The organism is Microbulbifer taiwanensis (assembly GCF_014904815.1).
In the GTDB taxonomy this organism is placed as follows: domain Bacteria; phylum Pseudomonadota; class Gammaproteobacteria; order Pseudomonadales; family Cellvibrionaceae; genus Microbulbifer; species Microbulbifer taiwanensis.
Window position 1 is genome coordinate 115,344 of record NZ_JACZFR010000006.1, and the last position, 57,007, is coordinate 172,350.

Here is a 57,007-nt window from a genome sequence, read left to right on the forward strand (position 1 = left end):
CGCGGGCGCGGGTGATGGTCTCGCGGGAGTCATCCCTGGGAGGATCTTCCAGGGACAGTATGCCGAGGAAGGTCCAGCTCTGGCCGTCATCGGAGCGGGCCACACCGAGTGAGCGCAGTCCGCGCGACGCCAGGTCACTGACGCAGCCATCCGCTTTTTTTGCCGCGTCACCGGAGAGTTTGCACAGGGCGGCGATCGCCTGGGGCGCGCCCTTGGAAAAGTACAGTGTTTTGCCACCAGTATCGGTGACCTGGGCCTGGGTGCGTTTGCTCACCGGGTCAAAGGGAGTGAATTTGCCGACCTTGTAACTATCGAGGATTTTCTTGTCCGCCAATCCGGCGAAAATGGCTTTGTCGATGGGATCGTCAGAGCCCGCCTCTGAGGCCAGGGCGGCCGCCAGTATCAGGGTGTCGGTGTCTTTAGCCTGGAACAGCTGCGGGTCGTGCAGGGTGAGCTGGTTCTTGGTCAGGGTGCCCGTCTTGTCGGAACAGAGCGTGTCGACACCGGCCAGTTCCTCGATGGATTCCAGGCGCGAGACGATGGCCTTTTTGCGCGACAGCGTCAGCGCCCCCAGGGCATTGGTGACGGTCATGACCGAGGGCATGGCAACGGGAATGGAGGCGATCAGCAGCACCAGTACCAGGCGCAATATGTCCAGCACATCGGACCAGTGCCAATCCCTGGCGACAACTATGTCCCGGTAGAGTTCGCTGCCGACCAGCAGCAGCGCCAGCAGCAGGCACAGGGCGATAAGGAAATCGCCGATCTGTGTTACCGCCTTCTGCGAGTGCGAGGGCCCCTGCCCGGCGCCGGCCACCAGTTTGGCCGTGCGGCCGAAGAAGGTATTCCTGCCGGTGCCGATCACCACGGCGGTCATCTCGCCGCGCTTGGCGATGCTGCCGGAATAGCCGAGGTCGCCGGCTTTCTTGCTCACCGGCAGCGACTCGCCGGTGAGCGCCGCCTGGTCGATGCTGATGGAATCGCCACCGACAAAGCGCACGTCGGCGGGCACCACCTGGCCCAGTTTGATACGCACTATATCGCCGGGTACCACGTCGGCGGCATCGATGGTGGTGAAGTCGCCGTCGCGCAGCACCTCGGCCTTGGGCGCCATGCCGGCCTTGAGCGCCGCCAGCGCATTGGACGCCTTGCGCTCCTGCCAGAAACCGGCGACCGCGTTGTACAGTAGCAGCAGTGAGATGATGACGAAGTCCGACCAGTGGCCGATCAGCGCGGACAGCAGCGCCGCGGCCTCGATCATCCAGGGAATGGGACCCCAGAAAAAGCGCAGGAATTTGCGCAGGGCGCTCTCTTCTTTTTCGAGAATGGCGTTGCGGCCGTACTGTTGCAATCGCGCCGCTGCTTCGGTTTTGCTCAGCCCCTTTGCGGAGCTTTTCAGGTCGGTGTAGACGGTATCCAGGTCCGCCTTTTCCAGGTCGGCCCCGGTTGGTTTCTTCCCGGCGGAATCGGCCGGTTGCCGTTTCGAGTTTTGCACGCGATACCCTTCACCGTTTCCTTGTGCTCGCCGCTGGTGCGGCGCCCTGATTGCCCTTTTTACAATCTAGCAGCCCGCAGGCCTGGCACGCGGCATTCGGCGCCTTGCCGACCTGCGGAGGGCGGGTTTTCGGCACACAGGATATTCGGACTCTTCTCAGGCTGTATGCCGGATTTCGCCAAATAATAGGTTGACCTCGGGGGACAGATCGGGGAAATATTTTCCGAGTATGCCTGATAACCCAGAAGTGGAACCTTCCCGGCGGCAGGGCATTGCATTGGAATTAATAAGGCATCTCGATAACGGTGAGCCAGTGATAATGGAAAACAAGGAGAAAGTTGTGGCCGATATCCCGTTGAAGTGCGACTGCGGCGAAGTGCAGGGCGTCGCAAGAGAGGTGACCCCGGGTTCCGGCAACCGGGTCATTTGCTACTGCGACGACTGCCAGGCCTTCGCCATTTACCTGGGGCGCGCAGACGATGTGCTGGATGAGCACGGCGGCACGGATATTTTCCAGCTGACGCCCTCCCAGATCGGCATCACCGAGGGGCAAGAGAGGATCCGCTGTATGCGCCTGAGCGACAAGGGCATGTACCGCTGGTACACGGAATGCTGCAAGACGCCGATTGGCAATACCCTGTCCGCAGCCGGGCCCTTCGTCGGCATGATTCACAGCTTTATGGATGACAGGGAGAGCCGAGACAGGGATCTGGGAGCGGTGCGTGGCTATGTAGGCACCAAGTTTTCCACTGGGGCGCTTTCGGAGAAGATAAGAAAGCGCGGCTTCCCGTTAACAGAAGTGATCAGGACTGTTTACAAGCTGGTACTATGGAAAATCGGGGGAAAGAATCGACCCTCGCCCTTTTTTCGAGCGGATGGCACTCCGGTATCCGAACCTTATGTGTTGCATTCCCGCGTCGGAGTGGATAATCGACGCTGACCTGGCCGCTCTCCCGGATAGGGCGGGCATAAACGGAAATTTTGGAGTAGAGCGATGAATTTTGAGCGGGTCACCCTGGAAGGCCGGCATGTACGCCTGGAGCCCTTGACTCGGGAACACGGGGAGGGATTGGCAGAAGCCATAGAGGACGGCGAGCTGTGGAAGTTGTTCTTTACCATAGTGCCGCCGGTGGAGAGGCTGGATGAGTTCCTCGGGGACGCGGAAGCGGACTGGGAGCGGGGCGACGGTCTGGCATTTGCAACGATAGACAAGGCAAGCGGCCGCGTCGCCGGGTCCACCCGCTTTATGCGTGCCAGCCTGCCGGACCGGCGGGTGGAAATCGGTTTCACCTTCCTGGGCAAATCCTTTCAGCGCAGCCGCGTCAATACCGAGGCCAAATTGCTGATGCTGACCCACGCCTTTGAAAACCACGGCCTCAATCGGGTGGAGTTCCTGACCGACTACCTCAACCAGACCTCTCGCAATGCGATACTAAGGCTGGGGGCTAAACAGGAGGGCATATTGCGCAGCCACAAGGTGATGCCGGACGGGCGAGTCAGGGATTCGGTGATTTTCAGCATCACCAATTACGACTGGCCCGGTGTCAAGCTGCACTTGCAGTACAAGTTGGGGGCAAATTAGCTGGCTGTTGAAAAACAGCCTGCCAGACCAGACCAGGGCAGGGACGGACCGGCCGAAAATCAAGCGCGTAAGTGCTCGATTTGCCGTGGACGGATTGCGGGCATGCGCCGCAAACCCGGGTAAAAAAAGCCGGGGTGGCTTTTTTCAAGAACCTTTTAGAGACTGTTCCCCGGCAGCTGCCGGGGAACAGGTGATCAGGGCACATTTACAGCGTCAGGAGTTTGCGCGGAGAGAAGTCGGTAAGAATCAGCTTGCGGTCTTCGATGCCGTTGACAAATCTCCCGTGCTTACTGCCGGTGATTTTCTTGATGTCTTTCCATTCCTGGTCTGCCATAAACTTCTCCCACTGCGCCTTCATGGTCTGTTCATTGGGCCACGTCAGTAGATAGACAAACTCCACTCTGTCCTCCTGTTCGCTCTCCCAGGTGGAGACGATATTGAAGTCGTAACGCTCCATGATGCGCATGGCGTGCTTGTGAAAGCGATCGTGAAAGACACCGGTATTGTCTTTGTATAATTCATAAATGCGCAGTTGGTGTACCACCGACGGTTCTGCCCGTATGTCGGCGGCGACGGCGAGGGGGGACAACAGCCCGGTTGCCAATATGACCGATGCCAAGCGCACATGGAGTGGGAGACGTTGCACGAGGGTTGATATGAACATATGGATTTCCTCTTGATGCAGTCAGCAAGACCGTCCCGCTAAAAATGGCGATACGGCAACCGGGATATCAGACCAACAGTGTGGTTTCGGCTCTATTGCCGTTGCCGGCTGCAAACATATTCAAGGGCGAGAAACTCGCCGCCGTTTCTTGTGAATGTCCGCTTCGAGCCTTTTTTCTGTCATCGTTTGTGTGTGGTGCGCGGCTGTCTATCGAGAAGTATTCATACTGTTGATTGACCGTGTTGCAATTGAAAAAGGCAGTCCTGTTGAAGGGCTGACCTTCGGTGCCGGGTTCCGAAAGCATCCGGTGCGCTTGGCACCGGAACGGATAGTCAGCTTATCTGATATCTATGCAATCTGTTTCCGCAGAGTATCTCAGTGGAGATTCTGTTTACCGCATTGCGGCCGATATTCCGGAACAGGTTATCTCTAATTCGGCGCGGACACCGGCGAGAAAAACCGCGAGTCCATCTCCTCCGCCAGCAAGGCCTTCGAACTGCCGAGGAAATCCCGCAGATAGGGTGTCTCGAAGTGCAGGTCCAGGTCGCGCCGGGAGCGCCAGTTTTCGTACAGCATCCACAGCGCCGGGTCGTCGTTGGATCGGTGCAGCTGGTAATCGATGCAGCCGGGTTCCTCCCGGGTCGGGGCCACCAGCGCCCGCAGGCGCCGCCCGAGCTCTTCCTCCATGCCCGTCTTGGCGCGGATAAAGGCCACCAGGGTCAATACTTTTTCCATGGTTTTCCCCCGGTTAAGCGATGGTGTAGCCGCCGTCGGCGACCAGGCCGTGGCCGGAGATAAACGAGGCGTCGTCCGAGGCGAGGAAGGCGACGATCTTCGCCATTTCCTCCGGGCGCCCGGCGCGACCGGCCACACTGGCGCGGGCGAATTCTTGCATGGCTTCCGCAGAGGGCCAGATGCGCCCGGGCATCGCCGTATCGATCACACCGGGGCAGAGCGCATTGACGCGCACGCCGCTGCGGTACCACTCGAGTGCGGCCGTCTTGGTCATGCCCAGTACCGCGTGCTTGCTGGCGATATAGAGGGCGCCGTTCTCGAAGCCGATCAGGCCGCCCATGGAGGCGTTATTGACAATGGTGCCACTGCCCTGTTCCAGCATTGCCCGGCCGGCGTGTTTCATCATCAGGAAGACGCCGCGCACATTGGGTTCGAACACCTGGTCGTAGGTCTCGGCAGTCTGTTCCAGCAGCGGGGCGAAGACGCCCTCGGTGCCGGCGTTGTTGAACAGGATATCGATGCTGCCGTACTCGGCCAGAGTGGCCGCGACCAGTTGTTCGATATCGCGCTCGCGGCTGGTATCGGTGCGCACTGCCAGCGCCTCGCCGCCGCCTTCGCGGATTTCCGCCACCAGTTGTTCCAGCTCCGGTTGGCGGCGCGCGGCCGCAACCACCCTGGCGCCGCGCGTGGCCAGCTCCAGGGCGCTGGCGCGACCTATGCCGGAACTGGCGCCGGTGACTATGGCCACGCGGTCCTGCAGGTTGCGGGTGGGATTGGAAGTTGCACTTGTCATTGGATTGCTCCTTGCGGGTGATTGGATTCGGGGCCGGGGGCCGCCGGTGCAGTCGCAGGTTAGGGATTGCGATTAAATGGAAAAACAGCAACTATCTTCATTCACTATTAAGTAAAACTTACTAATCTGCCTATGCTTACGGACAGCCTGCAGGCCTTCGCCTGCGTCGCCCGCCACGCCAGCTTCACCCGCGCCGCGGCGGAGTTGGAGGTGTCCCCCTCGGCGCTGAGCCAGTCGATGCGCCAGCTGGAGGCGCGCCTCGGCAGCCGCCTGCTGCAGCGCACCACCCGGCGGGTGGGACTCACAGAAGCCGGGCGCGAATTCCTGCGGCGCATAGCGCCGGCCCTGGGGGAAATAGAGGCGGCGGTGGAGCAACTGCACGAGCGGAATGGCCAGCCGTCCGGCACACTGCGTATCACCGCGCCGCGCCTCGCGGTGCCGCACCTGCTGGAGCCGGCGCTGGGGGACTTCGCCCGCGCCTACCCGCAGGTCCGCGTGGAAATCCTGGTGGAGGACACACTGACCGACCTGGTGGCCCGCGACTTCGACGCCGGCATCCGCCTGGGGGAGGCACTGGAGCAGGATATGGTGGCGCTGCCGGTGAGCCGGCCGCTGCGCTGGCTGCTGGTGGCCAGCCCGGAATACCTGGCCCGCAGCGGGACTCCAGGACACCCGCAGGACCTGCTGCAACACGATTGCGTGCGCTACCGCTATACCGGCAGCGGCGCCGTGGAGCGCTGGGATTTCGAGCGGCGCGGGCACCGCAGCCAGGTCGCCGTCGAGGGGCCCCTGACCAGCAACGACAACGAGCTGTTACTACGGACGGTGCTGGACGGCCTGGGGATGGGGTTCCTGCTGGAGGACGCCGTGCGCGAACACCTGGCGGCGGGTCGGTTGCAGTCGGTGTTGGAAGACTGGTGCCCCGCCTCGCCGGGTTTTTATCTCTACTATCCGTCGCGTCGCCATCTACCGGCCAAGCTGCGGGCCTTCGCCGATTTTCTGAAGAACAGGATGTAGAAACAGCCTCCTTCCGTTCGACCAGGTTTTGTCACTCACAGTTGCGGAGAACAGCATGGCAAAACTGATCGTCTTTGAGTTTCTGTCCCTCGACGGCTTTATGGCGGGTCCGCCAGGTAGCGAGATGGATTTTGTGGTGTCGGATTTTGGCGATGATATGGAGCGTGATCTTGCCGAACAGTACGGGGAGCTGGATGCTTTCGTGATGGGGGGAACCACCTTCCGCAGTCTCGCCGGCTACTGGCCCACGCCGGCGGCCGCTGGCGAGCCGTTGCAACCGGTGATGAACAGTCTGCAAAAGCTGGTCTTTTCCAGGATCCCGGATGAAACCCAGTGGAACAATTCGCGAGTGCTGGGCCCGAACGCGCTTTCCGAGTTGCGGGAAATAAAGCATGGTCCCGGGAGAAGCCTAATGGTGATCGGCAGTGCGACTGTGGTCCAGGCGCTCGCCCGCGAGCGGATGATTGACGAATTCCGCTTCTTTGTGTTCCCCACCTTTATCGGTGCGGGCAAGCCGCTGTTTACGCCCGGCTCGACGCCGGGTTCGCTGAAGCTCCTGCGGACCAAGAGTTTCACAACGGGCGTTGCCCGGGCCGACTACCAGGTGGTGCGGCCGTAAAGAGAGTGTAGAGATTTGCGCAGGTGTAAAAGAAATTTCCAGATGCTGTCGATTTCGAGCTGGCTGTCGCGACTAACAGATACAAACGCAATCAATCATTGGCACTGCCTGAGGAAACACCATGTCCAGAAAAATGTTCGTCAACCTGCCCGTCGCCGAACTGGGTAAATCCATCGAGTTCTTCTCCCGTCTCGGCTTCGAGTTCAATCCCCAGTTCACCGACGATACCGCCACCTGTATGGTCGTTAGTGAAAGCAACTTCGTCATGCTGCTCACCCGCGACAAGTTCAGCAGCTTTACCCCGGATCTGGAGATCTGCGACACCGGCAAGAGCACCGAGGTGCTGGTGTGCCTGTCCGCGGACAGTCGCGCGGAGGTGGATTCACTGATCGAGAAAGCCATCGCCGCCGGCGGCAGCAGCTTCAGGGAGACACAGGACTACGGCTTTATGTACGGCCGTGCCTTCCGCGATCTGGACGGGCACATCTGGGAGTTGATGTGGATGGATATGGCCGCGATGCCGCAGTAACTTCTGGCTGGACCCGCCGGCGAATATCGCCGCCCTGCCTGTGTTCCCGCCCGGCGGGATCAGGCGGGCTCGGCGAAGCGGCGCCGATAGGCGGCGGGGGAGGTGTGCAGCTGCTCGCGAAAATGGTGGCGCAGGTTCTCGGCGGATCCGAAGCCGGACTCGGCCGCTATCCGGTCGATGGGCTGGCTGCCGCTCTCCAGCAGGTTGCGCGCGCGGTTGATGCGCTCGCGCAGGATCCACTGCTTGGGCGCGCAGCCGACGGTTTCGTGGAAGCGGCGGATTAACGTGCGCTGGCTCATATTGGCGCGCTCCGCGAGGCTATCGATGCTCAGCTCCCGGTGCAGGTTGCGGCGAACCCAGTCGAAGAGCGCAGAGATCTCCGCGCGCCTCTCCGGCAACGGCGCCTCCACAAACTGCGCCTGGCCGCCGTCCCGGTGCGGCGGTATCACCAGCCGCCGCGCCACCTGGTTGGCGACGCGCGCGCCGAAATCCCGGCGCACTATATGCAGGCACAGGTCCAGGCCGGCGGCGCTGCCGGCAGAAGTGAGCAGATCTCCCTCGTCCACGTAGAGCACTTCCGCCTGCACCTGAATCTCGGGATAGGCCGCCGCCAGCTTCTGCGCGTAGCGCCAGTGGGTGGTGGCGCGGCGCCCTGACAGGAGGCCGGTCGCCGCCAATACAAAGACCCCCGAGCAGATGGAAACCAGCCGCGCGCCGGCGCCGTGCGCGCTGCGCAGCGCTTCCCTCAATTCCTCCGGTACCGGCACATCGACGCCCTTCCAGCCGGGTACCACGATAGTGCCTGCGCTCTGCAGATCTTCCAGTCCGCCATCGGCCAGCACCTGGATACCGCCGGTGGCCCTGAGCGGGCCCGGCTCCACGGCGCAGACGCGGAAGTCGTACCACTCGGGCATCTCCGGGCGCGGCAGGCCGAACACCTCCACCGCCACGCCGAATTCGAAGGTGCACAGGCCGTCGTAGGCCAGCAGGGCGACGGAGCGATTGGTGGGCATCGAAAGCCTCCTCGGAAAGATTGGCAAAAAATATACGAACCTTGTCAAAAATGCCACTCGCCGGCGATGGGAAGGATGCCGACAATGCGCACACAGCAACTGAGACAGGGACTCAACCATGACCAATCCAGCCGTCAATGCGCCCAGCGCCACCTTGCCCAATACCACCGTCAGCAAGACGCCGGCCGCCAATGCCGCCGAGGCCGCGGCGCACTATGCGGCCAAACTGTCCTTTGAGACAGACTGCGCCGATGTCTGGTATGCGATCAATCACCAGCAGCGGGACTTCGTGTTGGTGGATGTGCGTATGGAGACACTCTTCGCCGCCGGTCACCTGCCCGAAGCCATCAATATCCCCACGCGCAAACTCACCCCGGCGCGCCTGGCGGAATTTCCTCAGGAAACACTGTTTGTCGTCTACTGTGCGGGGCCCCACTGCAATGGCTCCACCAAGGCAGCGTTGAAGCTCGCGCAACTGGGGCGACCGGTGAAGGAGATGATCGGCGGCGTCACCGGCTGGATCGACGAGGGCCTGGGCCTCGCCCGCGGCTGAGTGCCAGTGGAAACCGCCATCAGGCCGGCGACGCCGGCCGATATTCCGCAATTGATCCCGCTTATCGTTGAGCACGCCGTCTTTGAAGCCGCGCCCTTCTTTGCCGACGTGCAATTTGCGCGGCGGCTCGCGGCCGCCGCCTTCGGCACGCGGCCGCGGCTGCATCTGTGGCTGGCGGCGGAGGCGGAAAAATGCATTGGCTACGCCGCCGCCAGCCGCGAATTCAGCACCTGGAGCGCATCGGAGTACCTGCACCTGGATTGCCTCTTTGTGCGCGCGGCCAGCCGTAGCGGTGGAATTGGAAGGCAGCTGGTCGCAGCGGTCGAGGCGCACGCACGGCAGATGAAACTGGCGCAAATGCAATGGCAAACGCCGGAGTGGAACCGTCGCGCCATCGAATTTTACCGGCGCCTGGGCGCAGCAGAGTTGGCCAAGCGACGTTTTTACCTGGACATTCTCCCGTGACGGCGATGTTTTTTCGGGTGGATTCAGTTTCGGCGGACCCAGCCGAGGCTGAGCACATAGCGGGTGCCCGACTGTACTTCGCTGACGGCGTGCTCGGCGATATCCGGGCGGAAGAGTTTTATGCGCGCGCTTTCGTAGATTGGCGAATCACATAAAAACTCGCCGCCCGATTTTGCCCGCTTGATCACGATATTGAGTCGGTAGTGCCGGCCGGAATTCACCCGGTCGGTGTGCGGGGGGATGTGCACGCCTTCCCCGAAACGCAATAGGTAGAGATCGAAAGGGAGCGGCCATCTGGTTCCCAGAAGCAGTAATTTTTCGTAGCCGGTTTGCTGCCGGCCTTTTTCCCAGCGCCAGGGTTTCACTGTGTGCTCCTCCCTTCAGCGTCGGATCTTATCCGTTCGCGCAGAAACTCCACAAAGCGCCGCACCCGCAACGGCCGCGGTCCGGTGCCGGGGTACACGGCACTGAGCGGCGCCGAGTTGCCCCGCCAGTCGCTGAAGACCGGTACCAGCCGACCGGCATCAATGTCCTTGCGCACATCCAGTTCGCTCTTGTAGGCGAGTCCGAGCCCGTCCAGGGCCCACTCGCGCACCAGGGAGCCGTCGTTGCAGACACGGTCGCCGCTCACCTCCATCACCAGGGTTTCGCGCTTGCGCTGGAAGGGCCAGCGGCGCATGGCACTGCCGTTGCTGAAATAGACCAGGCAGTTGTGCGCCTCCAGGTCCCGCGGGTGTTTCGGACGGCCGTGCTTTTCGAGATAGGTGGGGCTCGCCACCAGCAGGCGGCGGTTATCCAAGAGCCGGCGCGCCACCAGTGCCGAGTCCGGCAGCTCGCCGCAGCGCAGCGCCAGGTCCAGGGGTTCCGACACCAGGTCGCGCATCGCATCGCCGGCCAGCAGGGTGAAGTGCACCTGGGGGTATTGGACCTGAAACTCATCCATCAGCGGGCGCAGCCACTGGCGCGCAAAATCCACCGGCGCGGTCAGGCGTATCTCGCCGCTGATATCGGCGCAGTCGCGGTGTACCGCCTGTTGCGCATCCTCCAGCAGCGCCAGCCCCGGCTCGACACGCTCGCGGAACAGCAGGCCCTCGGGCGTCAGGCGCAGGCTGCGGGTGTTGCGTTCCACCAGGCGCACCTTCAGCTCCTCCTCCAGGCGCTTGAGGCTGGCGCTGGCGGCCGCCGGCGTGCGTTCCAGGCTGCGCGCGGCGGCGCTCAGTGAGCCCAGGCGGGCCGCTTCGACGAACAGGCGCAGGTCATTGAGGTTTGGCATCTTCAAAAACTATTTGAAAGTCTTTTACAGGTTTAGGCAATTATCAGTCGCGGCCGCCGACACCACAATAGGCGCAATCAAGTACTTCGGATTGAGGAGAGGATTGTGGTTGAAATGATCGACGGGACTGAGCCGCGGCGCCTGCCGCCGGCGCTGCTGGCCCTGACGGCCGGTGCCTTCGGTATCGGCGTGACCGAGTTTGTGATCATGGGACTGCTGCTGGAGGTGAGCGCCGATCTGTCGGTGTCCATCTCCAGCGCCGGTATGCTGATTTCCGGCTATGCCCTCGGGGTGGTGGTGGGCGCGCCACTGGTAACTGCGCTCACCGCCGCCTGGCCGCGCAAACACACGCTGCTGGCACTGATGGGCATCTTTGCCCTGGGCAACGCCGCCTGTGCCCTGGCGCCCAGCTATGAATTCCTGATGCTGGCGCGGGTGGTGACGGCCCTTGCCCACGGCACCTTCTTCGGCGTTGGCTCGGTGGTCGCCACTGGGCTGGTGGCGCCGGAGCGCAAGGCTTCGGCTATCGCTATCATGTTCACCGGCCTCACGGTGGCGAATATTCTCGGTGTGCCCTTCGGCACCTGGCTGGGCCAGGCGTTCAGCTGGCGCGCCACCTTCTGGGCCGTGACCCTGGTGGGCCTGGTGGCGCTGGCGGTGATCGCGCTGTTCGTGCCGCGCGAGACCGCACCCCGGGCGCCGGACTGGCGCGCCGACCTGCGCGCCCTTGCGCGCCCGCCGGTACTGTTGGGGATGTTGACCACTGTGCTGGGCTTCGGCGGCATGTTTGTGGTCTTCACTTATATCGCCCCCGTCCTTACCCAGATCAGCGGCTTCGGCGATGCGGCCGTGTCGCCGATCCTGCTGCTGTTCGGCGCCGGCCTGATCGCCGGCAACCTGCTCGGCGGGCGCTGCGCCGATCGCTGGCTGGTGCCGTCGGTGCTCGGCAGCCTGTTGTTACTGGCCGCGGTGCTGGGACTGATGACCTTCGCCGTGCACAGCAAAATTCTCGCGCTGGTCTTCGTCGGCCTGCTGGGCGCCGCCGCCTTCGCCACCGCGCCGCCGCTGCAAATGTGGGTGCTCTCCCGGGCCGAGGGCGCCGGCCAGACCCTCGCCTCCAGTTTCAATATCGCCGCTTTCAACCTGGGCAACGCCATGGGGGCCTGGCTCGGCGGCGTGGTGATCGACGGCGGCTGGGGGCTGAATGCGCTCCCCTGGGTGGCCGCACTGGTGCCCCTGGCGGCGCTGGCGGTGGCGATTCTGAGCCTGCGCCTGGAGAGAGCGGCGGAGGTGCCCGCGCTCGAAGTGCAGCCGAACACCTGTACCTGATTGTTACCTGTAACTGATTGTTGATTGGAGACTGTTATGAATATTGACCTCAGCGGAAAAACCGCCCTGGTATCCGGCTCGACCCTGGGTATCGGTTTTGCCATTGCCAAAGGCCTCGCCGACTGCGGCGCCGCGGTGGTGCTCAACGGGCGCAAACAGCAGGCGGTGGACGAAGCTGTCGCCGCGCTGAAGAAGGGTTTTCCCGGGGCCGAGGTGCGCGGCGTGGCCGCCGACCTGGGCACCGCGCAAGGCTGCGCGGCACTGGTCCGCGCCGAGCCCTCGGTGGACATCCTGGTCAACAACCTGGGTATCTACGGCCCCCAAGATTTTTTCGAGATTCCCGACGATGAGTGGACGCGCTTTTTCGACGTGAATGTGCTCTCCGGCGTGCGCCTGTCGCGGGCCTATCTGCCGAGCATGCTGGAGAAAAACTGGGGCAGGGTGATTTTTATCTCCTCCGAGTCGGGCCTGAATATACCTGCGGATATGATCCACTACGGTTTTACCAAGACCGCCAATCTCTCCATTGCCCGCGGCCTGGCCAAGCGGATGGCCGGTAGCGGTGTGACGGTCAACTCGGTGTTGCCGGGGCCGACCATGTCCGAGGGCGTGGAGGCAATGCTGCGGGAGGCCGCGGAGAGGAGCGGCCGTTCGATAGAGGAAACCGGTGTGGCATTCGTAAAGGAAAACCGCTCCAGCTCCCTGCTCCAGCGACCGGCGACGGTCGAGGAGGTGGCGAATATGGTGGTCTATACAGCTTCGCCCCAGGCCTCCGCGACCACCGGCGCGGCACTGCGGGTGGACGGCGGTGTAGTGGATAGCATCGCCTGACGGCGATTGTAGAGGAGAACAGCGAATGGAGTTCAATCAACAGGGCGCGTTGCGCAATCGTATTTTTTATCTGCTGCTGGCGTGGACAATTTTTGCCGCGCCGCTGGTGCAGGCCTCCGGGGAGAACGGCGGCAACTGGATTGCCACCTGGTCTGCCAGCCCGCAGCCGCAGTGGAGCGGTGATTTTGCCCTGCCCACAAAACTGCCTTTCCACCTGTGGAACCAGACACTGCGCCAGGTGGCGCGGGTCAGTGTCGGCGGCGAGCGGGTGAGGGTGGTGCTGTCCAACAAGTACGGCTCTCAACCCTTGAAAATCGGCGCCGCGAGCCTGGCGCTGTCCGCCGGCAAAGCGAAAATCGTATCCGGCTCGAACCGCGCCTTGACCTTCTCCGGCGAGAGGTCGCCGGTGATCCCGGCGGGTGCCGAGGTGGTCAGCGATCCGGTGGATCTTTCTCTGCAGCCGCTGCAGCAACTGGCGGTCAGCCTTTATCTGCCCGTGCCGACGCCACCGCAGACCTTCCACTGGGACGGGCTGCAGACCGCCTATATCGGTGCCGGTAACCAGATGGATGCGCGGGCCCTGGAGATTCAGGAGACCACCGACACGCGGATTTTCCTCAGCGGCATACTGGTGGATGCCGTCGATGACGCGCGCGCGATTGCGACCTTTGGCGACTCTATCACCGACGGCAATGCGTCCAGCCCGAATAGCAACCACCGCTGGCCGGATTTTCTCGCCGCGCGCCTGGCCGGGAAAAATATCGCAGTGGTCAACGCGGGCATCTCCGGTGCGCGCCTGCTCGACAACATCATGGGGGAGAATGCCCAGGCCCGTTTCGAGCGCGATGTGTTGGGCCAGCCGGGCGTGGAAACGGCGATTGTACTGATGGGTATAAACGATATCGGCTGGCCGGGTTCGGCACTGGCGCCGGACAAGGAGATACCGCAGGCGGCGCAGCTGGTCGCCGCCTACCGCCAGTTGATAGCGCGGGCGCATATCCGCGGGGTGCGCATTGTCGGCGCCACCCTGACGCCCTTCGAGGGGGCGCTGGATCAGTCACCGATGGCCGGCTACTACTCCGCGGAAAAGGAACAGGTGCGGCAGGCCGTCAATCACTGGATTCGCACTTCCGGGGAATTCGATGCAGTGATCGATTTCGATGCAGTTACCCGGGATCCGCAGCGCCCATCCCGTTTCCTGCCCGCCTACGATTCCGGCGATCACCTGCACCCGGGAGATAAAGGTTATGAGGCGATGGCGGAGGCGGTCGATCTGGAACTATTGAATTAAAAAAGCCGGCACATGGCCGGCAAAGGGGTATTGGTTCGAAAAGAGCGCGCGGTGCGCCACTGGCCCGCCGTCAGGCGGCGGCCAGTTTTGGTGGCTCAACGCCGTCGGCCGGCGCCTCCTCCGGGTCCGGCTGCGCGCGCCCCTCGGTCGCGGTCAGCGAGTAGAAGACCGGCACCACGAACAGGGGTAACAGGGTGCCCAGCACCATACCGGTGACCAGCACAGTGCCGATGCTGTTGCGCGCCTCGGCGCCGGGGCCGGACACAAGCACCAGCGGCAGGTGGCCGAACACCGTGGCGGCGGAGGTCATCAGTACCGGGCGCAGGCGCGTCAGGGAGGCCTCGCGCAGCGCCGCCATCTTGGCCAGGCCGCGGGCCTGCAGTGTGTTGGCGAACTCGACGATCAGTATGCCGTTCTTGGCGATCAGCCCCACCAGGGTGATCAGCCCCACCTGTGAATAGATATTCAGCGTGGTGAAGTCCAGGAAGGTGAACAGCAGCGCGCCGGAGATGGCCAGCGGCACAGAGCCCAGTAGCACTATCAGCGGGTCGCGGAAGCTCTGGAACTGGGCCGACAGCACCAGGTAGATCAGCAGCACCGCGAAGCCCAGTGTGGCGGACAGGGTGCCGCCCTCCTGGCGTATCTGGCGCGATTCGCCGGCGTGGTCGATCACCGCCAGGGCGCCGCCGGCAGCGAGGGCGGCCTCCTCCAGCACGCGCAGTCCCTCCTCCTTGGTGACGCCGGGATTGACGCCGCCGAAGATGCGCACCGCATTGCGCTGCTGGAAGCGGTGCAGGGCGCGCGGCGCCGTCTCCGTCTCGATGCGGGTGAAGGCGGACACGGGCACCAGTTCACCGCCGGGACCGCGGATCTTCAGGTCCAGCAGCGGTGCCAGTGTGGCCCTGTCCTTGTCCCCCACCTGGGGAATCACCTTGTAGCTGCGGTCGTAGTAGTTGAAGCGATTCACATAGCCGCCGCCCAGCAGTGTGCCCAGCTCCTGTGCCACGTCGGCCAGGTCCAGGCCCAGGTCGGCCACCCGCTCCCGGTCGAGCACCACCCGTGCCTCGGGCAGGTCGATTTTCAGGTCGCTGTCCACGTACAGGAACTTGCCGCTGCCCCAGCCGGCATTCATCACCTGCTGGGCCAGCGCCTGCATCTCCTCCAGGGGCGCGTCGCTGAGCAGCAGCATCTCCACGTCGTACATGCCCGGCGTCGGCAGGGGCGCGTCCATGCTGGGAAATACCCGCAGTCCCGGTATCTGGGATACGGCGCCGTAGACTTCGCCAAACATCTCCGCGGTGGAGCGATCGCGCTCTTTCCAGTCTTTCGTCACCAGGCCGCCGAAGCCGCCCCAGGCCGAGGTCAGCGACCACATAAAGTCGGTTTCCGGCAGCGCGGCGATGGCCTCGGCCACTTCCATCGAGTGTCGGTTGCTGGCGGCCAGGGTCGAATCGGGCGCCGCCTCGAAGAAGAGGCTGATATGGCTCTGGTCCTCCACCGGCGCCAGCTCCTTCTTCGAGAAGTGGTGCAGCGGCCAGGCGGCGGCAGTGACCATCAGCGCTGCAACCACTACCGCCCAGCGCATGGACAGGGCGCCGTCGAGCAGGCGCGCGTAGCCCCGGCTGACGGCATCGAAGATGCGGTTGACGCGCACCGTCAGCCAGGCCTCCTTGCCGTGGGGGTGCACGAAGCGCGAGCTCATTACCGGCGACAGGGTCAGGGCGACGAAGCCGGATACCACTACCGCGGCGGCCAGGGTGATGGCGAACTCCAGGAAGAGGGCACCGGTCAGCCCGCCCTGGAAGGCGATGGGCGTGTACACGGTGGCCAGGGTGATGGTCATGGCGATCACCGGTCCGCGCAGTTCGCGCGCGCCGGCCAGTGCCGCTGCCACCCGCGACTTGCCCTCGCGCACATGCCGCTCGACGTTTTCCACCACGACGATGGCGTCGTCCACCACCAGGCCCACCGACAGCACTATGGCCAGCAGGCTCAACAGGTTGAGGCTGAATCCGGCCATATACATCACCAGCCCGGCGCCGACCAGCGACACCGGCATGGCGATCAGTGGCACCAGTGCGGTGCGGATGGAGCCCATAAACAGGTAGACCACCAGGCCGACGATCAGGATGGTCTCCAGCAGCGTCTTGTTGATCTCCTCCAGGGCGTCGCGCATAAACATGGTGCCGTCCCAAACGAGTCGCATCTCCACGTCCTGGGGCAGTGTCGGGCGGATGCGCTCCATCTCGTCCTTCAGACGCTGGGCCACTTCCAGTTCGTTGGAACCGACCAATGGCCAGACACCCAGGTAGACGTTTTCCTGGGTGTTGTACTTGGCCACCATCTCCGCCTCTTCCGCGCCCAGCTCAACGCGGGCTACGTCGTGCAGGCGCACCGTGGCGCCCTGGCGCTCAGAGACTATCAGGTTGGAGAACTCCTCCACCGAGCGCAGGTCGGTGTTGGCCAGCAGGTTGACCTGCACCCACTCGCCCTTGGTGCGGCCCACGGCGGCCAGGTAGTTGTTGCGCTGCAGGGCCGCGTGCACGTCGCCGGGAGAGAGATTCAGCGCCGCCAGGCGCTCCGGGTCTATCCACACCCGCATGGCCAGTTGCTGCGCGCCCTCGAAGGTCACCCGCTGTACGCCCTCCAGCGTCGCCAGCTGCGGCTGCAGTGTGCGCGACAGCCAGTCGGTCAGCGCCGGTACATCGCGCTCGGCGGAGGTGAAGCCCAGGTAGAAGGTGGCGTAGGGGCGGTCGGCGCGCTGCACCTCCACCACCGGCGGCTCTGCCTCCGCCGGCAGTTCGGAGCGCACCTGCTGCAGGCGCGCGGTGACCTCGGCCAGGGCGGTGGTGCTGCTGTGGTTCAGTTTCAGGTGCACGGTGACGGTGCTGACACCGGCGCGGCTGGTGGAATCGATATAGTCGACGCCGCTGATGGCGGCGACGGCGCGCTCAATCGGTGTGGTCAGGGAGGCGCGCACTGTTTCTGCGCCGGCACCGGGATAGACGGTGGTCACCACCACCGAGGAGCTTTCGAGAGTCGGGTACTGCTGCACCGGCAGCGACGACAGGGCCCGCCAGCCGACCACCAGCAACAGCAGATTGGCCACCAGTGCCAGCACCGGGTGGCGGATAAAAACATCGGTAAATGCGCGCATGGTTAATCTTCCTTAATTCTGTGGGGCTGCCGTCTAGAGGCTGCCGGCACTGGTGGTGGCCGCGGTGCTGGCCAGCTGCTCAGTCGCAACGGACACCAGTACGCCGTCGTAGAGCTTGAAGGAACCGGTCGCCGCCACCTGTTCCCCGGTCTCCAGGCCCTGCTCGATCACTACGCTGTCGCCCAGCACTGCGCCGGCCTGTACCCGCCGCTGGCGGGCGCGGCTGTTGCCGCCGGCGTCCTGTTCGATCACGAAGACGCGATCGCCCTCGGGTCCGCGACGCAGCGCGCTCACCGGCACGGTGACCGCCGGGCGGCTGGGGCCCACCGGTACCCGCACCTGCACCGAGGCACCCGGTGTGGGCGTGCTGTCCGCGCCACCGATCAGCGCGCGCACCGCGGCATTGCGGGTTTCCGGATCTACGCGGGCATCCAGGGCGACGATGGTGGCGCCGGCCGGCTGTGCGGTGGCGCCTGCGAGGATTTCCACCGGCTCCCCCTCGCGCAGCTGCGCCGCCACCTGTTGGGCCACAGTGAAATCCACATGCACGCCGTTACCCACGCCCTGCAGGGTGGTCAGCAGTGTGCCCTGGTCCAGGTACTGGCCCGGGTGCAGGTCGGCGATGCCGACCCGGGCGCGGAAGGGGGCGCGGATGGTCTTGCGCGCTATCACGGCCCGGGCGCGGCGGATGCCGGCCTGGGCGACATCCAGCTCGGCTTTGGCGCGATCCAGCTCATCCTGGGAAACGGCGCCGCTCTCGCGCAGCCGCGACAGGCGCCGGTAGACGGTGTCGGCCAGCTGGGCCTGGGCCTTGTTCGCCGCCAGCTCAGCCTCTTCCACCGACACATCGAGGGCCACCAGCACGGTGCCGGCCTCGACGATTTCACCGGGCGTCAGGTTCACGCGCTGCACCGTGCCCGGCAGTTCGTTGCGCAGGCTGACAGAGCGCAGGGCCAGCACTGTGCCGACGGCGGTGGTGGTCGGCCGCTGCTCGCGCGCTACTGCCGCCACCGCGGTGACTGTCTCCATCGGCTCCGGCTGGGAGGCGGAAGCCGCCGCAGCCTCTTTCACGGCGCTGTATTTCCAGGCACCGAGCAGGGCGCCAAAGCCGACGACGACGCTCAGCAGAGCCAGCGGCGCAATGCGCTTGTGACGGTTCATGACGAAACTCCTTCTTCACTTGAGGGGTGGGTGGCCCTTGACTCGGGTAGGGCTCTGCCGCAAAAATGTGACGATACCGTTCGGTAACATTTGAAATGTTACTGACCGGTAACTCTCTCGTCAACAGGGTCAAGCTATGTGCGCAGCAAAAAATAATGAAACCGCCGTCCCCGAAAGCCGCCGCTCGGCGCGGGACCGCATCTTCGAGGCGGCCAAGGATCTTTTCTACCGCCACGGTATCCGCGCGGTGGGTGTGGAGAGCATCGCCTGCGAGGCCGATGCCACCAAGATGACGCTCTATCGCAATTTCAATTCCAAGGACGAGCTGGTCGCGGCCTGCATGCGCGATCACGACCGCGATTTCTGGGCCTGGTGGGACAGTGTGCTGGCACCCCACACGGGGGATCCGCAGGCGCAGCTGATGGCGCTGATGGCGGCCTTCAGTCACCAGTGCGAAGAGCAGCCTCGTGGCTGCCCCATGCTCAATGCGGTGGTGGAGCTACAGGAGGAGGATCACCCCGGGCGCGCGGTGATAGTGCAGAACAAACTCCGGATTCGCGAGCGGCTGAGCGCCCTGTGCCGGGAAATAGAGGCGCACGACCCCGATACCCTGGCGGATGCGCTCTACCTGCTGATCGAGGGCGCCTATATCTCCCTGCTGGTCCTCAAAGGTAGCGACACGCCCGCCGAAGCCCTGCCGCGCATCGCCGAGACGTTGATTGCGGCGCATATTGAACAATAAAAAAGCCGGCACGGGGCCGGCGAGGGAAGCAGACGTCGAAAGGAGAGACGCGCATAAAACTGTTTAGGGCGAAGCGCCCCGGTGGACGAATGGCGGTGCTGGCACCGGGGCGCTTCTTAAACTTCTTAGCTGCTTTGTGGCAATCGTAGGGTGCGCCGTGCGCACCGGAAGATGTCGGTGCTTGCAGCGGGTTCGATCCGGTGCGCGCGGCGCACCCTACGGCTCTATCTATTTAACTCTTCTTCAGGTGCAGCACCCGCGCGCCGGCCAGTGGCAGCGTCAGCTTGTCGCCGTCGCGCTCGCCGGCGAAGAGCGGCGGGGTAATGTCTTCCGCATTGGCGAATTCCGCCGGAATGGCAAAATGCTCTTCGCTCCTGCCCAGGTTCAGGGCCACTAGATAACTTTCTTTTTCTGCGCGGCGGTAGAACACCAGCAGGTCGTTTTGCGTATCCACCACCTGCTGCTCCGCGGTGGCCAGGGCCGGCGACTGGTTCCTGTGCCAGTCGATCAAACTGCGGAACCGGTTCAGCATCGAGTGGGCATTTTCTTCCTGCACGCTGACGGCCTTGTGGTGGTGTTCCTCGGGTACCGGCAGCCACGGCTTCACCTTGGAGAAGCCGGCGTTGATCTCGCCGTGATTGAACCAGGGCATGGGGGTGCGGCAGCCGTCGCGGCCCTTGAATTCCGGCCATAAATTGATGCCGTAGGGGTCCACCAGGTCCTCGAAGGCGATGTCCGCCTCTTCCAGGCCCAGTTCCTCGCCCTGGTACAGGCAGACACTGCCGCGCAGGGTCAGTTGCATCAGCAGAAACAGCGGTGCGCGGGCCAGGGCCTGTTCACTGTCGAAGCCCTTGTTCCAGCGGGTGATGGAGCGGGGCACGTCGTGGTTACTGATAGACCAACAGGGCCAGCCCTGTTCGATCACCGCGCGGTTCTTTTCCAGGGTATTGCGCAGGAAGTCGGCGCTGCTCTCTTCGGTCAGCAGGTCGAAGGAGTAGGCCATGTTCAACCGCTCGCCGGTGGTGTACTCGGCCATGATCTTGTGGGTGTTGTCGTCGCCCACTTCACCCACGGTGATGGTGCCCGGGTACTGGTTCATCAGTTGGCGCACGCGCTGCAGGAAAACCAGGTTTTCCGGCTGGGATTTGTCGTGGATATGCCACTGGTACTGGTAGGTATTGACCGGCGCTTGCCCCTTATCGTCCAGCTCCAGCGGGCGCGGCGGGTTGTCGGCCAGTGACTGGTTGTGGAAGGCGTGATTGATGGCGTCCAGGCGGAAGCCGTCGACACCGCGGTCGAGCCAGAATTTCAGGTCTGCTAGCAGCTGTTCCTGTACCTCTGGATTGTGCAGATTCAGGTCCGGCTGTTCCTTGAGGAAGTTGGTCAGGTAGTGCTGGCGGCGACGGGTGCACCAGCGCCAGGCGCTGCCGCCGAAGTTGGACATCCAGTTGTTGGGCGCGCTGCCGTCCGCCTTGGGGTCGGCCCACACGTACCAGTCGGCCTTGGGATTGTCGCGGCTGGAGCGGCTCTCTTCGAACCAGGGGTGCTGGTCGGAGGAGTGGCTGAGAATCTGGTCGATGATGACCCGCAAGCCGCGTTGGTGCGCGGCTTCGATCAGGCGGTCGAAGTCCTCGAGGTTGCCGAAGATGGGATCCACATCGCGGTAGTCGGATACGTCGTAACCGAAGTCCGCCATCGGCGATTTGAAGAAGGGCGATATCCAGATGGCGTCCACGCCGAGGGACTGCACATAGTCGAGCTTGCGGGTGATGCCCGGCAAGTCGCCGATGCCGTCGCCGTTGGCATCGCAGAAGCTGCGCGGGTAGATCTGGTAGATAACGCCGTTGCGCCACCACTCCGTGGTGTTGTCGCTGTTGCCGCTCATAGGTTACTGCCTATTTCATTATTCGAGATTGCGGGCGGGCCCACTCCTGTAAGGATAGGGTGAGTATGGCGTCGCTGGTGGGGGGCTGCCTCCTCCCTGTGGAGGGGGGAGGGGGGAGGAATGGCAGGTTTGACGAATCCCCTTGCGGAGCCGAAGGCGTTACGAATGCCTGGAGCGGCCGTTGGCCGCAATCAAAACATGAAAGTGTCTGGAAGCATCCGGTCCTCCTCAGGGGCCTACAGGCGACTTGATCGCGGTGACCAGCTGGTCAGGTCTTTGATTCGCTCCAGACTCTCGGAGTTCCGGTTTCGCGGGCTTATTGATGAAATCGACTGCCAAGCGCCGAATACCGAAGCGGAACCGTGTGTTCATTGGCGATCGCGTTTCAGTTTCTGCTCTTCTAGTGAATGCACCGGTTCCTTGCAAGCCTCCCTTGCAGCATTGTATAACCGCCGTTTGAAAAATAGTCAGCGGGCGGCGTTTCTTTGTCCGTGCGTTGATAACGCGACAGGGAATTAAAAGCGCTTAATCGCAAGGAGGCGATATGTTGAAAGTGCATGTCTGGCTGCCTGAAGGCAATATGGTGGGGCACGCATCCCTTTCATATGGTGGCAACTACGTCAGTTTTTGGCCGGAAGACGGCGCAGGCAAGAAAGACCTGAAAATCAAGCGTAGTCATCCCGGACACTTCATGAAGGCGCTGGATGAAGATATTGCGTCCGAAGGCAATAGGCATCCGGTTACCATAACGATCCAACGTATAGATTCCGACAAGTTGGAGAGTTTTATTCTTGATCTGCAAAGGAAGAACCCGCGATATCAACTGGCGAGGTACAACTGTTCGCATGTCGTTGCGGAATGCCTGACAGTGGCGAGCGGGAAAGAACCAAGTTTTCGGCCGTCTGCTCATGAATATGGAAGACTTGGGGGAGTTTTGGGGCGCGGTATCTGGACGCCGAGTGAAGTGTTACGTTATGCCAAAGAGCTTTCTGTGGCTGGCCGGGAGATCGCGTGAACGTCTTATATAGTGATGAATATAATATCGATCTCGGATTGTTGAACTACCTGCACCCCTTTGATGGAGTTAAGTTCAAGAAAATCCATAGAGCGTTGGAAGGTAATGAGAAATTAGACTTCCTGAGCCCTGGCGCTCCCGTGGATATGGAAATTGTCGACGATTTCCTTTCCAGCATGATGAGAAGGAAGGTCAGGGACTCTGTTTTTGTATTCAGGGCTCTTGAAGTCCCGAAGATTCCTTTTGTCAGCTTCAAATTTTTGGATAAAAAAATACTCACCCCAATGCGCTGGGGCGTCGCCGGAACCATGCTGGGAGCGGAAAGGGCACTGAAATGCGGCGACATATACTGGAACCTCTCCGGCGGTTACCACCACGCCATGCCGCAAAATATGGAGGGTTTCTGTATCTACAACGATATCGGCATCTGCCGCCAGCAGCTTGTAAAGAGTGGCCTCCTGTCTCCAGAAGACAAAATCCTTGTCATCGATACCGATGCCCACCATGGAAACGGCAACGCCTACACCTTTATGGATAACGACCGGGTAACCCTGCTGGATGTGTACAACGCCGGTATCTACCCCACGTCCGGCTACACCCGCGACCGCGTCGATATCCCCGTTCCACTACCACCCGGCACCGAGGGGGTGGCCTACCTACAGCAATACGGCGAGGCCCTAGAGAAGCTGGCGGGCGACTACCGGTTGGCATTCGTCGTCGCCGGAACCGATGTCCTGACCAGCGACAAGCTGGGCGGTCTCTGCCTGACCACCGAAGATGTGGTTCAGCGTGAAAAGCTGACCGTTCAGGCGCTTAATAAGCGTTCAATTCCTTCTGTCATCCTTGGCGGAGGTGGCTATTCCCAAGATAGCGCCAACAGTGTGATAGCTGCAATCTCCGCCTGCGCCGAACTGCTCCCGTCCCCTCCCTCTGCCAGAGAAGCTCTGAGCCACTAGCTGTGCAAATCCACCAGGTCCGGCCGGTGCGCGCGGCGCACCCTACCGGAGTACCGATCTACGGCTGATCTTGCACCGAGCGCAGCATCTGCTCCGCCAGTGCAATCGCCTCCTGACGGTCCTTGACGTCCAGCTTCTGGTAGAGGCTGCGGATATGGGTCTTGATGGTGCTGGGGGCCACCTTGAAGTGGCGTGCGATGCGCTCGTTGGAGAGGCCCGAGTGGATGGCATTCAGCACCTGCCATTCCCGCGGGGTCAGCGGCGAGTGGCGCAGGAAATCCGGTACCGCATCGCTCTCCAGGATTTCCTTGATGATGGTCTCGTCCAGCTCAATGCGGATACCGCCGTCCAGTTCCGGCTGCTGCTGGGCCAGCTTGATCAACTCGCGCGCCCGGTCGGCCTCTGCCTCGCCCAGGGCGCTCTTCCCTTCTCCCGGCTCGAGGACGGCTTTCAATATTACGATCAGGGGTTTGCCGAGCTGCAGGAAGGAGGCACTGAAATCCCGCTCCACGGCGATGCCGAGCGCTTCGGTCATGGCGTTGACAGCGCCGTCGCGCCGCTCGCGCAGCCACAGCAGGTGCGCCTCCAGTACCAGGTTGCGCAGGCAGTCGGTCACCAGGCCGCAGTCGCGCGCCACCTGCTGCAGGCGGCTCAGCAGGCGATTGGCGTCGGACCAGCGGTGCAGCTCGATCAGCGCGCGCACATGGTTGCGGCCGTGGCACTGCTCGAAGTGATTGCTCGGCCTGTCCGCCACCGGCGCCGCCTGTTCCAGCCAGGCGTATATGGCCTGCTGATTGTCCAGGGCGCGCCAGGCGCGCATGCGCGCGGCGTCGGCATTGGCCACCCAGTCGCGGTGGTAGCGCTCACCGCTCAGCAGCCGGTCTATACGCGCCAGCCATTCCTGGGATTCCTCTTTCTCACCCCTGGCCTGGGCCACTTTCAGCAGCAGCGTGTACTCGGGCAGCAGCCAGCGCTCGCCCACCTTGCGATTGATCTGCATGCCGCGGCGGGCGGAAGCGGCGGCGGCGTCCAGGTCGCCCTTTTCCCACTCCAGCTGGCCGCGCAGGCGGCAGATGAATTCGGAGATGGGCAGGCCGGACAGGTGGTGCTCCTCGATCAGGCGCTGGGCGCGCGCCTGCAGCGCCGAGGCCTTCTTCAGCAGGCCCTGGGCGATGGCAATTTCGGTCTGCTGGCAGATGGCCCAGGCGGCGCTGGGGTAGTCCTGTTCGGCCATCGCCAGGGCCTCGACCTCCTGCATATGGGCGCTGGCCGGCGCCAGCTCGCCGAGGCAGAAGCCGGTCTCACCGACCACCAGCAGTGCGGCGATGCGCTCGCCGGGCTGGTCGTCGCGCAGCAGGCCCAGGGCCTCCTCGGCGTATTCCTTGGCCAGCAGTGTCTGGCCGCGGGCCACAGCGGCCTGGGCGCGGGCGGCGGCGAAGGCGCCCTCGTATTCGCGCCAGCGCTGCGGATCCTCGCGCTGCAGCCAGCTCTCGGCGGCGGCCAGTAGCCTGTCGCAGCGGTCGTGTTCGAAATTGTCGCGGGCCATCTTGGCCGCGATCAGGGTAAAGCGGGCGTTGCGCTGCAGTTCGTCGGGGCCCAGCCAGTCGAGGCAGTCGTTCAGTATGCGCGCCTGGCCCTCGCGCAGCAGCTGTTCGCCCTGTTCCGCCAGCAGCTGCCGCATGCGCTCGCGGTCCTCCGCCGCCAGCGCGTGGCGCAGTGCCTCCAGCGGCTGGCCCAGCTGCTGCCAGGTGTCGCAGGCGGCGCGGTGCAGTTGCAGCAGGCGCGAGTGGTCGGTGAGCTGGCGCTGCAGGAAGCGGGCAAACACCGGGTGATAGCGGAACCACTGGCGGCTGGAGTCCTGTGCCTGCAGGAAGAGGCCGCGCCGCGCCGCCAGTTCCAGCAGCTGCTGGCCGCCGTCGAGTCCGCTGAGCGTCTCCGCCAGCAGGGCGTTGACGCGGGTCAGTATCGAGGTGCAGGCGAGCAGTTCGCGCAGTTGCGGTTCCAGCCGCTCCAGCACCTCCTCGGCCAGATAGTCGAGGATATGGCTGTGGCCGCGCTCCAGTTCCGCCAGGTAGCGGTCCACCTCGTCGCGGTCGCGCACGGAGAGTGCGAACAGCTGCACCGCCGGGGGCCAGCCCTCGCTGAGCAGGTGCAGCTGCCCGGCGCGGTCGCTGTCCAGGTTGAAGGGCAGTCTCTGCTGCAGCAGCTGGGCGATTTCTTCCGTGTTGAGTGCCAGTTCCTCGCTGCCCAGCTCCAGCAGGCGTCCGGCCACGCGCAGGGAGGCCAGGCCCAGGGGCGGCTGGCTGCGGCTGGTCAGCACCACACCGATGCCGGCGGGGGCGTGGCGCAGCAGGAAGCGGGTGGCGTCGTGCACCGCTTCGTTGTCGATCTGGTGATAGTCGTCCAGCACTATGCGCAGTTCGCTGGGCAGGCCGCGCAGTTCCGCCAGCAGCTGGCTGATCACCAGGGTCGGGTCCGGGCGCTGCTGGGCGCCGAGCAGCTTGTGCATCTCTTTATGGGTTTCGGGCACGCCGTTGCCGGTGGCACGGTGCACACTCTCCACCAGGTAGCGGCAGAACTGGCCCGGTTCGTTGTCGCTGGCGTCCAGGGAGTACCAGGCCACCGGGGTGTCCTGGGCGACGGCCCAGGAGGAGACCAGGGTGGTCTTGCCATAGCCGGCTGGCGCCGTGACCAGCAACAGCTGGTCGCTGTGGCTGTCGTTCAGCAGTGACAACAGGCGCGGGCGCGCCAGTGTGTGCTCGGGGCAGTCCGGCAGGCTGTATTTGGAAGTCAGTAGCATCGCTGAATGCGGGTGTCTTGAATGATTGATTTTTGTACAGACGGCATTATGCACCATAAGAGTGGCGCGACGACAGGGCTGTGACATCCTCCCCTGAAGGGGCGTAGGGCGGCGCCTTCTTTGCAATTTTTCGACTAAATGTTAGTTTCGACGGATTCAGCGGTGCCATTTCACGATAATTACAGGCGTCGGGGCTATCCTTAACGCCGCACAGAAGAATAAAGAGGGGCGGAAAATGGCCGATATCGTAATCCTGGCGGCGCCGGGCATGGGGGCGGTGGACGAGCGCTTCGCCGATCCACTGTTCGCGGCCCTGCGCGAGGGGCTGGGCGACGACTGGTCGCGGCTGCACTGCGACACCATCCTGTGCCAGGCGCACCTGCAGACCAATATCGAGCGGGTGTTCGAGGGCATGCAGAAGCGCGATATGGATTTCCTGCGCGCGCGCAAGTTTATGCTCTACGGTATGGCCGAGACGGCCGCGCAGATGGGGGATATCCAGCAGCGCGGCGGCAACTACGAGAAGACCCAGCAGGCGATTTACTCGACGCTGGAGAAGGCCGCCAAGGCCGCCTCCGACAATGCGCCGGTGGTGCTGCTCAGTCACTCGGTGGGCTGCGTCAATCTCTCCAACTACCTGTGGGACGCCCAGCGCGCCAGTATCGGCTACGGCGTCTGGCGCGACGGCGGTCCCCGCGGCGTGCACAGGGGCTCCGGCCGCGATCTGTTCCTGCGCCTCAAGACCCTGAGCCACTGGTATACCCTCGGCGCCAGCAACCCCCTGTGGAGCGCCGGGTTGCCGCGGGACCAGATACAGGCGGTGACCTCCGATACCCGCGGCTACAACTTCCGCTGGAAGAACTTCTACCACCCGGACGATCTCTTCGGCTGGCCGCTGAAGCCCCTCTCCCCCTCGTACAACCAGGCGGTATACCGCGACTATGAGACGCGCCCGCTGTCGGACTGGAGCGCATCCAACTGGGGCCCGCAACTGGTGGCCCACGACGGTTACTGGAGCAATGCACTGGTGCATCAGCAGCTGCTGGAGGACCTGCGCGAGCTGCTGAGGAAGAACCGCGGACGCCGCCCGTTGGCCGGTGCGCGAACTCCGGCGGCGGCCACGGTATAATCGCGGCACATTTTCCGAAGGTTTGGTTTCGTCTATGTCGCTGCAATTTCACACAGTCCCGGTCACGCCTTTCCAGCAGAACTGCACCCTGCTCTGGTGTGAAGACAGCAAAAGGGCCGCGGTGGTGGACCCGGGTGGCGACCTGGACAGGATTCTCGCCGCGGTGGAAGAGCGCGGACTGAAGCTGGAGAAAATCCTGCTGACCCACGGCCACCTGGACCATGTGGGCGGCACGGCAGAGCTGTCCAAACAGCGGCAGCTGCCGGTGGAGGGGCCCCACGAGGACGACAATTTCTGGATAGAGCAGCTGCCGATGCAGACGCAGATGTTTGGCTTCCCACCGGTGGAATCCTTTACCCCGGACCGCTGGCTCAACCAGGGCGATACCGCCACCGTCGGTGACGAGTTGCTGGAAGTGCACCACTGTCCGGGCCACACCCCGGGCCATGTGATCTTCTTCCACCGCCCGAGCGGGCTGGCGCTGGTGGGCGATGTGCTCTTCGCCGGCTCCATCGGTCGCACGGATTTTCCCAAGGGCGACCACGACACCCTGATCCGCTCGATTACCGAAAAGCTCTGGCCGCTGGGCGACGAGGTGCGCTTTATTCCCGGTCACGGTCCCATGTCCACCTTCGGCCAGGAGCGGCAGACCAATCCGTTTGTCGCCGACAAGCGCTTTGGCTGATTTCGCCATGGCTACCGTTAAGCGCCTGCTGATACTGTTGCCGCTATTGCTGGCCGGCTGCGCGGTGGTTTCCGAGGAGGAGTGCCAGGCCGGTCTCTGGTACGAGCGCGGCCTGCAGGATGGCGCCCGCGGGCGCGGCCAGTCGCTCGTTTATGAAATCGCACAGAGGTGCCAGGAGTACGGTGCGCGGGTGGACAGCGAGGCCTGGCTGCGCGGCCACGAGGAGGGCGTGGAGCAATTCTGCACGCCGGAGAATGGCTACTACCAGGGGCGCCGCGGCAACAGTTACGAGGGTGTCTGCACCGGCCCCACCGCCGACCTGTTTATGGTCGAGTACCGGCGCGGCCTCGCGGATTTTCAGATGCAACAGGAATTCCGCCGCCTGGCCCAGCGCCACGATGATATCGAGCGCGAACTCTACGCGGTGAATGCCGCGCTGGCCGCTGCCGACGACGAGGAGAGTCGTCGCATCCTGCAATTCCGTCGCAGCGCGCTGCGGCGGGAGCTGAGCCTGCTGGACATGCAGCTGCACCGCTTCGGTTTCCTCGGTTTCGATTTCTTCTATTAAGCCGGGATTCATCCTCTGTCGTCATTCCGGCGCAGGCCGGAATCCAGGTGCCACAGAACTGGATGCGGGTACCGGATCAAGTCCGGTACAGGCTCTGCGCCGGCATGACGAGCACGGAATTTTTCAATCTGGAAGTAACCCCATGGCAATCTGGCATACAACCCCCACCCTGGAGCAACTGAACGAGAGCGCCGCCGGCTGTATGCCCGGCCATATCGGCCTGGAGATCACCGAGCTCGGTGACGACTACCTGGTGGGCACCCTGCCGGTGGATCGACGCACCCGCCAGCCGTTCGGCATACTGCACGGCGGCGCCAGCGTAGTGCTGGCGGAAACGCTCGGCTCCATCGGCGCCAACCTGGCGGTGGATACGGCAAAATTCTACTGCGTCGGCCAGGAGATCAACGCCAATCACCTGCGCCCGGTGGCCGAGGGCGAAGTCACCGGCACCGCCAGGCCAGTGCATATCGGCCGTAGCAGCCAGGTGTGGGAAATCCGCATTACCGATCCCAATGGCAAGCTGAACTGCATTTCCCGCATCACCATGGCGGTGGTGGCCCACGGCGGCCAATGAACCAGCCACAGCAGTTCGTCTACGAAAATATTCCCTATCGCCTGGTGCGCTCGCGCCGGCGCAAGCGGTTGGGGCTGGTGCTGGCGGCGTCCGGTGTCGAGGTGCGCATTCCCGAGCGCTGTGCGGCGCGCCACGGTCACCAGTTCCTGCAGGAAAATATCGAGTGGGTGCGCGCGCAGTTGCTGCGCGCCGATGAGCGGGCCGCACAGGTGCCCGTGTACCGCTACAGGTTTGGCGAATCCTTTCCCTGGCTGGGGCGACGGCTGCCGCTGCAGCGCGCGCAGCGCTCCGGTGACAGCGGTATCGATGAAGCAATCAATCTCTACTCCCGCTCCCGCGATCCGGATGAAAGCCAGCTGCAGACAGCCCTGCAGCGGATCTACCAGCGCGAGGCGCTGGCACTGCTGACGGAAAAATCGCAGCGGCTGGCAGAAAAACTCGAACTGGATGTATCGTCGGTGCGCGTGCGCCGCACCAGGAGCAAGTGGGGTCACTGCAGCATTCGCGGCGAACTGCAGTACAACTGGCTGGTGTGCCTGGCGCCGGAACCGGTGGTGGATTACCTGGTGGCCCACGAAGTCTGCCACCTGAGACATCACAACCACAGCCGCGCTTTCTGGCTGCTGGTGGAAAGCGTCTGCCCTCGCTACAGAGAGCTGCGGCGCTGGTTACGGGATAACGGTCACAGATTGGTGGTCTGACGCTATTAATTTCGTAGGGTGCGCCGTGCGGTGGCATTCCGTTTTACTCTCGAATTTTTTCTAAGAATTTATGGCCAGTAAGCCCCGTTTCTTTTCTCCGAAAAAACAACCGAAAAAGCCGCTGCCCGCGCGGGCCGAGGCCGTCGTGGAAAGATTCAGCCACGATATGCGCGGCCTGGCCCGCGTCGCCGGCAAGACGGTTTTTATCGACAATGCGCTGCCCGGCGAGACGGTAAAATTCCAGTACAGCGCGCGGCGCTCGCGCTTCGACGAGGGTGCGGTGGTGGAAATACTGCAGCCATCCCCACAGCGCTGCCAGCCCCGCTGCCCCCATGTGGATCTGTGCGGCGGCTGTTCGGTGCAGCACCTGCAGCCCGCAGCGCAGATAGTGGAAAAGCAGAAAATCCTGCTGGACCAGCTGGCCCGCTTCGGCGGTATCGAAGTGCCGGAAATACTGCCGCCGCTGGTGGCCGAGCCCTTCGGCTACCGGCGCAAGGGACGTATCGGCATCCGCCTGGTAAAAACACCAGCGGGAAAGAAGGAGCTGGTCTTCGGTTTCCGCGAAAAACGCTCCAATGACCTGACCGATATCGACGAGTGCCATGTGCTGCACCCGGCTGTCGCCGCGCAGATACCGCGCCTGAAACAGCTGGTCCGCGACAGCGACGGCCGCGCGCACTTTTCCCAGCTGGAGGTGGCGGTCGGCGAGGACGCCGCGGCGGTGGTGCTGCGCCACCTGAAACCGCTATCGGACGCGGACCTGTCCCGCTGGCTGGCGTTCGCACAAGAGACGGGAATCCACCTGTACCTGCAGCCGGGCGACGCGGCCAGCGCGCACAGGATCTGGCCCGAGGGCGGTGACGAATTTCTCAGCTATCAGCTGCCGGAATTCGACCTGACTCTGCGCTTCCACCCGCTGGACTTCGTGCAGGTGAATTTCGACATCAACCGGCAGATGGTCTCGCAGGCGATAGCACTGCTGGATCCGCAGCCCGGCGGGCGGGTGCTGGATCTCTTCTGCGGCCTCGGCAATTTCACCCTGCCGCTGGCGCGCCGCACCGGCGAGGTGGTGGGGGTGGAGGGTGAGGGGGCGCTCACTCAGCGGGGGATGGACAACGCGCTCCTGAACAGTCTGGAAAACGTGAGCTTTTGTGCTGCCGACCTGACCCGGGATATCGACACCCATCCCTGGGCCGCCGGTGGCTTCGACAGGATACTGCTGGACCCGCCGCGCAGTGGTGCCCTGGAAGTGGTGCGCCAGCTTGCGCGCTTCAGGGCGGAGAAGATCGTCTACGTATCCTGCAACCCGGCCACCCTGGCGCGGGATGCAGGCGAACTGCAAGGGCTCGGCTACCGCCTGAGCAAAGCCGGGGTCATGGACATGTTCCCGCACACGGACCATGTCGAATCCATGGCGCTGTTTGAGCGCGTCAAAAAGTGATTGCTCCGTTCGCCGAATGAATTTTGTGAACCATTGAAGTGCACAAGGTTGGCGCCCGGTCGTTGGTGCCCCCGGGAATCTGGCGTAAACTGCGTTGCAATTCCCTTCAAAAGTCCGGAAAAGTGAGTCCATGCAAGTCGAGCCCCTGAGTGACAATTTCGAAGACAACTGCGCGCGTTTCCTGCCGGAGAGCGCCGAGCAGGGCTGTGTCTGGGCGCTGGAGGGGGACGAGGGCTTCGCCCTGTGCGAATCGGAAAAATACCCGCAGACGGAAGTGATGCCCTTCTGGTCCCAGCGGGAGTTTGCCGAAGTCCACGCCGACGGCGACTGGGGTGATTACAAGGTCGTAGCCATCGACCTGGAAGAGTTTATGGACGACTGGCTGACCGGTATGCACGACGATGTGCTGCTGGTGGGTATCAACTGGAACGGCGAGCTGGAAGGCATTGAGCTGGAGCCGCTGGACCTGCTCGAGCAACTGGAGCAGGAGCTGCAGTGAGCCCGAGCTAAAACGATAACAACGGGAGCCTGAATGGGACAGTTTCTCGGTCCGCAAACAGTAATCTACGGCGTTACCGATATCGCCGAGGCAAGGGCCTGGTACACGCAGCTGCTGGAGCAGGAACCCTATTTCGATGCCGAGTGCTACGTGGGTTTCAATGTCGGCGGCTACGAGCTGGGCCTGAACCCGGATGCGCGCAGTGTCACCAGTCGCGCCGACGGCGTCATTGCCTACTGGGGCGTGCGCGATATCGCCGCCCAGGTGGAGCGCCTCAACGCCCTGGGTGCACGCCAGCACAGTGAGATCGTCGACGTGGGAGAGGGTGTACTCATGGCCAGTTTCCTCGATCCCTACGGCAATATTTTCGGCATCATCGAGAACCCGCATTTCAAACAGCAGCAAGCGGAGCAGTCCCCGTGAGCAAACCACCGGCATCCAGGTTCCGCCCCTCAGACCAGACTTTCGCCGCCGAGAGCCTGGCGCAGATTGGCCGCGGCTATGTGGTGCCGGACCGGGTGGCACTGGTTACCGGCTGCTCCAGCGGCATAGGTCGCGAGCTGGCCCTGGCCCTGCACCGTCGCGGCACCATCGTCATTGCCACCGCGCGCCGCCCGGAGAGCCTGCAGGAACTGGCGGACCTGGGTATCGCCACCGAGGCCCTGGACGTCAATTCCCAGGCCGATATCAACCGGGTGGTGCACGCCCTCAAGGCCGCCTACGGGCGCCTGGATATCCTGATCAACAACGCCGGCTTCGGGCAGATGGGCCCGCTGCTGGAGCTGGACACCCGCGCCCTGGAAAACCAGTTCCGCACCAACGTGTTTGCCCCCATGGCGCTGATCCGCGCCTGCGCGCCGCTGATGAAATCCGAGCGCCGCGGCATAGTGTGCAATATCGGCTCTGTCTCCGGCGTTATGCCGACTCCCTTCTCCGGCGCCTACTGCGCCTCCAAGGCGGCGCTGCACACCTTGTCGGAAGTGCTGCGCCTGGAGCTGAGACCCTTCGGCATCCGTGTCATGACAGTACAGCCGGGCGCCATAGCGTCCGAGTTCGGCCGCCACGCCGAGGTCTCCCTGCGCGGCCTGCTGGCGCCGGATTCCTGGTACAAGCGCCAGGAAGAGGCGGTGCGCGCCCGCGCCCAGGAGTCGCAGCAGAATGCGACACTGGCCAGTGTGATGGCGCGCAGGTTGGTGAAAGAACTGCTGAAGCGGCGGCCGCCGACGATAGTGCGTATCGGCAACAAGAGCCGCCTGCTGCCGTGGATGGCGCGCTGGCTGCCGCGAAGATTCCGGGACTGGATAATGGCGCGGCGTTTCAAGTTGCGGCGGATGAGAATGGTGAATGCGGAATGAGGAATAAACTGACCCGCCTAGGCCTCATTGATTCGCATCACCCCTGACGCTCACCCTTCGGGCGCCTTCGGCTGTGCAAATCTGCTCCAGGCAGATTTGTCCGCATTCATCATTTCGCATTCCGCATTTCCGTAAGCCAGTCCGCGACTTCGGCAAAACTGCCGCTGAACAGTAGCTCCCCCTCGCGCTTCTGCATCAGGTAGTCGTAGGTCCCGTCGTAATACTCCGTCAGCAGCGTCATCACCACCGGGATATAGGCATCGGCACTGCCGCGCTGTGCCAATTCGCGGTTGGCGGCCTGCAGTTGTTCATCCAGCTGCCTGTGACGCAGGCCGCCGAGGCGTTTCCGGATTTTGCCCAGGTTGCCGCGCAGCTCCTCGCCCAGTGCCTCGGCCGGATCCCGGTCCGAGTCGGCGAAGCGCGGCAGTGCCTCGGCCACATAGTCGCGCACAATCCGTCGCGCCCGCGCCTCTACCGGCTCCTGCACCAGCACGCGCGGCGCCGACTTTATGGTTTCCAGCAGTACCGGCGGCAGGGCGCAGCGGCCGATAAGGCGGCTCTCGTCTTCGATAAAGGCCGCCCCCGGCTGCTGCGACAGCTTCAGCAGGTCGATACTGACGCTGTTCTCGAAGTCGATCTGGGCCGGCTGCGGTTGGCCGATGCGGCCGAAGCTGGAGCCACGGTGGCGGGCTATGCCCTCCAGGTCGACGGCGCGTGGCGCCTGGTGGATCAGTTCCGTCTTGCCGCAGCCGGTGTGGCCGGCAATGACTATCAGCGGCAGCCCTGCGCACTGGCGATCCAGCGAATCCAACAAAAAATTGCGCATGGCCTTGTAGCCACCCTCCACCAGTGGGTAGTCGATACCCTCGTCGCGCAGTAGTTGCTGGGTGGTGCGGGACCTCAGGCCGCCGCGGAAACAGTAGAGGTAGCCATCGGGATGGCGGCGCACGAAGTCGCTCCATGCCGCCAGGCGCGCGGCGCGCACTTCGGGGGTCGCCAGGCGCCAGCCCAGAGCTATGGCCGCCTGCTGGCCGGCGCGTTTGTACTCTGTACCCACCTGTTCGCGCTGGCGGTCGTCGAGCAGCGGCAGGTTCTCCGCCTGTGGAAAGGCACCGCGGGCAAATTCCACCGGTGCGCGCGCGTCCAGCAACGGATAATCGTTGAGGAAGAGTTTCTCGTAGTCGGCGGTGTTCTGGCGCAAATCTTGTCTCCGGAATTTATGCGCAGTGTAACCTGAATAGTCAGCAGTGGATTATTCCGCTGGCGCCGATCCCTGGGGCACCGCTATCTATGACTGTCGATCAGTTGACCATTCTTCTCATCCTCGCCGTCACGGTGGTGCTGTTTATCTGGGGCCCCTGGCGGCACGATATGGTGGCGCTGGCGTCGCTGCTGGCCTGTGTCTTTACCGGTCTGATCAAACCGGAGGACGCCTTCAACGGATTCGGGCACCCCGCGGTGGTGACCGTTGCCTGCGTGCTGATCCTGAGTCGCGGTCTGCAGAATACCGGCGCCATGGATGCGCTGGCACAGCGGGTGGTACCCAAATCCGGCAATATCGGCCTGTCCATATTTGCACTGACCGGCCTCGGGGCACTGATGTCCGGTTTTATGAACAATGTCGGCGCCCTGGCCCTGTTGATGCCGGTGGCTTCCGATGTGGCGGAAAAGCACCAGTTGCCGCCGGGCAAGATCCTGATGCCGCTGTCGTTCGGCACCATCCTCGGCGGTATGACCACACTGATCGGCACGCCCCCGAACCTGATCGTATCCGGCTTCCGCGCAAGTGCCGGTGCCGGCAGCTACGGCATGTTTGACTTCACCCCGGTGGGGCTGATCGTGGCTCTGGTGGGGGTGCTGTTTGTCACACTGATCGGCTGGCGCCTGGTGCCGGCGCGCACCCAGGCCGGCGCTGCCACTTTCGATACAGGCACCTACCTGACCGAGGCATTGGTGGAAGAGAAGAGCGCCGCCGCCGGCAAGAGCCTGCGCGAGATAGCGCAGATGCTGGAGAACGAGGATGCGCAGGTGGTGGGCGTGGTACACAACGACGCGCGCGTATCCCCGGCCACGCCCTGGCACCGGGTAAACAGCGGCGACATACTGGTGCTCGAGGCCGAGCCTGAGGCCCTGTCTGCAGCTATCTCCAACTTGGGACTGAAACTGGCGGGGGAGCCGGACAAAGAAAAGGAGAAGGAAAAAGAGGAGAGCAAGAGCGAGAGCAGTGGCAAGCCCAATGGGGAGAAGAAGGAGAAGGATTCCCCAGAGGTAAAGGAAAAGGACCGGGAAAAGCCCACTGGTGAACGCGCCGATGTACAGCTGCGCGAGCTGGTGGTGATGCCGGATTCGGCCCTGGTCGGGCGCACGGCGCAGTTCCTGCGCCTGCCGGCGCGCTACCAGATCAACCTGCTGGCGCTGTCGCGGCAGGGCCGGCGCTCGGTGCGCCGCCTGCGCTCCACGCCCCTGCTGGCCGGCGATGCCCTGCTGATGATGGGCACGGACGACAACCTGAATACCTTCGCCTACGAGCAGGGTTGCGTGCCCCTGGCGCAGCGTGCCATCACCATCCCCAACAAGGAAAAAGCGGTGATAGCGCTGGTGGCCATGGCGATTGCGGTGGGCGGTGCCGCCTTCGGTCTGTTGCCGGCGGCCATATCCTTTGCCGCCTGCGCGCTGGCGTTTATGGCCCTCAAGGTGGTGCCGCTGCGGGGTATGTACGAGGCGATAGATGGAGCGGTGATAGTGCTGCTGGGCACGCTGATTTCGGTGGCGGAGGTGATGGAATCCACCGGTGCCGCGGACCTGATCGCCCAGGGGCTGCTCGATAACCTGGCCCAGGGCAGTCCGGTGATTGCGCTGGCGCTGATACTGATTATCACCATGACCCTGTCGGACTTTATGAATAACGCCGCCACCGCCGCGGTCATGTGCTCCATCGCACTCTCCGCTGCGGCCCAGTTGGGAGTCAATCCGGACAGCTTCCTGATGGCGGTGGCCATAGGCGCCTCCTGCGCCTTCCTGACCCCGGTGGGCCACCAGAACAACACCCTGATTCTAGGCCCCGGCGGCTTCGAGTTCGGCGACTACTGGCAGATGGGCCTGCCGCTGGAGATTCTGGTGGTAGTGGTGGGTATTCCCACGCTGCTGTGGATCTGGCCGCTCTGATAAGTGGCTGGCAGTTGCTATTGCTTTGGGGCCGAAGGCGCCGTGAATACCCGGAGTGGCAGGGGCGGCCGTTGGCTGTGGTCGATCTGGCAGTTAATCCACAGAGCTGATTCAGAGGCTCTTTAAATCGGCGCCGTGGCGGCAGGGCCTTAGCCCTCGGTTCCGGTGTTCTTCCCCGAGTCCCGATTCAGGCAATAGAATCGTCCACCGGCTGCGCCAGCTCCGCCAGGTACTTGCCGCAGAAGCGCAGCGCATCGGTGACCGTGACTATGCCGGCCAGTTCCCCCTCGCGCATTACCAGCACAGAGCCGATACCGGTATCCGCCATCGCCAGCAGTATCTTGTCCAGTGGGTCGTGGATATCGGCGATATAGGGGCGGCGGGCGCAGAGATCGTGGACATACAACTGCTGCTCCTCCAGCCGGTGCCCAGGCGCGCTGGCCCTTTCGATATCGCCGCGGGATATGACCGTTTCCAGATCGCCGTCGCGGGTGACCGGCAGGTGGTGCACCCGGTGCTCTTCCATCAGTGCCAGCGCCTCCTCGACGGTGGCATTGATTTCGATATGGTAGGGAAAGGGGGTCATCAGCGCTGCCAGGGTCGGGATATGATGAATATCGCGGTTCTTGGACATGGAACTTAATTCACCTGTGATGGGTCATAAAATAGTCACTCGGCGCCCCCGATAACCGTTGCATATGCGGTTGGCGGCAGGCTCCGGTAAATATAGACAATTAGATGCTTTTAGCAGTTGATATTTGTCGGCGAAGGCTTATTATTCGCCGCCTTGGTCGAGTATATATACGAAGTCCCGGAACAGATCCGGGCTGCCCGGCAGTTCTCGGCTATTCTAGCTTTCAGAGCCCGCCGTATAGATCCCGCGCCCGCTACCGTGCGCCATACGGCTATTCGCGTTGATATATCGGTTTAATTACCAGTGTATCGAAACTAACACCGCCATCTCTGTATCCGTGGTTTATGGTGTTATTTAACAGTGTTAACTGGTCCGATTTCCGGGACGCTGTGGCCAATATCGCCACGATAATATTTCCGTATTACTAATAACCGCCGTCGAGGTTTATTGAATGTTTCAAGAGTATGACCAGATTGAACAGCAGATTGCCGAGCACCAGGCAAAGATCGAAGAACTGCAGGAGCAGATGGCCCGCGCCGAGCGCAAAAAAGAGGGCGTAATTGCCTTCGATAAGGCGCTGGTCAACCTGGCAGCCGAATACCAGATGGAAGAGGAAGAGCTGTTCGTCGCCCGCGGCCAGCAGATTGTCGACTGGCTGGTGGGCCAGCTGAATGACGAAAGTGCGCCGGAATTTGTCCAGTCCCTGAAGGCGCGCGTGGCGCGCTCGCTGAAGAAAGAGGGCGAGACCCCGCGTCGCACCCGCCGCGCCGCGGCCAGCAAGTCCAGCGAACCAAAACTGGACACCGGCCACTACCGCAACCCCTATACCGGTGCCACCGTGGAAAAGAAAAAGCGCAATCCGAAGCCGTTGAGCCAGTGGATTGAAGAGCACGGTCTGGAAACCGTAAAAGAGTGGAAAATCTGATTCTGCTCTGATCCTTTACTCGGCACCGGATTTTCCGGTGTCGGGATTGCTTCCTTCCTTCCATTTTCCGTTCCCCGATCCCTTTATCCCTTTGCATATCGAACTGGTGCGCCCGCTATCAGGCTGCTAAATTGGTCGATCTGTTTCTATTGGGAGAGTCACCGGTGATGCTGCGTATTGTTACTATTGTATTTGCATTTCTCGTCGGTGCGCCCTGGGTAATCGCACAGGCGGGGATAGAAGAGAAACCGCAGCAGGTTATCTACCTGGTGCGCCACGCGGAAAAGGTCAGCGGCACGGATGATCGCAATCCTCCGCTGACGGAGTCCGGGCGGGCGCGTGCGCAGCATCTGGCTTATGTATTGGGCGAAGCGGGAATCGAAAAAATCTACTCTTCCGATTATGCGCGCACTCGGCAGACGGCTGAACCCCTGGCAGACAAACTGAATTTGCAGGTGGAGTCGTATGATCCGCGTGCGCTGGGGGAGTTAGCGCAGCAGTTGCGGCAGATCAGTGGCCGCACCCTGGTGGTCGGCCACAGCAACACCACACCGCAGCTGGTCGAGCTGCTCGGCGGCGAGAGCGGTGCGCCCATCGAGGAAAAAAGTGAATACGATCGACTGTATATAGTCATTCGCGATCGCGGGCGCGTTACCACGCTGCTGCAGCGATTTGGCCCTAATGCGCCAACAACTCGCGCACAAACTCCGTAACAGTTTCCGAGGCCGGGCCGTAGCGGTGTTCGGCAAAGGCATCGCCGACACTGCTGCGCTCCAGGTTCAGCTCCACACTGTGCGCGCCGGCACTATTGGCGCACTCGACAAAGCCCGCCGCCGGGTAGACGTTGCCGGAGGTGCCGATGCTGACAAACAGGTCGCAGTCGCTGAGTGCAGTGTAGATGCGCTCCATCTCCAGCGGCATTTCCCCGAACCAGACTACATGTGGGCGCAGTGTGCCGCTGCGCTGGCAGCATTCGCATACGGCTTCCGCGCTCAGGTCATCGCGGATGGGAGAGAGGTCGCCACTGATACTGCAGCGGGCCTTTAACAATTCGCCGTGCATATGGATCAGCCTGCGATTGCCGGCGCGCTCGTGCAGGTCATCGATATTCTGGGTCACCAGCAGGAATTCACCGGGGAATTCTTTTTCCAGTTGGGCCAGCGCCAGGTGGGCGGCATTGGGGGCGATTTCCCCTGACAAAAGCTGGTGGCGGCGCGCATTGTAGAAGCGCTGCACCAGGTGCGGATCTCGCTCGAAAGCCTCGGGTGTGGCGACATCCTCGAGGCGGTGGTTTTCCCACAGGCCGTCGGCACCGCGGAAAGTGCGGATACCGGACTCGGCGGAAATGCCGGCGCCGGTGAGTATGACGATGCGGTGGTATTTCATTGGATAAAGTTTGGGTGGCGATTTAATTGTAGGGACGAATGACCGCGATGGATGGCGAAGTGCCGCCCGCGTGTGGAACTGGAGCTCCGCGGTTCCAGGCGGAGCTCCCAGTGAACAGGTTAATGCATTTTCAGGCGCGGTTTAACAAATCGATTGGCCTGACCCACCAGGTAGATCAGCATCGCCTTGGCCCAGCCGTGCACTGCCGCCAGGTGCATACGGTAGAGGGAGCGATAGGCGAGTCCGGCGATGCGGCCCTCGATGGTCAGGCTGCCCTTCACCAGTGTGCCCATCAGGTTGCCCACGGCGGTATGCTTGCTCAGTGATACCAGCGAACCGCGATCGCGGTAGCGAAAATCCTTCAGCGGCTTGCCTTCGATTTTTGCGATCAGGTTGTGCTCGGCCACACCGGCCATCTGCTGCGCCGCCTGGGCGCGCGGTGGCACTCTCTGCTCGGCGGCATCGACACAGCCGGCGCAGTCGCCGAGGGCGAAAACATGCGGGTCGCTGGAGGATTGCAGGTCTGCGTTCACTTCTATCTGGTTGAGCCTGTTGACGGCGAGGCCGTCCAGCTGCGTCAGGAATTCCGGTGCCTTTACCCCAGCGGCCCAGACGCGAATGGTAGCGGGAATTTTTTCGCCATCTCTGGTGATGAGGCCATTGTCTGTTGCCTCGGCCACGGCGCAGCCGGTGCGCACATGAACGCCGAGTTTGCTCAGTTCGCGCTCGGCATTGTTGCCCAGGCGCGGCGGCAGTGCCGGCAGCAGGTGCGGGCCCGCTTCTATCAGACTCACCTCGAGAGAACTGCGCTGGATATGGCCGTAGTTGCCCATCTGCCGGCTGGCATCCACCAGCTCCGCGGACAGTTCTACGCCGGTGGCGCCGCCGCCGACGATGGCGATCTGCAACTTGTCTGCAATTTGGGTTTCCAGTTGCAGGAAGTGGTCCAGCAGCAGGCGGTGGAATCGCTGTGCCTGCATGCTGCTGTCGAGGAAGACGCAGTGTTCGCGCACGCCGGGGGTGTGGAAGTCGTTGCTCTGGCTGCCGATGCACAGGACCAGGTAGTCGTATTCCAGCTCCCGCGCCGGCACCAGTTGCCGACCCTCGTTGTCCTCGACCGGTGCCAGCTCTATGACGCGGCGGCCGCGGTCGAGCTTCTGCAGGCTGCCGAGCTGGAAATCGAAGCCGTTGGCGCGTGCGTGCACCTGGTAATTGAGTGCGTCCAGGCTGGAGTCCAGCGCGCCTGTGGCAACCTGGTGCAGCAGGGGTTTCCAGATATGGGTGCGGTTTCTGTCGACCAGGGTGATCTGTGCGGCGGGGGACTTGCGGCGGCGCTTGAGAAACGGCGTAAAGCTGAAATAGTGCCCGAGCCGGGTGGCCAGTTGCAGGCCGCCGGCACCGCCGCCAACGATAACGATCTTCTTCATACTGTGGTCTTCCTTAGCTTGCTAAAAAGCCGATTCCCCAATCTGTGAAGACCCATCACTTTTCTTGTGCCGCCGGGTGCTTTGCACGGCGGTATTGGCGCCAGTATCTACCGGCTGTCCCGAATTGGCAAATCAAATCTGGCTCTGTACGGTTTCCGGCTCGCGCGCGGCCAATTGACGCCACTCAATCTGGCGCGCCAGGTGAACAGGCGTCTGAAGTTTTTCCACAACCTGCACAGTGCCGATAATTGCGGCCTGGCTGTAGCCGGCCTGTTGCAGTGCCTGCAGGCAGCGCTCGACGTTTTCCGCCGGCACCGCGGCCAGCAGGCCACCGCAGGTCTGCGGATCGACGAGCAGTTCCCAGTGCGGCAGTTTCTGCCACTCCTGCGGATTTTCGATACTGGCGTAGGCGGCGGCGTTCTGCGGTTGCAGGCTGGACAGCCAGCCGCGCTCGATACAGTGGGCGGCGCCGGGGATCAGTGGCAATTGCTCGGCGATCAGGGTCGCGCCCAGCGGTGAGTCGCCGCCGAGCATTTCCAGCAGGTGGCCGAGCAGGCCGAAGCCGGTGACGTCAGTCAGCGCGCGGGCGCCGTGTTGGGCGAGTACTTCCGCCGCTGCGGCATTGCTCTGCAGCATGGTTTCCAGTGCCTTCTGCACCCAGCGGCCCTGGGCCTCGCCCGCGCCCTCGGCGGCGAAGATGGTGCCGACGCCCAGGGGCTTGCTCAGGATCAGGCAGTCGCCGGCGCGGGCGCCGGTCTTCTCCAGCAGCTGGTCCGGATCGGCCAGGCCATTGACGGTCAGGCCCAGCTGCATCTCGGCACCCTCGGAGGTGTGGCCGCCGGACAGGGCGCACTGGTGGCGGTTGAGCTCGTACACGGCGCCGGCGAGCAGCTGCTGCAGATCGCGCTGGGTGATTTCCGCCGCCGCCAGCGGCATGGTCACCAGCGCCTGGGCGGTGGCGGGCCGCGCGTGCATGGCGAACAGGTCCGACAGCGCGTGCAGTGCCGCCAGGCGCCCGAACAGCCAGGGATCGGCCACCGGCGCGCGCAGTTGGTCGGAGCTCTGCACCAGCAGTTTGCCTTGGGGCAGTTCCATCACCGCCGCGTCGTCGCCGGCACCGCGCAACAGGAAGCCGGACTGCTGCTGCGGTAGTTGCTTCAACGCGCGGTGCAGTACTTCCGAACCCACCTTGGCGCCACAGCCGCTGCAGCGCATGGTGGCGAGGGTTTCGCCACCGCGCTCGTCGAGAGTTTCCCGCGGCGGCTTGATGCCGCTTTCATCCATTGCCACCGGAAGATCGCTGAAGCGCTGCATAAAGTGGCGATCGATAAGATCTTTCCAGCGCCACAGGACATCGCCGACCAGGGCGGCGCCGTTGCGCACGGCAACGGCGCGCCTGTCGCCACAGGAGAGCAGGCTGAGGAAGTGCTTCTGCGGGCGGAAATCCCTGAGCGCCTTGCCGGTCAGCACCGCACGCAGGTTGTGGAACAGCAGCGGCCCCTGGCGCACCGCGTAGACGCCGGCTTTCGGCAGCGGTTTTTCGCCAAAGCTGGCCACGTCGCCGGCCGCAAACACATTGCTGTGCCCCTGGGCGCGCAGCTTTTCATCCACCAGTACGAAACCCTGTTGGTCCAGCGCCAGGCCGGAGCCCGCCAGCCAGGGCGGCGCGCAGGCGTTGGTGCACAGCAGCACCCGATCCAGTGCCAGGGTCTCGCCGCTTTCGCTGCACACGCCGTCTTCGGTGATCTCGGCCACCGGCCAGTTGCGGTGCAGGCTGACGCCGAGTTTTTTCAGCTCCCCTGCGACCAGGTTGCGCGCCAGCAGCGGGTAGCCCTCCGGCACCCTGTTGCCGGCGTGCACCAGGTGAATCTGCACGCGGCCGGAGTAGACCTGCTCTTCCAGTGCGTGAGCCATGGCCATGGCCAGTTCACAGCCGCCGGCGCCACCGCCGACCACGCCCAGCTTCAGGCTGGCGCGGGACTTCTGCACGCGCTTCTGCAGCTGCTGCCAGTAGCGGTGGAAGTGACCTATGGGCTTGATCGGGATGGCCAGCTCCGAGCCGGGCAGGTCCCGCGCCGGGGTCGCGCCCACATCCAGTGACAGCAGGTCGTACTCCAGGTCCGGGCGCCCGAGCAGGGAAACCCTGCGCTTCACGGGATCTATATGGTGGGCACAGGCCTGCACGAAACGCGCGCCGGCGGCGCGGCACAGGCGCACCAGGTCGATATGGGTGTCGTCCAGCTGGTAGTGACCGGCCACCAGCCCCGGCAGCATGCCCGAGTAGGCGGTCTGTACCTGGGGGGAGACCAGTGTCAGGCGCGCGCCCGGCAGGGGGTTCATGGCCCACATCTGCAGCACTATTGCGTGGGCGTGGCCGCCACCGACCAGGACTATGTCCTGGTAATTGGGGTACTCCTGCATGCTCTCTCGCTGGTAGAAGTTCTGGATTGGGCGGCGACAGCCGCGGACTAGTTGCGCGACAGACGCTGCCGCACATTGTAACCACTGGATAAATAGTAGACAGACTGTCGGCCCCCGCGACTAATTGCGCGGCGCGCCGGCGCATTATCGCGAATAGGGACGCCAGCGTAAAAAAATGCACAGTGGCTGGTCTTTACTTATTGGGCCCAATTGCAATTCCAGGTTTCGCTAAATTCATTTTCCGGCGCCGTATTTTTAATAATGCCCACGCAGTACGCCTCCTCTTTCGACCCGCTTCGGCGCCTGCTCTGGTGGCTGATTGCGGTGCTGTTGCTGCTGGGAGTCGCCAACCTGGCCGCCTCCGCACTGCTGAGCTCGCAGATCAAAAGCTGGCTCGAGGCGCGCGGCCTGGATACGGAAATTGGCCACCTGCGGGTGTCAGTTCCGAACCTGCGCCTTATCGCCCGCGACCTGCGTGCGGAAAATGCGCAGGGGCGCGGATTTCACGCGGAAGAACTGATGCTCGACTACAGCTGGTGGCAGCTGCTGCGCGGCAAAGTCCGGCTGCAGCGGGCCAGCCTGGACGGCGCCTATATGGACCTGGAATCCAGTGCCGGCGAGCGCGGGCGCCTGTGGGAGGTCGGCGGCTGGGCGCTGGGACAGGGACCGCGCCGGGATCGCGACTTCCGGCTGTTGCTGGACTGGGTGCGCGTCCGCAACAGCGTCCTCTGCTATCGCCACAGGCCGGAGTGGCCGACGCCCAGCTGCGTGGGCTTCGACCAGCTGCAGTCGCGGGACTTTTTACTCGGCATGCAACGCAGCGGCGACGAGCCGCTGAACCTCACCATAGGGACGCAGAAACTCAAGCTGCGCAACCTGCTGATACAGGAGAGGGAATCCGGCGCAATCGATACCGCGCTGGTCAAGCTGGACCTGTCCGGCGGGCGCTTCGTGCGCCCCGGCAACCGCATTACCGCCGATCGGGTAGCGGCCAGCATGTTCGGCAGCTGCCCGCCGCAACGCTGGGCGGAGGCACTGCCGGCCTTCGGACGTCTGATAGGCCACTGCGGCACTGCGCGCCGCCTGCAGCTGGAGGGCGAATTGCTGTTCAGTTTCGGCGGGGGGGCCGAGGTGCGCTGGCACCGAGCCAACGGCCAGGGAATAGCGTTGCGTCATCGCGAAAATCGCTGGCAGAACTGGCGTGCGCAGACGCTGGCGCTGGAGGATTTCGACTATATCCGCGCGCAGAAAAAACTCAGCTGGCAGCGCGCCGGCGCCAGCGCCTTTGATTACTGCCCCGGCGGCCTGCGCAGCGGGGATCAGCACTTCTGCGTGCGCGCCGGCACCCTGCAGTTGCCGGATCCGGTCACCGTGGACTGGAGCGATAAGTTCGCGCTCAGCGCAGGTCCCGGCCGACTGCAACAGCTGCAGCTGCTGGACCTGGCCGGCGAAAACCGCGACCCGTTTACGGCCCACCAGGTACAACTCGGTGCAATTGAGTACAGCGGCAAGACACGCGCGCTGGAGATAGGCGGTATAGCGTTGGAGAGCGCGAGCGGCTGCGTACCCGGACAGCTGTGGCAGCAACCGGACTACTGCGCGCGCCTGGCCGGGCTGCACAGCGCCGACCCCCTACTGCTGCGCTTTGCCGCGCGCGCGCAGCAACAGCCCTGGAGATTTGCCAGCGGACCGCTGCAACTCGCCCAGTTCCGCCTGCAGCGCGATGGCGAGGCGCAGGTCCAGCTGCAGAAACTGCACTGGCAACAGTTCAACCTGGTGGGCGCCGCGGGTGCTTCGGCCACGCCGCTACTGCTGAAGGACTTCGGCCTCCAGTCCCTGTCCGGCTGCCTGCCGGAGGGATTGTTGCCGGCGGAGTGGCGGCCACTGTGCGCGGAACTGAACAGCCTCGACGGGCGCGGCAACTTCGCCTGGGCCGGCGGCGATGACGGCTACCTGATCGCGGGTGAACTGCGGCTGCAGCGATTGCTGCTGGCCGATCGCCTGGATGACGATCGGGGGTTGTTGCTGCAACAGCTGCACACGGGTGAGGGTTATCTGCGCCGCAACGCCGACGGCGACAACCCCTGGATCGAAAGGGACAGAGACAGCGCGGTCGTCGCTCCGGTCGCCGCGGCGCCGCCGGTGGTGGATGAATCCGGCGCGGAGAAGGGGCTGCTGCCAGAGGAGCTGGCGCGACGCAATAACGACGTCGGCGATGAGCCTGCTGTCGCGCCTGCGACTGGCGCGGCGAATATCGACAGCCCCAACCTGAAACTCAACAGCGCCTCCCTCAGCCGTCTGCAGGGTTGCCTGCCGCGGGCCTGGGCGCGATTGCTGTACCGGGCGAATAAAGAGCCGCAGCAGATGCCGACCTGTTTCGACTTGCGCAACCTGCGCCAGCACAGCCCACTCGTCGTTGCCTGGCAGGGCGGTGTGGATCTGAGCGCCGCGCAGCTGACACTGGAGCGGGCTAAAGCCGACACCGAAGCGGGAAAGACACTGCTGGATCTCGCCGGGTTGCGCCTGCCGCGCGCGCGCCTGCGCTTCCTGCCGCTGCCCTATCGCAGTACTTTCGTCGCCCTGCCGCAACTTTCCCTGGAGGCCTTCTCCGCCTGCCTGCCGCCCGCGGTCGAATCCCTGGCGCTGCAAATTCGCTGTGCGGAACTGCAGGGCCTGCGACTCGGGAAAAACTTCCAGCTGGCGGTGGACAGCCGGCAGGTTTCCGCAGACCTGAGCGGTACCCTGGCGCAGCGCATTCTGCTGACGGAACAGGGAGAGCAGTACATCGTCGACCTGCAAAAGTTGCTGACACCACAGTTGGCATTTCACTGGCCGCGCCGGGCGGGGCGGCCGACCAGGTTGCGGCTGCACAATCTGTCGGCCGCCAGCCTGCACGCCTGCCTGCCACAGGAAACAGAAATGCGCGCGGGCTTGCCGCGCTGCATCTCCACCGAAGAGTTGCGCAGCGTCGGCGATAGCGGGCTGGCCCTGGGGGAAACCCTGTTCAAGGCGGCGCCGGTGGCAAAACCCCTGTGGCGCATAGACGGCGCCCAAGTAGAGCAGTTGTCGATGACAGCGGATGCGCTGGAACTGCACGGCCTCGATATTCGCCAGCTGCTCGTCTGCGGCTTGAAAAAACTCCTGCCGCCGAATGCGAGCGCCATGGGGGTGGCCGACTGCGCCACTGCCGAACTGCTGGAGTTCAGCGGCGTCAGCCGCATTGGCCTCTCGCCCTCGGCGCCGCGTATCGAACTGGGCGCGCTGGAAGCCGAGCCGGTCGAGCTGTGGCAGGAAGAGGGAGGGCACCTGCCCGCCGGCCTGCAACACTTGAGCTGGCAGAAGCTGCGCTGGGATGGCGGGCCACTGCTCTGGACGACGGACATAGCGATACAGAACTTCCGCGGCTGCACCGCCGGACCTGTGGCGCGGATCGCGGTTGGAACTGTCGAAGTGGCGACGACGGGATCGGCCGGAGCCTGCTTCCGACTGCGCAAGCTGTCCCTACCCGGCGCGCAGAGAGTCTCCCTGGCCAAACCGTTTTCCACCGACGGTTCCATCCAGCTAGACGGCCTCAGTATCGACAGGGCGGGAAGGCCACCCCTGGAGATTGCGCGGCTGCAACTGGATCGGCTGGCCTTTGGCGGGGTGCCTCTGGCCAGCCTGTCGGGGGCGAGCGGCTGCCTGCCAGCGGACGTTTTCGGGGACACGCGCCTGGCGCCCTGCTACCGGCTCGGCGAGGTGCGGCTACAGGGCGTGGAGCGTCTGGCGACGCCCGCTGGGCGCGCGACAGTATTGCGCGGCCTGACCATCGACGGTGTGGAACTGAAGCAGGAGGATTACCCGCCGGCACTGCCCGCGCAGCTGTTGCAGCTGGTCTCCCTCAGTGCGGACCGGCTCCACCTGGGCGCTGGCAAAATCGCCGCGCAGCAGTTGCAATTGCAGGGCGTCGCCGGCTGTGTGCCGCGCGGCTATATAAAGCGCGTCGACCACTGTGTTGCAGTGGAGAATATCGCGGTCGATGGCAGCTACAGCGCCGGAGAGGCACGCCTGACGCTGGCGCAACTGCAGCTCCAGAAAATTAAACTGCTATCGGGCGGTGGCAGGCAATTGGTGCAGGGTGACAGCATCACCGTTACGGAATTTGCCAGCGACAGGACGCAACTGCGTTTCCTGCGCGCGGAAACCGGCGAGTTTGAACTCTTCGATCGGCGCGAGGGCGCGCCGGAATATCACCGCCACTCGGTAATCGGCCGGCTGGCGGGGCTGCAGGTGGAGCAATTCGGGTACGACAGGGGCGCCCGTCAAGTGGAAATCGCCGGTATCGACGCACTGCGACCGCGCCTGATTCTGACGCGTGATCGCGAGGGGGAATTCCCTGTCCTGCAAGAGGTGGCCGCGCTGACCGGCGCCGAGCGGGCGGAAAAGCCGCTGACGCGCGCAGCGGACGCAGTCACGTCAGAATTGAGTTTTCGCTATCACATCCGGGACTTCAATATACGCCACGGCACCTTCACCTGGGTGGACCGCCAGGGACAGTATCGCGCGCGCCTGCCGATCAGGGGCATTTACCTGACCGTGCACAACCTGAGCAACCTGCCGCACCATCCTCCCTCTGTCATTCTGTTCAACGGACGCCCCGGCGGGTTCGGCGAAATTCAATTGGCCGGCACCATCGACTACCTGGATACACAGAAGTGGAATGCGGACCTGACCGGCTATATCGTCGATACCAACCTGATTCCCGCCACACCCTATATGGCCAAGCTGCTCGGATACAAGATACTGCAGGGGCAGCTGGACGCGCGGCTGGATATCCAGATAAGGGAAAACAAGGTCAAGGCCTATGCCGATATGGAGCTGGAAAAGATCAAGGTGCGCCGCGTGCGCGAGGACGACCAGCTGCCAGTGGAGTCCACCTTTATTCCGCTGAATATCGCCCTGTATCTGCTGAAAGACGGCCAGGGCGATGTTCATTTCGGCATGCCGGTCAGCGGCGACCTCTACGATCCCAAGTTTTCCTTCAGCTTTATTTTCAGCGATCTGCTGCAGAGGGCGATCCTGGAAGCCCTGTTCAGTTACTTCACACCGATCGGGTTCTATACCCTGGCCAAATTCGCCTGGGGGCGCTTTCGCGCCGTCCGTTTCGATCCGATTGTTTTCCAGCCGGGCAGCGCCGAACTCAGCGCCACGGCCATAGGGCAACTGCAGGAAATCCTCACCACCCTGCGCGAGCGGCCAGATGCGCGCCCCGGTATCTGTGGCATCGCCAACGCGCGCGACTGGCAGGCGCTCTACCCGAATGCGACCCCGGGCCTGGGCGGCAGCCGCCCGGCGCGCGAAGCCTTCTATCGCCACCCGCCACTGATGCTGTTTGAGGAATTCGAACGGCTGGCGCAGGAGCGCAGTCGGCAGGTAGAACGCTTCCTGTTCGACGCGGGCATCACCGCCCACGAACTGATCCCCTGTGCACCGGACTACAATGGACGGGACTTCGACGAGCCGCGGGTGGAATTCTCCAATTAGGCTGTAGCAAAAATCTCGAACTGAATCCCGCACGGGGTGCATCGCGGCAGACAACTGCCCATGCGCTGTCTGTATGACCGCCATCCTCGGCGGTCTCACACCACCCCGACCTGAACAGTTTATGGACGGTGAAAATCATGGCCAAGAACCTCGCACAGAAACTCATCGAGAGCCATCTCGTCAGCGGCTCGCTGGAACCGGGCAGCCCGATAGAGCTGAAGATCGACCAGACCCTGACCCAGGACGCCACCGGCACCATGGTAATGCTGGAATTCGAGGCGTTGGGCCTGCCGCGGATCAAGACCGAAGTCTCGGCCCAGTACGTGGACCACAACCTGCTGCAGACGGATTTCAAGAACGCCGACGATCACCTGTTCCTGCAGAGCGCCTGTCGTAAATTCGGCCTCTGGTTCAGCCGCCCCGGCAACGGCGTCAGTCACCCGGTGCATATGTCCTGCTTCGGTATCCCGGGCAAGACGCTGCTTGGTTCCGACAGCCATACGTGCGCGGCCGGCTCCATGGGCATGCTGGCCATAGGGGCCGGCGGCCTGCAGGTGGCCATGGCCATGGCCGGCGTGCCCTTCGCCCTGAAAATGCCCAGGGTCCTCGGCGTTACCCTCGAGGGAGAACTGCCGCCCTGGGTCAGCGCCAAGGACATCATCCTGGAAATGCTGCGCCGGCAGACGGTCAAGGGCTGCGTCAACAAGATCGTCGAGTACCGCGGTCCCGGCCTGGAAAAACTCACTGCCATGGATCGCCACGTGATCGCCAATATGGGGCAGGAGATGGGTGCCACCGCCAGTGTCTTTCCCGCTGACGATGCGGTGAAATCCTTCCTCAGACAGCAGCAGCGGGAGGAGGACTACGTCGAGCTGAAAGCTGATGCCGGCGCCGGCTACGACGAGGAGGACACTATCGATCTGTCCGCCCTCGAGCCGCTGATCGCCTGTCCGTCCAGCCCCGACAGGGTGGTGCCGGTGCGCGAGGTGGCGGGCAGGCCCATCTACCAGAGCTATGTCGGCTCCTCCGCCAACCCGGGCCTGCGCGATTTCGCGATACCGGCGCGCATTGTCTCCGGTCGTCGCGTCCACGACAGCGTCTCCTTCGATATCAATCCCACTTCGCGCCAGCTGCTCGAGGAGATCAGCCGCAGTGGCGACCTGGCGGCACTGCTTCAGGCTGGCGCGCGCCTGCACCAGACTGGCTGCGGCGGCTGTATCGGCATGGGCCAGGCCCCGGCCAGTGACCGCATCAGCCTGCGCACAGTGCCGCGCAACTTTCCCGGTCGCTCCGGCACCGCAGAGGACCAGGTCTACCTGTGCAGCCCCGAGGTCGCCACCGCCAGTGCGCTGACTGGAAAGATCACTGACCCCCGCGAACTGGACATGGATTACCCTGTTTTCCGTGAGCCGCAACAGCTGCCGGATATGCGCCCGCTGCTGCAGCCGCCGCAGGGAGCCTTGCCGGAAGGGGCGATAGCGGTGGAAGTGGAGCTGGTCAAGGGCCCGAATATCCAACCGCTGCCGGACTTCGAGAAACTGCCCGAAGTCTTGACCGGGCCGCTACTGTTGAAGGCGGGCGACAATGTCTCCACCGATGAAATCCTGCCCGCCGGCGCGGAGATTCTGCCGCTGCGCTCCAATATTCCCGCGATCAGCCGCCACACCTTCTCCCGCATCGATGAGGATTTCTACCAGCGGGCGATGGATCTCAGCGGTGACTGCTTTGTCGTTGGTGGCGACAACTACGGGCAGGGCTCCAGCCGCGAGCACGCCGCCATTTCCCCGCGCTACCTGGGTGTACGTTGTGTCATCGCCAAGAGCATGGCGCGAATCCATCGACGCAACCTCATCAACTTTGGTGTACTGCCTTTGCTGTTTGACGACCCCAATGACTACGACAGGCTGGAGCAGAATGCGGTGCTGGAAATAGACGCTCCGCTCCTGCAGTTGGCGACGGGGAAACCTGTAACGCTGAAAATCATGCCGCAAGGGGAGATGGTCAAGCTCCGACACGACCTGTCGGGGGATGAAATGAAAACCCTGAAAGCCGGAGGGCTAATCAACGAGGCGCGGGAGAAACATCTTACAAAAGGTGGCGGGTGAGGGGCTGCCGTCCAATCGCGGCGCCACCGGATATCCACGCAGCCATGTCCGACCTGGAGGTAGAGGTGCTGTTGCAGTTGGCCGTGGGGGGCTACGTCTGCTCCTATTGGTGGGCGAGGGGCCGACACAGCGGTGACTTCAAGGATTTCCCCGCAACCGGCAAGACGACCACCTGGAGCGGGACGCAGATAGATCGCTATGAAGGTGGCAAGGTGGTGGCGTGCTGGGTCAACTGGGACAAGTACGGCTTCCTCGAAGGGCTGGGGTTGGTAAGCTGATGAAGGTTGAAGCAACGGGGCGCCAGGCTGTGCGGAGAGGCAATCAAGACCTGTAACAGACAAAGTTGTGAACAGGCCCTAGGATTTGGGCTATTTTCCTGTTGTACCCCAACACGCACGGATAGCGGATATACATATGCTTAATCGAGTCTCCTGGTTGCTTCTGGCTTGCCTCTGCCTGCCATCCTGCAGTCACGCACCGATATACGATTTCGGTCCCGGAGAAGATTTTACCTACCTGACCATAGAGGTAAAGCGGCTGCCAACCAGAGGTTGGTTCCCCTCCAACAGGATGTCCCTGACGCTGGAGCGCTGCCAGGGCGGTCATATTGGAATGGTGGATCTTTCTGGTGAAAAGACGAGAAGGATAAAGGTGTCTACCCAGCGGCCTTTCTATGGCCTTTTCTATGTGATGCACAATGAGCTGAGGGGGCGGCAGGAAGAGGGCAGCCAATACCTGTACTTCAATCCCCGTATGGACCGCGATTACAAGCTGGTGTATGCGGAACAAGAGGAGCGATTTACGCTGGAACTCTACTCTGCGGAAAAAGGCGGGGAGTTTACACAACAGGAGCGCCTTCTGTTGGGCAGCCGCTACATTCCCCTCTGCGCCACCGTATAAGCGGCCTCTCAAAGGCGATCCTGCCTGGAGCATACACCCAGAGCCGTACCACTTTTCCTGGCGACGCACCTCCCTGCGCTATGTGTTTTTTATGCAGGTCGGCCCGGATATATGAACTTAGATGCAGTGCTCAGAGTCCGCTGGCAAGTGAATATACAATTGGCTTATCTAAGCTATTGATTTAAAGTAGGTATTTATTTTTGTATGAAGATGGATATAAATGCACAATAGCGTAAGCAGGTATGGAGACGCCGACTTTTAAACAAATCTGCTGTGTCTATTGAAATAAAAAGGAATTTTTCATGAAAAAACTGCACTTTTTCCCTCTTCTTATGATGCTCACTATTTCTGGAAGTGTTGGAGCTAACACACCCTCTTCAATCGATCTTGAAAAAGCAGTCAAGGCTGTAAATAACGCACAAAATAGGGCAATGCTTTCCACTGCATCTATCGATGATCTGGATAAATTGTTTGATCTGTATACGGACGATTTCGTTTATGTGCATAAAGTTTATGGTGGCACCTACACCAGAGAAGAGCTTTACGGAAATGCCGCTAAATATATAGCTGCCAAACATTACAAGCTTACTGAAGAAAGATATAAGGTATTGAGGGTTTTACCTGGATTTGGCGCTGCAGCTGTAGAAAGGCTTGAAGTTGCCAGCGGAAAGACTCATCTATCAGTTTTTGAGTTTGAGGGTAATAAGGTTTCTAAGATTATTGAGTACTGGGAGTGATAGTCTGCCTGGTTCCAGTATCGGAATAACGAGCCGTTCCGGGGGGGGGGCAGTGCAATGCAAAATTGGCGCAGGTCACTGCGCGCCCATTTTGGCACTAAACAAAAAATTTGTACCGTGCTGTCCGTCGCTTGTATTCCTCCGGCGGCGGAACTAAGTGTACAGACGGGAAGCCTGGCAATCGTTGCTGGGGAGCTGGGGACAGTCACAGCTGTACCTTCAAACGCAACTGGTTCATCATTTTTACTCAGATACTCTATTCTCTTAGAGAGAGCTCAACTACTTCTTTTTTTGCCGAGACCTGGACTGTCATCAAAATCTGAGTCTGATTAATGTCCGTTAGATAATCGACGTCGTCGCCCACTTTCCCTAGAACTTTAAAAGAATCATTATTGAGATCGTAGGACCATAATTGATTTTCATTGTTGATCGCATAAATCTTATTGTTATTAATTACGAATGATTTGGCTCTTCCTCCCTGCCTGTCTAGTACTTTAATGGGTTGGGGTTCGACAGGTCCAGTTTGCCAAAATTGATCCATATGATCCTTATAGATCAATCGACCATCTTCACTCTTAAGCGCCCACAGTATGTTCTTATCGGTGATTTCTCTGAACTTTGAATTGTTTAAATCGTACTCGACAAATTTCAATATTCCCTTGATGCGCACAGCCAGTAAAGCACTGTTGCTTATGCTGTCCCATTGAAAAAGTCTGACTACAGGATGTTCCAATGGAAAGGATTCTTGAGTCGAATCCAGATGGACCTGTGTGAGAATGCTATTGGCATTGACTAGAAGGCTTTTACCGTCCTTCGCCCAATCGATCCCTCGTATATAGGTATCCATCGGGAAATGGGTAAGCTGTTGTGGGCCGTTGCCATGGCTTACCCAAAGCTGTTCCTCTCCTGAACGTTCCGACCAGAAAGCAATCAAATTCCCTCCCGGCTGAAAAATAGCATAGTCCTCTCCAAGATTAGAACGCTCGAAACTTACATAACTCTGGGGTTGCTTTGGTTGAGTCTGTGAAGTTTCTGTTGCCGGTTTTGCTTGGTTAGCCTGTGTTATGGCATTTGTTTCGGAAGTCTCATTAAGGGGAAATAACACGATGTCACTATCGTATGGTCCCTTGATCATGAGCAAACTTTTTCCGTCCGGGTGGAATTCAGGCTGATGGATTCTGTCGGCAAAAGGCAAGTTGATTTTGTCGATTTTTCCGTCATAAGAGAGGGTAAATAGTTGTCTGCCAGTGCTAAAGATGAGTTGGTTGTCACGGGGGGAAAAACTGGGGTAGATGGGGCGAAACCTCGCTATTTCCTGCGGGCGTTCTATCTGATGGCTAGATACAATGCGCCCATCCGGTTTGAGCATTTCAATGTAGTGTTGACCGTCATTATGGATGCTGGTTACAGCGATAAGGTCATCCTTGTCCGAATAAGCAAAGTGGATTAAATTACCGTCTTCTAGGTCGAGTAAATCAGTGCTTTTGTTATCACTAATTGAGTAATTGATTAACTTCCAACGGTTCGAATTTCTTTGCAACAAGGCAATATTGTTATTGCTTAACCAGGTGGGCCTCTTCACTGTTGAATTTTTACATTGAAGCATTATGCTCGGCTGCTGAGGATTCTCAAGTGCCTTTTCAAAATCCAAGCCAACCAAATCGAAACAACTTTTCTGGGTGACTGGCTCGCTGCAGGCTTCGGTCGCTAAAAATACAATTTTCTTACCATCTTTTGAAAAGCTATGGCTACCGTAAGCGCCCCAATCTTTGGTCAGCAGAATCTCTTCCTGAGTGCTTATGTTCTTGGCCCATAGTCTATTGACGCAAAGCTTATTTAAATAGCGATGGAAAACAATGTATTTACCATCGGGCGAATAGGTCGCATCAAACTCTTTGTCATCAGTGGCAGTAATTGAGCGTATTTTATCAAAAGTCAGTTGCGAAGACTGCTCAGGCGCAAGATGCTGAAATGCCAAAATTCCCAGCATAATAATGCCAACGGCAATAGATGCCAGTATTAAAGTAGTGGCAGATATCTCTGGTCTCCTGTTTGTCTCGGTTCCGCTTGTGACTTCTCGGAAATGAACATCTTCGGCTGCGTGTACCTGGGATTTGCTGGGTCGGGTGGAATCACTTTCTTCGTGCCAGAGGACATCACACTCCAGGCTATACCCCTGTTTAGCATGTGTCTTGATATAGGTTTGGCCTTTGCCGTCATCTCCCAGCGCCTTTCTTAATTGAGCGATGCTTCTTTGCAGTGTATTGGGAGATACCACGGTGCTTTGCCAGACATTAGCTAGCAGTGCGTCCTGGCTAACTACCTTTCCGTAGTTTTCAGCCAGGTGGGTCAGTACCGCTAGCGCTTTGGGAGCAATTGTTTGAGATTGCTTATTGTGAGTGATTTGATTTCTGGATAAATCGATAAAAAAATCACCAACCCAATATTGTTGTGCCATATAGCCTCAAACCAGGATGAAAGCCGCTGCTCAAAAGTGAGTCTAAACAAGAGCAAATGCCTTGTCATAAACCCGATTGAGTCAATTTATATTTTTGTAACTGATTGATAGTAATGCATTTTTTCATGTCTAGCTAGAAGTCAGCTAAAAATCAGGTGAACTTCAGGTATTTCAATTTCGATCGATTTAGTGTCGTGACCATAAATAGGCTTGTAGAGGTGGATTTCCAGACACTTTCTTAACAGCTCTATTTTCTGGGAATACTGGATTGTATAAAAAATGTACTTTTAATAAGAGTGGAATTATATGAAGTGGAAGTTGATTAGCATGAAGAAGACTCTAATCTCAATTTTTTTGCTGCTGTTGCCTTTTGTGAATGTTAAAGCGGTTGCACAAAAACCATACGAACTGCCCAGGGTGCAGGTAGTTCCAATCGAGGATGCCAAATCGGGAGGACAATATGAGCTCTATATAAAGCTGCCAGAGGGATATGGGAGAAGCAACGATATAGAATATCCGGTAATTTACTTTACCGATGCCGTGTGGCATATCGAATTGTTATCTGCTTCCACGGAATTCCTGATGGAAAATGTGATTCTGGTTGGGATTTCCTGGCAAAAGGATATAGACAAAGAATTAAAGGAAGAGGTGGGAGTGCATTTCAGCAGGTTTCGAGACTATTCAGTAAGGAAAACAAGCAATTCTGAAATTCAAGCTAAATATCAGCTGGGGCAGGCCGACAATCATCTGGATTTTATTCGCAACGATGTAATTGGATATGTAGAAAACAACTTCCGATCCGATCCTGGAAACCGCACCTATTTTGGGTATTCACTCGGCGGTGAATTTGGCGCTTATATATTGCTGTCGCAACCCGACACCTTCAAAAATTACATCATCGGTAGTCCTTCACTTAAGGACGACATTTCCTTTCTATCTGAGCTTGGATCTAAAGCGGCATTGAAAGGTGATAGCCTGAATGCCAATGTGTTTGTTTCCAATGGCGCCTTGGAAAATGAGTTGGGGGAACATGTCAAAGAGTTTGTCACCATGCTGGAAAACAGAAATGACAGGAGTTTGTCATTGAATCACGTCGTGATCGAAGGGTCTCATCAAACCGCATTTCCTATGACTGGAGTGCGCAGTGTGGCTTGGCTGTCAAACTTGCACAAGGACGCGAACTAATTATGAAGCCTATTTTTATTTCTATGGTTTTATTGCTTTCACTGGCAGCTATGAGTGTCAAAGGCTATGGGCATGATAAAGCTCTCGTCCTCGAGGGGCCTTATCTTGGGCAGAAGTCGCCGGGTTCAATACCTGAAGTTTATGCATCCGCTACCGTTTCGACAGGGCATCGTGATCATAGCGGCTTCTTCACGCCAGAGGGAAAGTACTTTTTCTTTAACAGAAATCCTGGTCGAAAGGGCACGGATGGCGATATCTACTGGGTGGATGCAAAAAAAATCGAAACTCCCAGGCCTGAATCGCGATCTGAAAATATGCGCTCCCCGGCTTCAGGTGAGGAGTGAGTCATGAAATCTATCTTGCCTCTAATGCTTGCCCTTGCCCCGGTTCTGATAGTGAGCGGCAATAGTAGCGCTCAGGAGGAGTTTCCTATCCTGAAAGGTCCCTACATGGGGCAGAAGCCACCGGGTATGGTGGCAGAGCCGTTTGCGCCGGGTGTCATTTCCAAAGAAGGCTGGGAGCTTGAGGGCGTTTTTGCACCAGGTATGAAGGAATTTTACTTCACCATAGACCGTGGAATTTACACCGGCCCCAATAAAACCGGCTTCCGACCTACCGTTATCGGCTTCCGGCAGGAAAACAATGTCTGGAAGAAGTACATTGAATTCCCGCGGGAGGGTGAACTTGTACTCTCGCCTGACGGCAAGCGAATGCATATGGCAGAAGGCTATAGGGACCGTATCGGCGACGGCTGGTCAGAACGTAAAAGCCTTGGCCCCATGTTTGACCGGGAAGACTGGGGCATTATGCGCCTGTCGGCCTCTGCAAAAGGCACCTATGTGTTTGACGATTACAAGAGCAACGATTTGATTCGCATATCTACGCTCAGAGGGGGTGAGCGTCAGGCCCCGCAGAAGATGGGCCCGACGGTCAATTCAGGAAAAATGACAGCCCACCCTTTTATCGCGCCAGACGAAAGCTATCTTATCTGGGACAGCAAGCGGGACGGCGGCTATGGGGGCTCTGATCTCTATATCAGCTTCCGACAAGAAGATGGCTCGTGGGGGCCAGCCATCAATATGGGCGAAAAGATCAATTCCGATAAATGGGATGCCTATGCGAGTGTCACCCCTGACGGAAAGTACATACTCTTCAACAGAGGCATAGACGACGATAATGATAATGTGGATATCTACTGGGTGGATGCACAGGTTATCGAGGCCCTTAGACCCAAACAGTAAGCCGTAAAAAGTCGCAACCGGGGCGACGTTCAAAAGCTGTGCG

50 protein-coding genes (1 of these 50 running past the window's edge) are annotated in these 57,007 nt (G+C 61.5%); 33 read left to right on the forward strand and 17 right to left on the reverse strand.

The window, feature by feature from the left end:
* Positions 1 to 1,495 carry the 5' portion of a plasma-membrane proton-efflux P-type ATPase gene (locus IG627_RS01355; protein ID WP_193189330.1) on the reverse strand. Its footprint begins 1,055 nt before the window's first position, so the window shows 1,495 of its 2,550 coding nt (coding positions 1-1,495); it begins with the start codon at positions 1,493 to 1,495; its stop codon lies beyond the left edge, outside the window.
* A gap of 340 nt (positions 1,496 to 1,835) precedes the next feature.
* On the opposite strand from IG627_RS01355, the gene IG627_RS01360 reads away from it, so the two are divergent.
* Both IG627_RS01360 and IG627_RS01365 read left to right on the forward strand, forming a co-directional pair.
* Positions 1,836 to 2,435: a DUF6151 family protein gene (locus IG627_RS01360; RefSeq protein ID WP_193189331.1), complete on the forward strand. Its 600-nt coding sequence runs from the start codon at positions 1,836 to 1,838 to the stop codon at positions 2,433 to 2,435.
* 54 nt (positions 2,436 to 2,489) lie between these two features.
* Positions 2,490 to 3,077, forward strand: a complete 588-nt coding sequence (locus tag IG627_RS01365; RefSeq protein ID WP_193189332.1) for a GNAT family N-acetyltransferase — start codon at positions 2,490 to 2,492, stop codon at positions 3,075 to 3,077.
* 205 nt (positions 3,078 to 3,282) lie between these two features.
* Here the strand turns inward: IG627_RS01365 and IG627_RS01370 are convergent, their stop codons facing one another.
* The 3 genes from IG627_RS01370 to IG627_RS01380 form a co-directional block, all read right to left on the reverse strand.
* Entirely contained in the window at positions 3,283 to 3,666 is a 384-nt protein-coding gene (locus IG627_RS01370; RefSeq protein ID WP_226864589.1) for an NIPSNAP family protein, read from the reverse strand.
* A 504-nt stretch (positions 3,667 to 4,170) separates the two neighbouring features.
* Positions 4,171 to 4,476 carry a putative quinol monooxygenase gene (locus IG627_RS01375; protein WP_193189334.1) on the reverse strand — a complete coding sequence of 102 codons (306 nt, stop codon included), beginning with the start codon at positions 4,474 to 4,476 and terminating at the stop codon, positions 4,171 to 4,173.
* Between the two features lie 13 nt (positions 4,477 to 4,489).
* Positions 4,490 to 5,269 (reverse strand): SDR family NAD(P)-dependent oxidoreductase, encoded by a 780-nt coding sequence (locus tag IG627_RS01380; protein WP_193189335.1) that lies wholly within the window; start codon positions 5,267 to 5,269, stop codon positions 4,490 to 4,492.
* A gap of 132 nt (positions 5,270 to 5,401) precedes the next feature.
* On the opposite strand from IG627_RS01380, the gene IG627_RS01385 reads away from it, so the two are divergent.
* From IG627_RS01385 to IG627_RS01395, 3 genes are all read left to right on the forward strand, one after another.
* The gene (locus IG627_RS01385; protein ID WP_193189336.1) at positions 5,402 to 6,286 is read left to right on the forward strand and encodes a LysR family transcriptional regulator; all 885 of its coding nucleotides are present in this window, start codon (positions 5,402 to 5,404) and stop codon (positions 6,284 to 6,286) included.
* Positions 6,287 to 6,341: 55 nt separating this feature from the next.
* Positions 6,342 to 6,905: a dihydrofolate reductase family protein gene (locus IG627_RS01390; RefSeq protein ID WP_193189337.1), complete on the forward strand. Its 564-nt coding sequence runs from the start codon at positions 6,342 to 6,344 to the stop codon at positions 6,903 to 6,905.
* A 121-nt stretch (positions 6,906 to 7,026) separates the two neighbouring features.
* On the forward strand, positions 7,027 to 7,434 hold the full coding sequence (locus IG627_RS01395) for a VOC family protein (protein ID WP_193189338.1): 408 nt from the start codon (positions 7,027 to 7,029) through the stop codon (positions 7,432 to 7,434).
* 59 nt (positions 7,435 to 7,493) lie between these two features.
* On the opposite strand, the gene ftrA is transcribed toward IG627_RS01395, so the two are convergent.
* A complete protein-coding gene (gene ftrA / locus IG627_RS01400) occupies positions 7,494 to 8,447 on the reverse strand; it encodes a transcriptional regulator FtrA (RefSeq protein ID WP_193189339.1) in 954 nt (317 codons plus the stop codon).
* Positions 8,448 to 8,565: 118 nt separating this feature from the next.
* On the opposite strand from ftrA, the gene IG627_RS01405 reads away from it, so the two are divergent.
* Together IG627_RS01405 and IG627_RS01410 are read left to right on the forward strand one after the other, a co-directional pair.
* Entirely contained in the window at positions 8,566 to 9,000 is a 435-nt protein-coding gene (locus IG627_RS01405; RefSeq protein WP_193189340.1) for a rhodanese-like domain-containing protein, read from the forward strand.
* Between the two features lie 6 nt (positions 9,001 to 9,006).
* Entirely contained in the window at positions 9,007 to 9,465 is a 459-nt protein-coding gene (locus IG627_RS01410; protein ID WP_319024463.1) for a GNAT family N-acetyltransferase, read from the forward strand.
* 23 nt (positions 9,466 to 9,488) lie between these two features.
* Here the strand turns inward: IG627_RS01410 and IG627_RS01415 are convergent, their stop codons facing one another.
* Both IG627_RS01415 and IG627_RS01420 read right to left on the reverse strand, forming a co-directional pair.
* A complete protein-coding gene (locus IG627_RS01415; protein WP_193189342.1) occupies positions 9,489 to 9,830 on the reverse strand; it encodes a 2OG-Fe(II) oxygenase in 342 nt (113 codons plus the stop codon).
* On the reverse strand, positions 9,827 to 10,738 hold the full coding sequence (locus IG627_RS01420) for a LysR family transcriptional regulator (protein WP_193189343.1): 912 nt from the start codon (positions 10,736 to 10,738) through the stop codon (positions 9,827 to 9,829). Before IG627_RS01420 ends, IG627_RS01415 begins: the two co-directional genes overlap by 4 nt.
* Positions 10,739 to 10,852: 114 nt before the next feature.
* On the opposite strand from IG627_RS01420, the gene IG627_RS01425 reads away from it, so the two are divergent.
* The 3 genes from IG627_RS01425 to IG627_RS01435 are packed head-to-tail and all read left to right on the forward strand — an operon-like array spanning position 10,853 to position 14,189.
* Positions 10,853 to 12,067 carry an MFS transporter gene (locus IG627_RS01425; protein ID WP_226864590.1) on the forward strand — a complete coding sequence of 405 codons (1,215 nt, stop codon included), beginning with the start codon at positions 10,853 to 10,855 and terminating at the stop codon, positions 12,065 to 12,067.
* A gap of 36 nt (positions 12,068 to 12,103) precedes the next feature.
* Positions 12,104 to 12,898 carry an SDR family NAD(P)-dependent oxidoreductase gene (locus IG627_RS01430; protein ID WP_193189344.1) on the forward strand — a complete coding sequence of 265 codons (795 nt, stop codon included), beginning with the start codon at positions 12,104 to 12,106 and terminating at the stop codon, positions 12,896 to 12,898.
* A 25-nt stretch (positions 12,899 to 12,923) separates the two neighbouring features.
* Complete coding sequence (locus tag IG627_RS01435) at positions 12,924 to 14,189, forward strand: SGNH/GDSL hydrolase family protein (protein ID WP_193189345.1); 1,266 nt, start codon at positions 12,924 to 12,926, stop codon at positions 14,187 to 14,189.
* A gap of 70 nt (positions 14,190 to 14,259) precedes the next feature.
* Here IG627_RS01435 and IG627_RS01440 read toward each other — a convergent pair whose 3' ends face one another.
* A complete protein-coding gene (locus IG627_RS01440) occupies positions 14,260 to 17,346 on the reverse strand; it encodes an efflux RND transporter permease subunit (RefSeq protein ID WP_193189346.1) in 3,087 nt (1,028 codons plus the stop codon).
* Between the two features lie 33 nt (positions 17,347 to 17,379).
* Positions 17,380 to 18,507 (reverse strand): efflux RND transporter periplasmic adaptor subunit, encoded by a 1,128-nt coding sequence (locus tag IG627_RS01445; protein ID WP_193189347.1) that lies wholly within the window; start codon positions 18,505 to 18,507, stop codon positions 17,380 to 17,382.
* Between the two features lie 136 nt (positions 18,508 to 18,643).
* Here IG627_RS01445 and IG627_RS01450 point away from each other — a divergent pair, with 136 nt between their 5' ends.
* Positions 18,644 to 19,249, forward strand: a complete 606-nt coding sequence (locus tag IG627_RS01450) for a TetR/AcrR family transcriptional regulator (RefSeq protein ID WP_193189348.1) — start codon at positions 18,644 to 18,646, stop codon at positions 19,247 to 19,249.
* 232 nt (positions 19,250 to 19,481) lie between these two features.
* Here the strand turns inward: IG627_RS01450 and IG627_RS01455 are convergent, their stop codons facing one another.
* Positions 19,482 to 21,134 carry an alpha-amylase family glycosyl hydrolase gene (locus tag IG627_RS01455; protein ID WP_193189349.1) on the reverse strand — a complete coding sequence of 551 codons (1,653 nt, stop codon included), beginning with the start codon at positions 21,132 to 21,134 and terminating at the stop codon, positions 19,482 to 19,484.
* A gap of 544 nt (positions 21,135 to 21,678) precedes the next feature.
* Between IG627_RS01455 and IG627_RS01460 the strand changes: the two genes are divergently transcribed.
* Entirely contained in the window at positions 21,679 to 22,149 is a 471-nt protein-coding gene (locus IG627_RS01460) for a hypothetical protein (RefSeq protein WP_226864591.1), read from the forward strand.
* Entirely contained in the window at positions 22,146 to 23,105 is a 960-nt protein-coding gene (locus tag IG627_RS01465) for a histone deacetylase family protein (RefSeq protein ID WP_193189350.1), read from the forward strand. The genes IG627_RS01460 and IG627_RS01465 overlap by 4 nt, the downstream gene beginning before the upstream one ends.
* Before the next feature lie 58 nt (positions 23,106 to 23,163).
* Here IG627_RS01465 and malT read toward each other — a convergent pair whose 3' ends face one another.
* Entirely contained in the window at positions 23,164 to 25,905 is a 2,742-nt protein-coding gene (gene malT / locus IG627_RS01470) for an HTH-type transcriptional regulator MalT (protein ID WP_193189351.1), read from the reverse strand.
* A 235-nt stretch (positions 25,906 to 26,140) separates the two neighbouring features.
* Between malT and IG627_RS01475 the strand changes: the two genes are divergently transcribed.
* The 9 genes from IG627_RS01475 to IG627_RS01515 all read left to right on the forward strand — a co-directional run bounded on the left by IG627_RS01475 (position 26,141) and on the right by IG627_RS01515 (position 32,857).
* Positions 26,141 to 27,034 (forward strand): hypothetical protein, encoded by an 894-nt coding sequence (locus IG627_RS01475; RefSeq protein ID WP_193189352.1) that lies wholly within the window; start codon positions 26,141 to 26,143, stop codon positions 27,032 to 27,034.
* Between the two features lie 34 nt (positions 27,035 to 27,068).
* Positions 27,069 to 27,719, forward strand: a complete 651-nt coding sequence (locus IG627_RS01480) for an MBL fold metallo-hydrolase (RefSeq protein ID WP_319024464.1) — start codon at positions 27,069 to 27,071, stop codon at positions 27,717 to 27,719.
* A 7-nt stretch (positions 27,720 to 27,726) separates the two neighbouring features.
* Positions 27,727 to 28,287: a DUF2799 domain-containing protein gene (locus IG627_RS01485; RefSeq protein WP_193189353.1), complete on the forward strand. Its 561-nt coding sequence runs from the start codon at positions 27,727 to 27,729 to the stop codon at positions 28,285 to 28,287.
* Positions 28,288 to 28,429: 142 nt separating this feature from the next.
* Complete coding sequence (locus IG627_RS01490; protein ID WP_193189354.1) at positions 28,430 to 28,861, forward strand: hotdog fold thioesterase; 432 nt, start codon at positions 28,430 to 28,432, stop codon at positions 28,859 to 28,861.
* Entirely contained in the window at positions 28,858 to 29,562 is a 705-nt protein-coding gene (locus IG627_RS01495; RefSeq protein WP_193189355.1) for a M48 family metallopeptidase, read from the forward strand. Before IG627_RS01490 ends, IG627_RS01495 begins: the two co-directional genes overlap by 4 nt.
* A 70-nt stretch (positions 29,563 to 29,632) precedes the next feature.
* Positions 29,633 to 31,003, forward strand: coding sequence for a 23S rRNA (uracil(1939)-C(5))-methyltransferase RlmD (gene rlmD, locus IG627_RS01500; RefSeq protein ID WP_193189356.1), 1,371 nt, complete (start codon positions 29,633 to 29,635; stop codon positions 31,001 to 31,003).
* A gap of 130 nt (positions 31,004 to 31,133) precedes the next feature.
* A complete protein-coding gene (locus IG627_RS01505; protein WP_193189357.1) occupies positions 31,134 to 31,502 on the forward strand; it encodes a DUF2750 domain-containing protein in 369 nt (122 codons plus the stop codon).
* A gap of 33 nt (positions 31,503 to 31,535) precedes the next feature.
* Positions 31,536 to 31,925 carry a VOC family protein gene (locus IG627_RS01510; protein ID WP_193189358.1) on the forward strand — a complete coding sequence of 130 codons (390 nt, stop codon included), beginning with the start codon at positions 31,536 to 31,538 and terminating at the stop codon, positions 31,923 to 31,925.
* Entirely contained in the window at positions 31,922 to 32,857 is a 936-nt protein-coding gene (locus IG627_RS01515; protein ID WP_193189359.1) for an SDR family oxidoreductase, read from the forward strand. Before IG627_RS01510 ends, IG627_RS01515 begins: the two co-directional genes overlap by 4 nt.
* Before the next feature lie 109 nt (positions 32,858 to 32,966).
* Here IG627_RS01515 and mnmH read toward each other — a convergent pair whose 3' ends face one another.
* Positions 32,967 to 34,058 (reverse strand): tRNA 2-selenouridine(34) synthase MnmH, encoded by a 1,092-nt coding sequence (mnmH, locus tag IG627_RS01520; RefSeq protein WP_193189360.1) that lies wholly within the window; start codon positions 34,056 to 34,058, stop codon positions 32,967 to 32,969.
* A gap of 89 nt (positions 34,059 to 34,147) precedes the next feature.
* Here mnmH and IG627_RS01525 point away from each other — a divergent pair, with 89 nt between their 5' ends.
* A complete protein-coding gene (locus IG627_RS01525; protein ID WP_193189361.1) occupies positions 34,148 to 36,022 on the forward strand; it encodes an SLC13 family permease in 1,875 nt (624 codons plus the stop codon).
* A gap of 187 nt (positions 36,023 to 36,209) precedes the next feature.
* On the opposite strand, the gene IG627_RS01530 is transcribed toward IG627_RS01525, so the two are convergent.
* On the reverse strand, positions 36,210 to 36,656 hold the full coding sequence (locus IG627_RS01530) for a CBS domain-containing protein (RefSeq protein WP_226864592.1): 447 nt from the start codon (positions 36,654 to 36,656) through the stop codon (positions 36,210 to 36,212).
* A gap of 451 nt (positions 36,657 to 37,107) precedes the next feature.
* Here IG627_RS01530 and IG627_RS01535 point away from each other — a divergent pair, with 451 nt between their 5' ends.
* Positions 37,108 to 37,581 carry a hypothetical protein gene (locus tag IG627_RS01535; protein WP_193189362.1) on the forward strand — a complete coding sequence of 158 codons (474 nt, stop codon included), beginning with the start codon at positions 37,108 to 37,110 and terminating at the stop codon, positions 37,579 to 37,581.
* A gap of 167 nt (positions 37,582 to 37,748) precedes the next feature.
* Positions 37,749 to 38,294 (forward strand): SixA phosphatase family protein, encoded by a 546-nt coding sequence (locus IG627_RS01540; RefSeq protein WP_193189363.1) that lies wholly within the window; start codon positions 37,749 to 37,751, stop codon positions 38,292 to 38,294.
* On the opposite strand, the gene cobB is transcribed toward IG627_RS01540, so the two are convergent.
* The 3 genes from cobB to selD all read right to left on the reverse strand — a co-directional run bounded on the left by cobB (position 38,260) and on the right by selD (position 42,815).
* Complete coding sequence (gene cobB, locus IG627_RS01545; RefSeq protein WP_193189364.1) at positions 38,260 to 38,967, reverse strand: Sir2 family NAD+-dependent deacetylase; 708 nt, start codon at positions 38,965 to 38,967, stop codon at positions 38,260 to 38,262. The genes IG627_RS01540 and cobB overlap by 35 nt on opposite strands.
* Before the next feature lie 119 nt (positions 38,968 to 39,086).
* Positions 39,087 to 40,394: an NAD(P)/FAD-dependent oxidoreductase gene (locus IG627_RS01550; RefSeq protein ID WP_193189365.1), complete on the reverse strand. Its 1,308-nt coding sequence runs from the start codon at positions 40,392 to 40,394 to the stop codon at positions 39,087 to 39,089.
* A gap of 132 nt (positions 40,395 to 40,526) precedes the next feature.
* Positions 40,527 to 42,815 (reverse strand): selenide, water dikinase SelD, encoded by a 2,289-nt coding sequence (selD, locus tag IG627_RS01555; protein WP_193189366.1) that lies wholly within the window; start codon positions 42,813 to 42,815, stop codon positions 40,527 to 40,529.
* A gap of 261 nt (positions 42,816 to 43,076) precedes the next feature.
* Here selD and IG627_RS01560 point away from each other — a divergent pair, with 261 nt between their 5' ends.
* From IG627_RS01560 to IG627_RS01580, 5 genes are all read left to right on the forward strand, one after another.
* Entirely contained in the window at positions 43,077 to 48,338 is a 5,262-nt protein-coding gene (locus IG627_RS01560; protein WP_193189367.1) for a DUF748 domain-containing protein, read from the forward strand.
* Positions 48,339 to 48,475: 137 nt separating this feature from the next.
* Positions 48,476 to 50,443 carry an aconitate hydratase gene (locus IG627_RS01565; RefSeq protein WP_193189368.1) on the forward strand — a complete coding sequence of 656 codons (1,968 nt, stop codon included), beginning with the start codon at positions 48,476 to 48,478 and terminating at the stop codon, positions 50,441 to 50,443.
* A gap of 44 nt (positions 50,444 to 50,487) precedes the next feature.
* Positions 50,488 to 50,721 (forward strand): ester cyclase, encoded by a 234-nt coding sequence (locus IG627_RS01570; protein ID WP_193189369.1) that lies wholly within the window; start codon positions 50,488 to 50,490, stop codon positions 50,719 to 50,721.
* A 373-nt stretch (positions 50,722 to 51,094) separates the two neighbouring features.
* On the forward strand, positions 51,095 to 51,343 hold the full coding sequence (locus IG627_RS01575; protein ID WP_193189370.1) for a hypothetical protein: 249 nt from the start codon (positions 51,095 to 51,097) through the stop codon (positions 51,341 to 51,343).
* 302 nt (positions 51,344 to 51,645) lie between these two features.
* Positions 51,646 to 52,080 carry a nuclear transport factor 2-like protein gene (locus tag IG627_RS01580; RefSeq protein WP_193189371.1) on the forward strand — a complete coding sequence of 145 codons (435 nt, stop codon included), beginning with the start codon at positions 51,646 to 51,648 and terminating at the stop codon, positions 52,078 to 52,080.
* A gap of 256 nt (positions 52,081 to 52,336) precedes the next feature.
* On the opposite strand, the gene IG627_RS01585 is transcribed toward IG627_RS01580, so the two are convergent.
* Positions 52,337 to 54,538, reverse strand: a complete 2,202-nt coding sequence (locus IG627_RS01585; protein ID WP_193189372.1) for a winged helix-turn-helix domain-containing protein — start codon at positions 54,536 to 54,538, stop codon at positions 52,337 to 52,339.
* Between the two features lie 306 nt (positions 54,539 to 54,844).
* Here IG627_RS01585 and IG627_RS01590 point away from each other — a divergent pair, with 306 nt between their 5' ends.
* Genes IG627_RS01590 through IG627_RS01600 form a run of 3 tightly spaced genes read left to right on the forward strand, consistent with a single transcriptional unit; the run spans position 54,845 to position 56,964 of the window.
* Positions 54,845 to 55,723 carry an alpha/beta hydrolase gene (locus tag IG627_RS01590; protein WP_226864593.1) on the forward strand — a complete coding sequence of 293 codons (879 nt, stop codon included), beginning with the start codon at positions 54,845 to 54,847 and terminating at the stop codon, positions 55,721 to 55,723.
* Between the two features lie 2 nt (positions 55,724 to 55,725).
* Positions 55,726 to 56,067 carry a hypothetical protein gene (locus tag IG627_RS01595; protein WP_193189373.1) on the forward strand — a complete coding sequence of 114 codons (342 nt, stop codon included), beginning with the start codon at positions 55,726 to 55,728 and terminating at the stop codon, positions 56,065 to 56,067.
* 3 nt (positions 56,068 to 56,070) lie between these two features.
* Complete coding sequence (locus tag IG627_RS01600; protein WP_193189374.1) at positions 56,071 to 56,964, forward strand: TolB-like translocation protein; 894 nt, start codon at positions 56,071 to 56,073, stop codon at positions 56,962 to 56,964.
* The last annotated feature ends 43 nt before the right edge of the window (positions 56,965 to 57,007 follow it).

Excerpts from the sequence above, each read along its gene's own strand:
- IG627_RS01365 (WP_193189332.1), top strand. The coding sequence starts at position 2,490 with ATGAATTTTGAGCGGGTCACCCTGGAAGGCCGGCATGTACGCCTGGAG.
- IG627_RS01375 (WP_193189334.1), bottom strand. The coding sequence starts at position 4,476 with ATGGAAAAAGTATTGACCCTGGTGGCCTTTATCCGCGCCAAGACGGGC.
- IG627_RS01380 (WP_193189335.1), bottom strand. The coding sequence starts at position 5,269 with ATGACAAGTGCAACTTCCAATCCCACCCGCAACCTGCAGGACCGCGTG.
- IG627_RS01385 (WP_193189336.1), top strand. The coding sequence starts at position 5,402 with ATGCTTACGGACAGCCTGCAGGCCTTCGCCTGCGTCGCCCGCCACGCC.
- IG627_RS01390 (WP_193189337.1), top strand. The coding sequence starts at position 6,342 with ATGGCAAAACTGATCGTCTTTGAGTTTCTGTCCCTCGACGGCTTTATG.
- IG627_RS01395 (WP_193189338.1), top strand. The coding sequence starts at position 7,027 with ATGTCCAGAAAAATGTTCGTCAACCTGCCCGTCGCCGAACTGGGTAAA.
- ftrA (WP_193189339.1), bottom strand. The coding sequence starts at position 8,447 with ATGCCCACCAATCGCTCCGTCGCCCTGCTGGCCTACGACGGCCTGTGC.
- IG627_RS01405 (WP_193189340.1), top strand. The coding sequence starts at position 8,566 with ATGACCAATCCAGCCGTCAATGCGCCCAGCGCCACCTTGCCCAATACC.
- IG627_RS01420 (WP_193189343.1), bottom strand. The coding sequence starts at position 10,738 with ATGCCAAACCTCAATGACCTGCGCCTGTTCGTCGAAGCGGCCCGCCTG.
- IG627_RS01425 (WP_226864590.1), top strand. The coding sequence starts at position 10,853 with ATGATCGACGGGACTGAGCCGCGGCGCCTGCCGCCGGCGCTGCTGGCC.
- IG627_RS01430 (WP_193189344.1), top strand. The coding sequence starts at position 12,104 with ATGAATATTGACCTCAGCGGAAAAACCGCCCTGGTATCCGGCTCGACC.
- IG627_RS01435 (WP_193189345.1), top strand. The coding sequence starts at position 12,924 with ATGGAGTTCAATCAACAGGGCGCGTTGCGCAATCGTATTTTTTATCTG.
- IG627_RS01440 (WP_193189346.1), bottom strand. The coding sequence starts at position 17,346 with ATGCGCGCATTTACCGATGTTTTTATCCGCCACCCGGTGCTGGCACTG.
- IG627_RS01445 (WP_193189347.1), bottom strand. The coding sequence starts at position 18,507 with ATGAACCGTCACAAGCGCATTGCGCCGCTGGCTCTGCTGAGCGTCGTC.
- IG627_RS01450 (WP_193189348.1), top strand. The coding sequence starts at position 18,644 with ATGTGCGCAGCAAAAAATAATGAAACCGCCGTCCCCGAAAGCCGCCGC.
- IG627_RS01455 (WP_193189349.1), bottom strand. The coding sequence starts at position 21,134 with ATGAGCGGCAACAGCGACAACACCACGGAGTGGTGGCGCAACGGCGTT.
- IG627_RS01460 (WP_226864591.1), top strand. The coding sequence starts at position 21,679 with ATGTTGAAAGTGCATGTCTGGCTGCCTGAAGGCAATATGGTGGGGCAC.
- malT (WP_193189351.1), bottom strand. The coding sequence starts at position 25,905 with ATGCTACTGACTTCCAAATACAGCCTGCCGGACTGCCCCGAGCACACA.
- IG627_RS01475 (WP_193189352.1), top strand. The coding sequence starts at position 26,141 with ATGGCCGATATCGTAATCCTGGCGGCGCCGGGCATGGGGGCGGTGGAC.
- IG627_RS01480 (WP_319024464.1), top strand. The coding sequence starts at position 27,069 with ATGTCGCTGCAATTTCACACAGTCCCGGTCACGCCTTTCCAGCAGAAC.
- IG627_RS01485 (WP_193189353.1), top strand. The coding sequence starts at position 27,727 with ATGGCTACCGTTAAGCGCCTGCTGATACTGTTGCCGCTATTGCTGGCC.
- IG627_RS01490 (WP_193189354.1), top strand. The coding sequence starts at position 28,430 with ATGGCAATCTGGCATACAACCCCCACCCTGGAGCAACTGAACGAGAGC.
- IG627_RS01495 (WP_193189355.1), top strand. The coding sequence starts at position 28,858 with ATGAACCAGCCACAGCAGTTCGTCTACGAAAATATTCCCTATCGCCTG.
- rlmD (WP_193189356.1), top strand. The coding sequence starts at position 29,633 with ATGGCCAGTAAGCCCCGTTTCTTTTCTCCGAAAAAACAACCGAAAAAG.
- IG627_RS01505 (WP_193189357.1), top strand. The coding sequence starts at position 31,134 with ATGCAAGTCGAGCCCCTGAGTGACAATTTCGAAGACAACTGCGCGCGT.
- IG627_RS01510 (WP_193189358.1), top strand. The coding sequence starts at position 31,536 with ATGGGACAGTTTCTCGGTCCGCAAACAGTAATCTACGGCGTTACCGAT.
- IG627_RS01525 (WP_193189361.1), top strand. The coding sequence starts at position 34,148 with ATGACTGTCGATCAGTTGACCATTCTTCTCATCCTCGCCGTCACGGTG.
- IG627_RS01530 (WP_226864592.1), bottom strand. The coding sequence starts at position 36,656 with ATGTCCAAGAACCGCGATATTCATCATATCCCGACCCTGGCAGCGCTG.
- IG627_RS01535 (WP_193189362.1), top strand. The coding sequence starts at position 37,108 with ATGTTTCAAGAGTATGACCAGATTGAACAGCAGATTGCCGAGCACCAG.
- IG627_RS01540 (WP_193189363.1), top strand. The coding sequence starts at position 37,749 with ATGCTGCGTATTGTTACTATTGTATTTGCATTTCTCGTCGGTGCGCCC.
- cobB (WP_193189364.1), bottom strand. The coding sequence starts at position 38,967 with ATGAAATACCACCGCATCGTCATACTCACCGGCGCCGGCATTTCCGCC.
- IG627_RS01550 (WP_193189365.1), bottom strand. The coding sequence starts at position 40,394 with ATGAAGAAGATCGTTATCGTTGGCGGCGGTGCCGGCGGCCTGCAACTG.
- selD (WP_193189366.1), bottom strand. The coding sequence starts at position 42,815 with ATGCAGGAGTACCCCAATTACCAGGACATAGTCCTGGTCGGTGGCGGC.
- IG627_RS01560 (WP_193189367.1), top strand. The coding sequence starts at position 43,077 with ATGCCCACGCAGTACGCCTCCTCTTTCGACCCGCTTCGGCGCCTGCTC.
- IG627_RS01565 (WP_193189368.1), top strand. The coding sequence starts at position 48,476 with ATGGCCAAGAACCTCGCACAGAAACTCATCGAGAGCCATCTCGTCAGC.
- IG627_RS01570 (WP_193189369.1), top strand. The coding sequence starts at position 50,488 with ATGTCCGACCTGGAGGTAGAGGTGCTGTTGCAGTTGGCCGTGGGGGGC.
- IG627_RS01580 (WP_193189371.1), top strand. The coding sequence starts at position 51,646 with ATGAAAAAACTGCACTTTTTCCCTCTTCTTATGATGCTCACTATTTCT.
- IG627_RS01585 (WP_193189372.1), bottom strand. The coding sequence starts at position 54,538 with ATGGCACAACAATATTGGGTTGGTGATTTTTTTATCGATTTATCCAGA.
- IG627_RS01590 (WP_226864593.1), top strand. The coding sequence starts at position 54,845 with ATGAAGTGGAAGTTGATTAGCATGAAGAAGACTCTAATCTCAATTTTT.
- IG627_RS01595 (WP_193189373.1), top strand. The coding sequence starts at position 55,726 with ATGAAGCCTATTTTTATTTCTATGGTTTTATTGCTTTCACTGGCAGCT.
- IG627_RS01600 (WP_193189374.1), top strand. The coding sequence starts at position 56,071 with ATGAAATCTATCTTGCCTCTAATGCTTGCCCTTGCCCCGGTTCTGATA.